Annotated in this window: 55 protein-coding genes and 3 tRNA genes (2 of these 58 cut by a window edge); 24 read left to right on the top strand and 34 right to left on the bottom strand. The window is 41.6% G+C overall.

What is annotated here, in order from left to right:
- From atpG to M5F03_RS05100, 8 genes are all read right to left on the bottom strand, one after another.
- Positions 1-584, bottom strand: partial view of a F0F1 ATP synthase subunit gamma gene (gene atpG, locus M5F03_RS05135; protein WP_078191474.1) — the 5' portion only. The gene continues 286 nt to the left of window position 1, outside the view; the window shows 584 of its 870 coding nt (coding positions 1-584); it begins with the start codon at positions 582-584; the stop codon falls past the left edge of the window.
- Between the two features lie 88 nt (positions 585-672).
- On the bottom strand, positions 673-2,217 hold the full coding sequence (gene atpA / locus M5F03_RS05130) for a F0F1 ATP synthase subunit alpha (protein WP_078194023.1): 1,545 nt from the start codon (positions 2,215-2,217) through the stop codon (positions 673-675).
- 42 nt (positions 2,218-2,259) lie between these two features.
- Positions 2,260-2,796 carry a F0F1 ATP synthase subunit delta gene (locus M5F03_RS05125; protein WP_078191476.1) on the bottom strand — a complete coding sequence of 179 codons (537 nt, stop codon included), beginning with the start codon at positions 2,794-2,796 and terminating at the stop codon, positions 2,260-2,262.
- Between the two features lie 12 nt (positions 2,797-2,808).
- The gene (locus tag M5F03_RS05120) at positions 2,809-3,279 is read right to left on the bottom strand and encodes a F0F1 ATP synthase subunit B (RefSeq protein ID WP_078191477.1); all 471 of its coding nucleotides are present in this window, start codon (positions 3,277-3,279) and stop codon (positions 2,809-2,811) included.
- Positions 3,280-3,317: 38 nt separating this feature from the next.
- Complete coding sequence (gene atpE / locus M5F03_RS05115; RefSeq protein ID WP_000424060.1) at positions 3,318-3,563, bottom strand: F0F1 ATP synthase subunit C; 246 nt, start codon at positions 3,561-3,563, stop codon at positions 3,318-3,320.
- An 84-nt stretch (positions 3,564-3,647) separates the two neighbouring features.
- Positions 3,648-4,523, bottom strand: coding sequence for a F0F1 ATP synthase subunit A (gene atpB / locus M5F03_RS05110; RefSeq protein WP_078194024.1), 876 nt, complete (start codon positions 4,521-4,523; stop codon positions 3,648-3,650).
- A gap of 102 nt (positions 4,524-4,625) precedes the next feature.
- Positions 4,626-5,024: an ATP synthase subunit I gene (locus tag M5F03_RS05105; protein WP_078194025.1), complete on the bottom strand. Its 399-nt coding sequence runs from the start codon at positions 5,022-5,024 to the stop codon at positions 4,626-4,628.
- 170 nt (positions 5,025-5,194) lie between these two features.
- Positions 5,195-6,034 (bottom strand): metal ABC transporter solute-binding protein, Zn/Mn family, encoded by an 840-nt coding sequence (locus M5F03_RS05100; protein ID WP_249707197.1) that lies wholly within the window; start codon positions 6,032-6,034, stop codon positions 5,195-5,197.
- Positions 6,035-6,173: 139 nt separating this feature from the next.
- Between M5F03_RS05100 and M5F03_RS05095 the strand changes: the two genes are divergently transcribed.
- Genes M5F03_RS05095 through znuB form a run of 3 tightly spaced genes read left to right on the top strand, consistent with a single transcriptional unit; the run spans position 6,174 to position 8,239 of the window.
- Positions 6,174-6,671: a transcriptional repressor gene (locus tag M5F03_RS05095; protein ID WP_078191481.1), complete on the top strand. Its 498-nt coding sequence runs from the start codon at positions 6,174-6,176 to the stop codon at positions 6,669-6,671.
- A 2-nt stretch (positions 6,672-6,673) separates the two neighbouring features.
- Positions 6,674-7,435, top strand: a complete 762-nt coding sequence (znuC, locus tag M5F03_RS05090; RefSeq protein ID WP_078194027.1) for a zinc ABC transporter ATP-binding protein ZnuC — start codon at positions 6,674-6,676, stop codon at positions 7,433-7,435.
- A gap of 3 nt (positions 7,436-7,438) precedes the next feature.
- Positions 7,439-8,239, top strand: coding sequence for a zinc ABC transporter permease subunit ZnuB (znuB, locus tag M5F03_RS05085; protein ID WP_180009577.1), 801 nt, complete (start codon positions 7,439-7,441; stop codon positions 8,237-8,239).
- 105 nt (positions 8,240-8,344) lie between these two features.
- Here the strand turns inward: znuB and M5F03_RS05080 are convergent, their stop codons facing one another.
- A complete protein-coding gene (locus M5F03_RS05080; RefSeq protein ID WP_180024704.1) occupies positions 8,345-8,965 on the bottom strand; it encodes a LysE family transporter in 621 nt (206 codons plus the stop codon).
- 159 nt (positions 8,966-9,124) lie between these two features.
- On the opposite strand from M5F03_RS05080, the gene M5F03_RS05075 reads away from it, so the two are divergent.
- Complete coding sequence (locus M5F03_RS05075; RefSeq protein ID WP_249707196.1) at positions 9,125-10,045, top strand: Dyp-type peroxidase; 921 nt, start codon at positions 9,125-9,127, stop codon at positions 10,043-10,045.
- Positions 10,046-10,093: 48 nt separating this feature from the next.
- On the opposite strand, the gene M5F03_RS05070 is transcribed toward M5F03_RS05075, so the two are convergent.
- Genes M5F03_RS05070 through M5F03_RS05060 form a run of 3 tightly spaced genes read right to left on the bottom strand, consistent with a single transcriptional unit; the run spans position 10,094 to position 16,126 of the window.
- Positions 10,094-10,579 (bottom strand): hypothetical protein, encoded by a 486-nt coding sequence (locus tag M5F03_RS05070; protein WP_180116347.1) that lies wholly within the window; start codon positions 10,577-10,579, stop codon positions 10,094-10,096.
- Positions 10,569-12,848, bottom strand: a complete 2,280-nt coding sequence (locus M5F03_RS05065; RefSeq protein ID WP_249707194.1) for a LysM peptidoglycan-binding domain-containing protein — start codon at positions 12,846-12,848, stop codon at positions 10,569-10,571. The genes M5F03_RS05070 and M5F03_RS05065 overlap by 11 nt, the downstream gene beginning before the upstream one ends.
- A 20-nt stretch (positions 12,849-12,868) precedes the next feature.
- Entirely contained in the window at positions 12,869-16,126 is a 3,258-nt protein-coding gene (locus M5F03_RS05060; RefSeq protein ID WP_249707192.1) for a type VI secretion system Vgr family protein, read from the bottom strand.
- 231 nt (positions 16,127-16,357) lie between these two features.
- Between M5F03_RS05060 and M5F03_RS05055 the strand changes: the two genes are divergently transcribed.
- From M5F03_RS05055 to M5F03_RS05045, 3 genes are all read left to right on the top strand, one after another.
- Complete coding sequence (locus M5F03_RS05055; RefSeq protein ID WP_249707189.1) at positions 16,358-17,512, top strand: methionine aminotransferase; 1,155 nt, start codon at positions 16,358-16,360, stop codon at positions 17,510-17,512.
- A 147-nt stretch (positions 17,513-17,659) separates the two neighbouring features.
- Positions 17,660-19,027 carry an MATE family efflux transporter gene (locus tag M5F03_RS05050; RefSeq protein ID WP_249707187.1) on the top strand — a complete coding sequence of 456 codons (1,368 nt, stop codon included), beginning with the start codon at positions 17,660-17,662 and terminating at the stop codon, positions 19,025-19,027.
- Positions 19,028-19,280: 253 nt separating this feature from the next.
- Positions 19,281-20,645: an LLM class flavin-dependent oxidoreductase gene (locus M5F03_RS05045; RefSeq protein WP_180010779.1), complete on the top strand. Its 1,365-nt coding sequence runs from the start codon at positions 19,281-19,283 to the stop codon at positions 20,643-20,645.
- Between the two features lie 165 nt (positions 20,646-20,810).
- Here M5F03_RS05045 and M5F03_RS05040 read toward each other — a convergent pair whose 3' ends face one another.
- Positions 20,811-21,635 (bottom strand): ABC transporter ATP-binding protein, encoded by an 825-nt coding sequence (locus M5F03_RS05040; RefSeq protein WP_180035131.1) that lies wholly within the window; start codon positions 21,633-21,635, stop codon positions 20,811-20,813.
- A 45-nt stretch (positions 21,636-21,680) separates the two neighbouring features.
- A complete protein-coding gene (locus M5F03_RS05035) occupies positions 21,681-21,896 on the bottom strand; it encodes a TOBE domain-containing protein (protein ID WP_067765474.1) in 216 nt (71 codons plus the stop codon).
- Between the two features lie 230 nt (positions 21,897-22,126).
- On the opposite strand from M5F03_RS05035, the gene M5F03_RS05030 reads away from it, so the two are divergent.
- Entirely contained in the window at positions 22,127-23,221 is a 1,095-nt protein-coding gene (locus M5F03_RS05030) for a sigma-54 interaction domain-containing protein (RefSeq protein ID WP_249707184.1), read from the top strand.
- A gap of 171 nt (positions 23,222-23,392) precedes the next feature.
- Here the strand turns inward: M5F03_RS05030 and M5F03_RS05025 are convergent, their stop codons facing one another.
- From M5F03_RS05025 to M5F03_RS04985, 9 genes are all read right to left on the bottom strand, one after another.
- Positions 23,393-24,223: an ABC transporter permease gene (locus M5F03_RS05025; RefSeq protein WP_249707181.1), complete on the bottom strand. Its 831-nt coding sequence runs from the start codon at positions 24,221-24,223 to the stop codon at positions 23,393-23,395.
- A gap of 20 nt (positions 24,224-24,243) precedes the next feature.
- A complete protein-coding gene (locus tag M5F03_RS05020; protein WP_233944852.1) occupies positions 24,244-25,077 on the bottom strand; it encodes an ABC transporter ATP-binding protein in 834 nt (277 codons plus the stop codon).
- 2 nt (positions 25,078-25,079) lie between these two features.
- Positions 25,080-26,135, bottom strand: coding sequence for an ABC transporter substrate-binding protein (locus M5F03_RS05015; RefSeq protein WP_249707179.1), 1,056 nt, complete (start codon positions 26,133-26,135; stop codon positions 25,080-25,082).
- A gap of 12 nt (positions 26,136-26,147) precedes the next feature.
- Positions 26,148-26,942 (bottom strand): ABC transporter permease, encoded by a 795-nt coding sequence (locus M5F03_RS05010; RefSeq protein WP_249707176.1) that lies wholly within the window; start codon positions 26,940-26,942, stop codon positions 26,148-26,150.
- A complete protein-coding gene (locus tag M5F03_RS05005; protein WP_249707159.1) occupies positions 26,939-27,787 on the bottom strand; it encodes an ABC transporter permease in 849 nt (282 codons plus the stop codon). Before M5F03_RS05005 ends, M5F03_RS05010 begins: the two co-directional genes overlap by 4 nt.
- Positions 27,784-29,037 (bottom strand): MFS transporter, encoded by a 1,254-nt coding sequence (locus M5F03_RS05000; protein ID WP_249707142.1) that lies wholly within the window; start codon positions 29,035-29,037, stop codon positions 27,784-27,786. Before M5F03_RS05000 ends, M5F03_RS05005 begins: the two co-directional genes overlap by 4 nt.
- Positions 29,038-29,046: 9 nt before the next feature.
- Complete coding sequence (locus tag M5F03_RS04995; RefSeq protein ID WP_078194045.1) at positions 29,047-30,102, bottom strand: ABC transporter substrate-binding protein; 1,056 nt, start codon at positions 30,100-30,102, stop codon at positions 29,047-29,049.
- Positions 30,103-30,135: 33 nt separating this feature from the next.
- Positions 30,136-31,617 carry a putative porin gene (locus tag M5F03_RS04990; RefSeq protein ID WP_249707139.1) on the bottom strand — a complete coding sequence of 494 codons (1,482 nt, stop codon included), beginning with the start codon at positions 31,615-31,617 and terminating at the stop codon, positions 30,136-30,138.
- An 880-nt stretch (positions 31,618-32,497) separates the two neighbouring features.
- A complete protein-coding gene (locus tag M5F03_RS04985) occupies positions 32,498-33,328 on the bottom strand; it encodes an SDR family NAD(P)-dependent oxidoreductase (protein ID WP_111885790.1) in 831 nt (276 codons plus the stop codon).
- A 224-nt stretch (positions 33,329-33,552) separates the two neighbouring features.
- On the opposite strand from M5F03_RS04985, the gene M5F03_RS04980 reads away from it, so the two are divergent.
- The 3 genes from M5F03_RS04980 (at position 33,553) to phoR (ending at position 36,558) form a co-directional block, all read left to right on the top strand.
- Complete coding sequence (locus M5F03_RS04980; RefSeq protein WP_111885789.1) at positions 33,553-34,236, top strand: TetR/AcrR family transcriptional regulator; 684 nt, start codon at positions 33,553-33,555, stop codon at positions 34,234-34,236.
- 229 nt (positions 34,237-34,465) lie between these two features.
- Entirely contained in the window at positions 34,466-35,176 is a 711-nt protein-coding gene (gene phoB, locus M5F03_RS04975) for a phosphate regulon transcriptional regulator PhoB (RefSeq protein ID WP_078194048.1), read from the top strand.
- 23 nt (positions 35,177-35,199) lie between these two features.
- On the top strand, positions 35,200-36,558 hold the full coding sequence (gene phoR / locus M5F03_RS04970) for a phosphate regulon sensor histidine kinase PhoR (protein ID WP_249707136.1): 1,359 nt from the start codon (positions 35,200-35,202) through the stop codon (positions 36,556-36,558).
- On the opposite strand, the gene M5F03_RS04965 is transcribed toward phoR, so the two are convergent.
- The 3 genes from M5F03_RS04965 to M5F03_RS04955 all read right to left on the bottom strand — a co-directional run bounded on the left by M5F03_RS04965 (position 36,555) and on the right by M5F03_RS04955 (position 38,798).
- Positions 36,555-37,232, bottom strand: coding sequence for a glutathione S-transferase family protein (locus M5F03_RS04965; protein ID WP_180035124.1), 678 nt, complete (start codon positions 37,230-37,232; stop codon positions 36,555-36,557). The two genes, phoR and M5F03_RS04965, sit on opposite strands and share 4 nt — an antisense overlap.
- A 151-nt stretch (positions 37,233-37,383) precedes the next feature.
- Complete coding sequence (locus M5F03_RS04960; RefSeq protein WP_249707134.1) at positions 37,384-37,782, bottom strand: OsmC family protein; 399 nt, start codon at positions 37,780-37,782, stop codon at positions 37,384-37,386.
- Between the two features lie 68 nt (positions 37,783-37,850).
- A complete protein-coding gene (locus tag M5F03_RS04955) occupies positions 37,851-38,798 on the bottom strand; it encodes a pirin family protein (RefSeq protein ID WP_078194052.1) in 948 nt (315 codons plus the stop codon).
- A gap of 392 nt (positions 38,799-39,190) precedes the next feature.
- On the opposite strand from M5F03_RS04955, the gene M5F03_RS04950 reads away from it, so the two are divergent.
- Together M5F03_RS04950 and M5F03_RS04945 are read left to right on the top strand one after the other, a co-directional pair.
- Entirely contained in the window at positions 39,191-40,366 is a 1,176-nt protein-coding gene (locus M5F03_RS04950; RefSeq protein ID WP_249707132.1) for a GGDEF domain-containing protein, read from the top strand.
- Positions 40,367-40,510: 144 nt separating this feature from the next.
- A complete protein-coding gene (locus M5F03_RS04945; RefSeq protein WP_249707242.1) occupies positions 40,511-41,845 on the top strand; it encodes a GGDEF domain-containing protein in 1,335 nt (444 codons plus the stop codon).
- Positions 41,846-41,976: 131 nt separating this feature from the next.
- Here M5F03_RS04945 and guaA read toward each other — a convergent pair whose 3' ends face one another.
- Positions 41,977-43,545 carry a glutamine-hydrolyzing GMP synthase gene (guaA, locus tag M5F03_RS04940; RefSeq protein ID WP_249707130.1) on the bottom strand — a complete coding sequence of 523 codons (1,569 nt, stop codon included), beginning with the start codon at positions 43,543-43,545 and terminating at the stop codon, positions 41,977-41,979.
- Positions 43,546-43,757: 212 nt separating this feature from the next.
- Positions 43,758-44,180, bottom strand: coding sequence for a DoxX family protein (locus tag M5F03_RS04935; protein ID WP_180024725.1), 423 nt, complete (start codon positions 44,178-44,180; stop codon positions 43,758-43,760).
- A 194-nt stretch (positions 44,181-44,374) separates the two neighbouring features.
- Here M5F03_RS04935 and M5F03_RS04930 point away from each other — a divergent pair, with 194 nt between their 5' ends.
- A complete protein-coding gene (locus M5F03_RS04930) occupies positions 44,375-45,001 on the top strand; it encodes a DedA family protein (RefSeq protein WP_078191514.1) in 627 nt (208 codons plus the stop codon).
- Positions 45,002-45,020: 19 nt separating this feature from the next.
- On the opposite strand, the gene M5F03_RS04925 is transcribed toward M5F03_RS04930, so the two are convergent.
- The 5 genes from M5F03_RS04925 to M5F03_RS04905 all read right to left on the bottom strand — a co-directional run bounded on the left by M5F03_RS04925 (position 45,021) and on the right by M5F03_RS04905 (position 47,952).
- Positions 45,021-45,614 (bottom strand): LysE family translocator, encoded by a 594-nt coding sequence (locus tag M5F03_RS04925; protein ID WP_180035118.1) that lies wholly within the window; start codon positions 45,612-45,614, stop codon positions 45,021-45,023.
- Between the two features lie 307 nt (positions 45,615-45,921).
- Positions 45,922-46,326: a hypothetical protein gene (locus M5F03_RS04920; protein ID WP_180026158.1), complete on the bottom strand. Its 405-nt coding sequence runs from the start codon at positions 46,324-46,326 to the stop codon at positions 45,922-45,924.
- A gap of 13 nt (positions 46,327-46,339) precedes the next feature.
- The gene (locus tag M5F03_RS04915; protein ID WP_180024726.1) at positions 46,340-47,176 is read right to left on the bottom strand and encodes a ParA family protein; all 837 of its coding nucleotides are present in this window, start codon (positions 47,174-47,176) and stop codon (positions 46,340-46,342) included.
- Positions 47,177-47,239: 63 nt separating this feature from the next.
- Positions 47,240-47,632 (bottom strand): SirB2 family protein, encoded by a 393-nt coding sequence (locus M5F03_RS04910; RefSeq protein ID WP_078194060.1) that lies wholly within the window; start codon positions 47,630-47,632, stop codon positions 47,240-47,242.
- 8 nt (positions 47,633-47,640) lie between these two features.
- Positions 47,641-47,952, bottom strand: a complete 312-nt coding sequence (locus M5F03_RS04905; RefSeq protein WP_078191519.1) for a BolA family protein — start codon at positions 47,950-47,952, stop codon at positions 47,641-47,643.
- 241 nt (positions 47,953-48,193) lie between these two features.
- On the opposite strand from M5F03_RS04905, the gene M5F03_RS04900 reads away from it, so the two are divergent.
- The 9 genes from M5F03_RS04900 (at position 48,194) to M5F03_RS04860 (ending at position 55,422) form a co-directional block, all read left to right on the top strand.
- Positions 48,194-48,266: transfer RNA gene (locus tag M5F03_RS04900), tRNA-Gly, on the top strand.
- A gap of 47 nt (positions 48,267-48,313) precedes the next feature.
- Positions 48,314-48,389: transfer RNA gene (locus M5F03_RS04895), tRNA-Gly, on the top strand.
- 46 nt (positions 48,390-48,435) lie between these two features.
- Positions 48,436-48,511, top strand: a tRNA-Gly gene (locus M5F03_RS04890).
- A 397-nt stretch (positions 48,512-48,908) separates the two neighbouring features.
- Positions 48,909-50,135, top strand: a complete 1,227-nt coding sequence (locus M5F03_RS04885) for an SfnB family sulfur acquisition oxidoreductase (RefSeq protein WP_180094594.1) — start codon at positions 48,909-48,911, stop codon at positions 50,133-50,135.
- An 11-nt stretch (positions 50,136-50,146) separates the two neighbouring features.
- A complete protein-coding gene (locus M5F03_RS04880) occupies positions 50,147-51,370 on the top strand; it encodes an SfnB family sulfur acquisition oxidoreductase (RefSeq protein ID WP_249707123.1) in 1,224 nt (407 codons plus the stop codon).
- Positions 51,370-52,806: an LLM class flavin-dependent oxidoreductase gene (locus M5F03_RS04875; protein ID WP_249707122.1), complete on the top strand. Its 1,437-nt coding sequence runs from the start codon at positions 51,370-51,372 to the stop codon at positions 52,804-52,806. Before M5F03_RS04880 ends, M5F03_RS04875 begins: the two co-directional genes overlap by 1 nt.
- A gap of 64 nt (positions 52,807-52,870) precedes the next feature.
- Positions 52,871-53,701: a MetQ/NlpA family ABC transporter substrate-binding protein gene (locus tag M5F03_RS04870; RefSeq protein WP_180024776.1), complete on the top strand. Its 831-nt coding sequence runs from the start codon at positions 52,871-52,873 to the stop codon at positions 53,699-53,701.
- A 10-nt stretch (positions 53,702-53,711) separates the two neighbouring features.
- Positions 53,712-54,782 (top strand): methionine ABC transporter ATP-binding protein, encoded by a 1,071-nt coding sequence (locus M5F03_RS04865; protein WP_249707118.1) that lies wholly within the window; start codon positions 53,712-53,714, stop codon positions 54,780-54,782.
- Positions 54,763-55,422: a methionine ABC transporter permease gene (locus M5F03_RS04860; RefSeq protein WP_249707104.1), complete on the top strand. Its 660-nt coding sequence runs from the start codon at positions 54,763-54,765 to the stop codon at positions 55,420-55,422. The genes M5F03_RS04865 and M5F03_RS04860 overlap by 20 nt, the downstream gene beginning before the upstream one ends.
- A 140-nt stretch (positions 55,423-55,562) precedes the next feature.
- Here the strand turns inward: M5F03_RS04860 and M5F03_RS04855 are convergent, their stop codons facing one another.
- Positions 55,563-57,263 (bottom strand): NAD-dependent malic enzyme, encoded by a 1,701-nt coding sequence (locus M5F03_RS04855; RefSeq protein ID WP_180114381.1) that lies wholly within the window; start codon positions 57,261-57,263, stop codon positions 55,563-55,565.
- Between the two features lie 400 nt (positions 57,264-57,663).
- Here M5F03_RS04855 and mdh point away from each other — a divergent pair, with 400 nt between their 5' ends.
- Positions 57,664-57,671: the 5' end (the start) of an iron-dependent methanol dehydrogenase gene (mdh, locus tag M5F03_RS04850; RefSeq protein WP_180116324.1), read on the top strand. Its footprint extends 1,204 nt past the window's final position; 8 of the gene's 1,212 nt are visible here — the first part of the coding sequence; it begins with the start codon at positions 57,664-57,666; its stop codon lies off the right edge, out of view.

Raw genomic sequence — 57,671 nt, 5'->3', positions numbered from 1 at the left:
TCAGCAGCTGCTAAAGGAACAAGCTGTTCGATTTTTTGGTTTTGAGTCATGGCGTTGACAAAGCCGTTTGACACTAGATAAATACGATCTAACTCGCCTTTATCAAACGCGTCTAACATCACCTGTACAGAACCAGTTAACTGTTCAAGACTCGGAGCATCACCTACGTTTGTAGTTGCACCAAGAACTTTACCGCCGTAGTTTTTAAAAAACGAAACCGCTTTTTGACCAATTAAAGCAAATTGAACTTCAATTGACTGCTCTTGTTGCTGTTGTACGTGTTTGACCACTTTTTTGAACAAGTTAATGTTCAAACCACCAGCAAGGCCGCGATCTGAAGAAACAATGATATAGCCAACGCGCTTTACAGGACGTTCAACCATATAACGGTGTTTGTATTCAGGGTTCGCTTGTACCAAATGAGCAATTACACGGTGCATATTTTCGGCATACGGACGGCCTTGAGCCATGCGCTCTTGCGCACGACGCATCTTAGAAGCTGCTACCATCTGCATCGCGCGAGTAATTTTCTGCGTGCTTTTGATACTAGCTACTTTGGCGCGAATTTCTTTTAAATTTGCCATACGCTTAACCTAGTATTCGAAAGCCCTTTCGAGCTTTCGAAGGTTGATCCGTGAACCAAACCAGAACCAGATTCAACATCGTTGAATCTTAGTAAGTTTGAGTCGCTTTAAAGCTTTCAATACCTGCTTTGATTGCTGCTTCGATTTCTTTATCGTAAGCACCAGTCTCGTCAATTTTTTGCATTAACGCAGCATGTTCTGAACGGAAGTAAGAGATCAACGCAGCATCAAATGCAACGATTTTCTTCACTTCTACGTCAGCCATATAGCCTTCGTTAGATGCATAAATTGAAACAGCTTGGTCAGCAATTGAGTACGGAGCATATTGTTTTTGCTTCATAAGCTCAGTTACACGTTGACCATGTTCAAGCTGTTTACGAGTTGCTTCGTCAAGATCAGAAGCGAACTGAGCAAACGCAGCTAATTCACGGTATTGCGCAAGAGCGGTACGGATACCACCTGACAATTTTTTGATGATCTTAGTCTGAGCAGAACCACCAACACGTGATACAGAGATACCCGCGTTCACAGCAGGACGAATACCTGCGTTGAATAATGATGTTTCTAAGAAGATCTGACCGTCAGTAATCGAAATTACGTTTGTAGGTACGAATGCAGATACGTCACCGGCTTGAGTTTCAATAATCGGTAATGCAGTTAATGAACCAGTTTGGCCTTTAACTTCACCATTAGTGAATTTCTCAACGTAGTCAGCAGATACACGTGAAGCACGTTCAAGTAAACGTGAGTGTAGATAGAATACGTCACCAGGATATGCTTCACGACCTGGTGGACGACGTAGAAGCAATGAAATTTGACGGTAAGCAACAGCTTGTTTAGACAAGTCATCATAAATGATAAGCGCGTCTTCACCGCGGTCACGGAAGTACTCACCCATTGTACAACCAGCATACGGAGCAAGATACTGCATCGCTGCAGGATCAGCTGCAGCAGCTGCTACAACAGTTGTGTACGCCATAGCGCCAGTTTCTTCTAGCTTGCGCACAACGTTAGCGATAGTCGATTGTTTTTGACCAATTGCTACGTATATACATTTAATGCCAGAGTTTTTCTGAGCGATGATCGCATCGATCGCCATAGCTGTTTTACCAGTTTGACGGTCACCGATGATCAACTCACGTTGACCACGACCAACAGGGATCATTGTATCTACTGATTTATAACCAGTTTGTACAGGTTGATCCACTGATTGACGCCAAATTACGCCTGGTGCTACTTTTTCAACAGCATCAGTAAGTTTTGCGTCAATAGGGCCTTTACCATCAATTGGGTTACCCAAAGCATCTACTACACGGCCTAAAAGTTCTGGACCAACCGGAACTTCTAATACACGACCTGTGCAACGAGCTTTTTGACCTTCTTGAAGGCTTAAGTAGTTACCTAAGACAACGGCACCCACTGAATCCTGTTCTAGGTTCAGTGCCATACCAAATAAGCCGCCGTCGAATTCGATCATTTCACCGTACATTGCATCAGCAAGGCCGTGAATGCGCACAATACCGTCGGAAACCATAACAATGGTCCCTTCGTTCTTAGCGGTCGCGCTGGTGTCCAGATCGCCGATACGCTGTTTAATGAGCGCACTGATCTCGGATGGATTCAGTTGTTGCATTGCGCTATACCTCAATCTTTTTAAAGTTCAGTCTTCAAGCTGTTAAGCAAGAAGACGAGTCCGCATTTTTTCAAGCTTGTTAAGCGCAGAATCATCTATCACTTGGTCGCCTGCACGAATAACTACACCCGCGATTAACGCTGGGTTAACTTCGACAGAAACATTTACAGCAGCTTCGAATTTTTTCTCTAATGCATGCGCAAGTAATTGTTCTTGTACAGAAGTCAATGGGAATGCAGATTCAATCACTACATCCACAGTATTGTTATTCTGTGATTTGAGCTGTTCGTATTCTTCTGAAATTTCAGGAAGAAGTGCCAGACGGTCATTATCAGCAAGCAATGTCAAAAAGTTTGACACTGCTGCAGTCTGGTCTTCACCTAAAACTTTTGCGAAAACACTTACCTGCTCAGCAGGAGTAAGCTCAGGGCGATTTAGATAAGCTGAAAATGCTTCGTCTTGCACCGCAGCACTGAGCAAGTTTAATGCATTTGACCAAGCGTCAGTTGCATTTTGCTCAGAAGCGTAAGCAAATGCTGCTTTAGCGTATGGGCGTGCCAACGTCAAGAGTTCAGCCATAATCCGCCTCTCTTAAAGTTTAGCAGCCAGCTGAGTCAGCATGGCATTGTGAGCTTCTGCGTCAACTTGCTGGTTCAGAATTTTTTCTGCGCCAGTAACTGCAAGAGCAGCAACTTGTTGACGTAATTCTTCGCGAGCAGCATTGATTTCAGTATCAACAGCTTCTTTAGCTTGTTGACGAATACGCTCACCTTCAGCCGCAGCTTGAGTACGCGCTTCTTCTACCAATTGCGCACCACGACGGTTCGCTTGTTCGATCAATTGAGCCGCTTGTGCTTTAGCCGCATCTAATTCAGCTTTCACTTGTGCTTGCGCATCCGCAAGGTCAGCTTTCGCTTTTTCAGCAGCGTTTAAGCCATCAGCGATTTTACGCTGACGCTCACTAATCGCATTGATTAGTGGTGGCCAAACAAATTTCATGCAGAATGCGACAAAAATCGCAAAAGCAATCGCTTGGCCAATCAATGTGAGGTTGATATTCATTGCTATTCCTCAATAGTTTAATTTAGGAATTAAGCTGATTAACCTACAAATGGATTAGCGAAGATGAAGAACAAGCCAATACCAACACCGATCATAGGCACAGCATCAAGAAGACCCGCGATTAAGAACATACGAGTTTGAAGTTGTGGAGCCAATTCTGGTTGACGAGCAACAGCTTCTAAGAAACGGCCGCCTAGAAGACCAAAACCAATCGCAGTACCTAAAGCACCAAAAGCGATCAAGATAGCAGATGCAATTGCAACTAGACCTAAAGTGAGTTCCATGATAATTCCTCAGAGGTTAGGTTTATACCAAATTAAGTTAAAAAATTGTGTGCCCAACCACCCTTTGACAGTTGAGCAATACCATTAATGCTTTTCGCTAGCCATACTCATATATACGATAGTCAACATCATGAAAATGAATGCTTGTAACGTAATAACAAGAATATGGAAGATCGCCCAAGGCACAGACAACGCCCACTGGATCCAGAACGGCAATAATGCGATCAAGATGAAGATCAACTCACCCGCATACATGTTACCGAACAGTCGTAGAGCCAATGAGATTGGACGTGCAATAAAAGTTACTAATTCAAGAATAATGTTTACTGGAATAAGTAATGCTTTTAAAACTGGGTTACTTGGGTTAAATGGGTTAAGTGCAAATTCTGCACCGAATCCGACAAGACCTTTCTCACGGATACTATAGAAAATAGTTAACGCAAATACTGACAATGCCATACCAAGGGTAATGTTAGGATCAGTAGATGGAACGATTTTGAAGTAAACGTGGTGAGGATCCATACCAAACACGTTAGCACCGATCAATTGAGCTGTATAAGGAATCCAGTCAACAGGGATCAAGTCCATCAAGTTCATGAGGAAAATCCACACGAAGATGGTCAACGCTAACGGCGCGATTAAGCGCGATTTGCCATGGAAAGTGTCACGGACACTTGAGTCAACGAACTCGATAATCATTTCGATTGCAGACTGGAACTTGGTCGGAACACCAGAGTTTGCAGCTTTCGCCACAACCCAGAACAACAAACAGAAAACAATACCAAGGCCGATAGACCAACCCATTGAATCCAAGTGAATAGCAGTGAACCCCATCTCTTGAGCTTCTTTAGCAGTCTCAGCTAACTTCCAAGTACCATCTGGCATTTTGCCATAGGTCATGTTAGTCAAGTGATGCTGAATGTACTCGGTCGAAGTAAGGGCATGTTCTTCAGCAGCCATAAATCACACCTGGTCAATGTCAAAACTAATAGAGAAAACGAATATCGCGTGCTGCCTGATATCTCGTTACTCTCCAAAAAACTTTTCAATTTTTTGTTGTGCTTATACTCGTTTTTTTAAGCGTGTTGCCCAAAAAGGAGCGACCCACGACATACTTTGTACGAGCATAAAACCACAAAACAATGCCACCGCTGACAACGGTTTGACATTGATCAAAATCAAAATGAATCCAACAATCACGATTGCAAACTTGCCCATTAAGCCACGATACATGTTTGACAGCACCTGTTTAGAGGCACGGGCACCAGCCGCACGAAACGACTGCCATGAAAAGTAGCTACTTGCTAGCCAGCATACCAACGCACCCAAAGCTGCACTATATGCTGTGATTGTGTCTTTAAGGACCCAACCAATCAGGGCTGAAACAGGAATCATTACTGCTTGTAAGATGACTAAAGCTTTCGCTAATCGTCGATCAATCATGCGACTAGTTCGACTCATTTTTGTTCACTCACAGCAATTCTGCTTGACAAGTTTAACTGATGATTATTTTTAATCGCAGGCATTATAGAGTTACACCCCTTAACTTGCAATCTTTTCCCGACCTTAGTCGTGTTTTTTTAAATTGGTAAACTGCTTTCAAACTAATCAATAGTTGTTTGTTTTTTACATTACTTTCGCGCATTTAGTGTGCATTTCAGGGTTTTATCAGCCAACATCTTCCATGCTGTTACAAAATCCCCTGCCCCACTCATGGTTTCGTCCACCAGCTGAAAGACGATGCCACCGAGCTTTTGATACTGATTTTGGCTGGCATGTGCTTCTGCAAGTAAGCATACTTTTGGCTGTGCACGATGGTCTTTCAGGTATTTGATTTGTGCCAATGTCGGTGCGACATGTGGATCATCTGTCAACGCACCGGTAAATTTCAAATTCAGTGAGCGCTCAAGATATTGATAGGCATCGTGGTAAGACCAGTAAGGTTGAGCACGGCTCGACACATCTGTTTTTTGGGCTGTGATCAAGAGTTTCTGCGCAAATGCACGCGCATTAGCCCAATATTTTTCACGATGTTCTGGAAACTGTTGTGAACGTAAAGCAGCAATAAAAAAGCCGATTCGAACCGCATTGTTTGGTTCAAGCCAGACATGTGTATCGATTGTGCCTTTTAATGCATTGCCACGGACATCCCGTAATGGCAAAGCACTGATAATGCCTGAGTCTAAAATAGCGATACTTTTACCACTTTCACCCAACATTTTTGCCAATGGCGCTTCATGCGCTTGGCCTAGCCATAAAACGAGATTGGCATCTTGCACGGTTTTACGGTGCGCAGGCGTCAAACTCACATCATGTCCAGATTGATGGTCAAGCAATAGTTTTGGCTGCTCTACACCCTTGAGTACATCCTTCGCGATTAGATAAATCGGTTGTGTAGAAACAACGAGGCCTTGCGCCCAGCTCATCACACTGAATAAAGCCAAACTACAAAAAAGAATTACACGGGACATGGGGAGAGAGCACCATAAAATGAATAGTGTTATAATATAACAAAATCGTAAAAAAACCTACGTCTGTTCGTAAGTCCTTACGCTTCATGTTAAGATTTAAAGTCTTTTTCTTTATACACTTTCGTACTCGAGGTTGGCTATGAGCGCATGTTCACACGAACATCATAATGCTTTGCATGGTGTACACGATCATCATAATGTCGAACAGCGCCTTGCTGAAGCTGAGAGTCTCTGTAGTGCGACGGGTGCTCGGCTTACGCCCTTGCGCAAAGAAGTATTAGAACTGATCTTAAATGCAACAGGACCAATGGGCGCTTATGACCTTTTGGCTAAAATCAAAAGTGAGTCTGACCGACCTGCAGCTCCACCGACAGTGTACCGTACGCTGGATTTTCTGCTTGAAAAAGGTTTGATTCACCGTCTGACTTCGATTAATGCGTACATCCCGTGTTGCCATCCGCGCGAAGGACATCAAGCAGCATTTCTGATTTGCACAGACTGTAAAATAGTCAAAGAAGCATCTGCTCAAGGCTTGATGGCGCAACTCGATGAATTGTCTGCATCCGATGGCTTTACTGCACATCACAGTATTATTGAAATTTCAGGGATCTGTCAGCAGTGCCGCAGCAAACACTAAATATGAAGCCCATTGTGGCTTTAGAGCATGTTCATGTCCGAATCGATGAACGTGACATTTTAAAAAATGTAGATTTCGCCTTACACGAAAAAGAAATTGTCACATTGATTGGTCCCAATGGTGCAGGCAAATCCACGCTAATCAAAGTGTTGTTGGGTATTGTAAAACCTGTATCTGGCAAAGTGATCAGCACACAAAAATTAAAATTCTCATATGTGCCACAAAAATTTAATCCATCACACAGCTTACCGCTACGTGTGTGTGATTTATTGGCCCTAGAAAAATGTGATGCCAATATCAAGCAAGAAATTATTCGTGATACAGGCATTGCCAAGTTACAACAATCTAAAGTTCAGCAATTGTCGGGCGGCGAACGTCAACGCGTTCTGATTGCACGGGCTTTATTGCGTCAACCGAATGTATTGGTTCTGGATGAACCTATGCAAGGTCTGGATATCCAGTCTGAAGCGGAACTGTATGACTACGTGCGTAGCTTGCCAGAAAAATATGGCTGTGCAGTTTTGATGGTTTCTCATGATTTACAATGGGTCATGCAAGGCACGCACCGTGTGGTTTGCCTCAATAAGCATATTTGTTGCAGTGGCTTGCCTGAAAATGTCCAGCAACATCCTGAATATCAAGCGATCTTTGGAACAAATCGTGTGTTCTATCAACACCATCACGATCACTGTGCGCATGGCGATAGTGCAACGCCTTGCCAGCATGACTCTCGTCCCCATATTCACCCTGAACCGGAAGCATAATCCATGATGGAATGGCTACAACTCCTTTTGCCAGCATGGATCATGGGCACTTTGCTGGTGTTCCTGACTGCACCCCTCGGCTGCTTGATGCTTTGGCGTCGCATGTCATTTTTTGCGGACACCATGGCGCATGGCACTTTACTCGGTGTCGCCATTGCCGGTGCGATGAGTCTACCGCTTTGGACAGGCGTTACATTGATTGCGCTCTTATTGGTTGCAATCTTATGGGTGTTACACGACCCTCGCTTGCCCAATGACGCGTTGCTCGCGCTTTGTTCTGCAACACTCCTGTGCTCAGGCTTACTGTTCATACAACATTTGCCAAGCTTAAGACCTGAATTACTCAGCTATTTATTTGGTGATTTACTCACCATTTCTTGGTCAGATTTGCCTGTCTTTGCAATGGTGATCATTGTGGCACTGACCGTGCTGTATAAAAGTTGGCAATCGCAGATTCAGATTGCCATTGACCCCGATATTGCAGTCAGTGAAGGTGTCAGTGCCAAATGGCAACGTCTGATTTTTATGTTATTACTGGCATTATTTACCGTATTGGCTTTACGTGCTGTCGGCTCATTGCTGATGGGTGCATTGTTAGTGATTCCTGCATTAACCGCTCGTTTATTGGCAAATTCCCCGAAACAAATGGTGCTGTGGTCTTTCATCATTGCCCAAGTCGGTGTGACCGTGGGGTTATGGTCAAGTGCTGGTTTAAACACCTCTACAGGACTGACTATTGTATTAACCATGGCGCTGCTCTTTGCCCTGATTTTTATTATGCAAAAATTTAAGAAAGTGGCTTAAGTAGCAACGTTCATTGCTCAATTCGCGACATATCAAAAAAAAGCCATGCAGTTGCATGGCTTTTTTTGCACGTCAAATACGATGCTCAGAATCATCTAACTGGATTTATTGATGCACCAAACTCAATAAACTCGCAGCACAAGCAAATAATACCGCAAAGGTTCGATTCAAATATTTTTGTTGTTTAGGTGATTTTAATAACCGCAGCACTTTTGCAGCGAGACCAGTATACCCCGCCATGACAATCAGATCGATGCTAATCATCGTTGCAGCCATAATGACATATTGAATCCATTGGGGTTTGGATAAATCTAAAAACTGCGGCAAAACTGCCAACAAAAATACAATCGCTTTAGGGTTGCTCATATTGACCAAAAAGCCATGTAAAATTAATTTTGAACGTGATTTATTTGATAAATCTTGTTGGATTTCAATTGACTCAGTTGGCGCTGTCCACTGTAAATAAGCCAAATACAATAAATAGACCACTCCAAACCATTTCACGATCAGAAAAGCCCATGGTGTCGTCGCAAATAAGACCCCTGCCCCAGCTGCAACAATGGCGATCTGAACCAAAAGTGCCAATTGCAGGCCGATTGCATTCCAATACCCATGCTTAAACCCATAATTCAAACCACTCGACATAGACGCAATTGCACCTGCACCTGGGGAAACACTAATTACCCAACATGCCAACATGTATGCAATCCAGATTTGATAGGACATCATTAGCTCAAGTTTGAAATGGGTCTGTATTATATGACATTTACTCTATTTTCATGACAATAATGCACGCTAAAAGGCCAAATGAAGGCTACACTCTCAGCGCTGCTTAAGGCACAATATACACAGCCACTCAGAAATTATAATTTTTAGGAGCCATGAATGTCTGCTCAATCTGTAATTTTGCCATTACCCTCAGATCATGCTCGTTTTATTGTTTTACGTTTAAAAGATTTAACGATTAGCGAATTAAAAGAACAACTTGAAGACTTATTTAGCACTCGTGATCGTCTAATTACCCAACATCCTAATGCACAGATTAAAACAGCTGTAGCTTTTGGACCTGAACTTTGGGCACAACTTTATATTCAATCTCCAGCAGGCTTTAAACAACTTGATCCAATTCAAGGTTCATTTAACATGCCTGTAGCCCCAGCAGATGTACTGATTCACATTGCAGCACAGCGTACAGATATTTGCTTTGCTTTAAGCCAAGCTTTCTTTGATGGCATTCAAGATAAAGTGGAGGTTTTAGATGAGCGTGTTTGCTTCCGCAATTTCGATGGCCGTGACTTAACTGGCTTTATTGATGGTACTGAAAACCCTCAATTTCCAGATGACCGTGCTGAAACAGCATTATTAGCAGAAGATGCGGGTATTTTTGCTGATGGTTCTTTTGTCTTTGCACAGCGTTATGCACACAATTTAGATAAGTGGAAAAAGCTCAAAGTTGATGCACAAGAGCATGTGATTGGGCGTACCAAACTTGAATCGATTGAGTTGAACGAAGACGAACAACCTGAAAACTCACATGTATCACGTACCGTTGTTGAAGATGGTGAGGGTGAAGAACTCGCAATTTTGCGTCATTCATTGCCTTATGGCGATGGCCGCGGTGACCAAGGTTTGTTCTTTATTGCCTATACCAAAGATCTCAGCATTATCGACAGCATGCTAGTACGTATGTTTGGCACCAGTGGTGACGGCATTCATGACCGCTTACTTCACTTTGTCACTCCTATGGATGGCGCTTATTACTTTGCACCGAGTGAAGAGTTATTGGAAGAAGTGCTGGAAGGTTGAATAAATAAAGCCGACGAGAGTCGGCTTTTTTTTTCAAAGAATATTGTTTTAAATACAATTTTTCTTGACATATTCATCATTAAACTTTAGCACCCTATTATCTATATCAAATAAACTTAAACAGGCTGGATATTTATTTATTTTAATTATCTTACCTTCATTATAATAGACCTCATTTCCACATTTAACGAAACAGCTTTCCATCTTCCCAATTTCATAATTAACTGAAACTATTTTCCCACCTTTATAATCATAATTTTTATTAATTTGATAAAAATTATTATATGAAGTATTCCCATCAATAGGATTAATAAAAACAGCCTCATATTTAGCAATCAACATATTACTCTTAATGTCTTTTTTTTCATAAACTCTTACCAAATCTCCATCAAATTTCTCAATTGAAAAATAATCATGATGTATCGATTTAACAAATCTCTTACTACTTTCTTTTTTATAAAAATTATCAGGCAAAGCATAAACATTACCTAACACAATTAGATTTGTAAAAAACAATAGAAGCTTAATTTTCATTAATATGCTCTCTCAAAGACTTATATAAATCATTAACAATAATTTTTGAATTATTTACTAGTTTTTTTGCAATTTTTGGAGTTGTCATAAAACCAAATTCAACTAAAACTTTATATTTAGCATCATTTTTCCCACCATTCCCCAAAACGGTTAAATCTATTCTTTTTTCAACTTTACCTGTAACTTGAGAATAGTTTTTTGCAATTTTTTCAGCTAATTTTTTATCATTATCATCAAAATAACACATTACAGCATAATTACCTTTCAAATTCTCAATACCATCACAATGTAATGAAATAAAATAATCTGCTTTAGCGGAATTTGAAATTAATTTCCTGTAGGTCAATGGTGAGGTAGTTGTTATTTTAAAATTTTTACATGAAGAAATACTAGGTATATCTGTATAATCAATCGTTTCCTTTTTATCCCTTGTTAGATAGACAATATGACCATCATTTTCAAATAATTCTTTTAATTCTAAAGCTCTGTCATATACATATTCAAATTCTGTAGGACTGCGTGGATCTTTAACATCTATAAACTCGAAATATTCATCAGCTTTATTAATAACTTCATCTGATAAGTCTTTCCAAGAGTAATTTTGACCAACAATAAAATTTTTATTTCCGAAGCTTTTTTTCAACTTTAGCAATCTGATTTGTGTCCCTCCATTCGCTTTTACTTTTTGATTACCAACAATTCCATGCCCAGGATCAATTACAATTATTTTCTTATTTTTTTCTTTATTAGCAGTATGTGTTGCATTTTGATATGGCGTGACTGTTTTTCCTTCTTCTAAACAACATCTATCAATTAAATCTTTATTTGCAGAAATAGCTCCATCCTCAAGAAAATATTTAGTTTTTTCTGCAATCTCAGCTTTATATATTTTTCCATCACCATTTATATCTAAACCGCTATTTCCATTGTACTTATTAACTCTTAGGCTAGCGTGTTTATCATTTTTATCAGATAGTTTATTTTTATCATCCGCAAATACAACGTGTTCACGTACTCCACTTGACGCTGGAAAAAGTACTTGCAAATAAAAATCTACAAATTCTAAATCTTTGTTTTCTAATTTTTTAAAATATTTTTCTACATATTCTAATTGCTGTACCTCGCTCATTTGAGCAAACTCTTTAACTCTTTTTAAATTTTGTAAATTTTTATCTTGAGAATTATAGTAATTTTTCACAATCTCTATAGTAACTTCTGTATTTAGCAATTCCTTAGCTGTATCAGGCATAAACTGGATTAAACCCGTAGCTCCTGAATTTTTTCTATTAGGAACATCAGCTTTAAATGTACCCCCTGATTCCCAAGCAAATACCGCCATTAAATTATTGGCCATTTTTAGTGGGTTTCTTGGCCATAATTTCTCACAAATTTCTACAACTTTCTTCCTAAATTCACATGTTACTTTCGCACCCCAAATAAGATCATAATCCCTACACATACATCGAATCTGTTGGTTATCGACTTTGATTTTAGGCTTCCCCGAATCCAACTCATGCTCTTGTTTTGTTTCAATTTTCTCTCTTGAAAGTGTCGAAGGTGTCGAAGGTGTCGAAGGTGTCGAAGGTGTCGAAGGTGTATTATGGTTCAACTTTAAAATTTGACCAACATATATCTGATTTATATTAACTATATTATTTAAATTTTTTAATTCACCTATTGATAGGCCTGTTTTAACAGCTATTCCACTTAAAGTATCCCCTCTTTTAACTTCATAAACATATGAATTTAATGAAATTTCATTATTTTTAGTGATAGATTTTTCATTTTTCTCACCAGTAGCCTTATAATTTGGATGAACTTGTATTTTTTGACCTTTATATATTTTATTTGCATCTTTAATTTTATTTAAACCACATAATAATGCAACAGTTGTATTATAATTTTTTGCTATATCAAATAATTTATCATTTTCTTTAACAGTATATGTAAATGGTTGCGATTTCCCTTCTTGTTTTTTATTTTCAATATTTTTTATTTTTTTTATTAATACTTTTGGACTTCTGAAAATTTTCAAATCATTAACTTTATAAACACAATATAAGCCAACATATTTATATTCACCATTTGTCTTTTTTACAGAAACTCTTAATATATAACCTAAATTTCTACTAATTATGACTGTCTTTCCATCCTTACCACTCATTCCAGCAGCAATTACTTTATTTTTTAAATCTTCAACCTTATATTCTAAATTAGATATAGGATTAAATAATAAGTCTAAAAATTGAAACTCTACATTTCCTTTCATAAAAATACTTTCCTGATTTTTTATATATCTTTTTCTTCTACATAGTCAAAATTTAAATCATCTTCACTAAGCCATTCAGGTGTTTCATAACCAACTAAAATATCAAATTCTTTTTGTTCATCTGAAAAATGATCTTGTGTTTGACCATCATCATCAAGATTTCCAGTTACATATGTATTTGTTTTACTATCTAAATATTGATATTCAATTTTTTGAAAATTTTCGCCAATAAATAAATTATATAAATCTAATTTATTACTATAGACACCATTACCAGGCAGCTTCGGCAACTGAGCATTTACAGTCGCTCCTCCCACAAAACTATGCTGCCCCGCCTTACTCTCAAACTTGCCGCCTGTCGTGGTAAATATTCCGCTGCCATTAATTTTCAGTTGCGAGCCCCCTGCGGTCAGCACGATTTCTTTAGGACTGGTAATTTCAATTTTATCTTCCGTTGAAATGAGTTTAATCACCTTTCGTGCAATTGCTTCAATAGCATCATCTTGGGCTTGTAATTCAACTTTCCCTTTTGCGGCATAAGCACTCAGGCCCTTTTGAGCCGCAAACAGACTGATTTTGTCTTGTGCATGACCGACAATATTCTTTTGAGCACTGAAATTAATCGAACCTTGCGCACTTTCTGCAATATCCTGCGATGCTTGTAAAACAATATCTTCCGGTGTAGTGAGTGCAATACCATTGGGTGATGCAAGCAACATCAACGCTTGGCGGAATAATTTGCCTTGTTCTTGTTTTGCCGCTGTATTGGATTTTTCTAAACCTTGCGCATAGCCTTCCATAAAGCCTTGTACTTTTTCTAATGCTTTTATGGGTGTCATCGCTGGTGGCAAACCAAAACCACCATTATTCAACAAATCATCGGGGTTAAATTTGATGTCTTCGATCAATTTACCCACATCTTTTAATACTTTTAATGGATCTTCTTTTAGGTTACTTTTCAGACTTGCAACCCGCCCTTGAATCACATCCTTACCATTTTCTTCAATATGATCTATGACAGACTTTAAGTTATCAAAGGCATCTTCGGCATCATTAAAAAATGCTTTAAATTCTTTTACTGTACTTTTGACATCATGTGCGATTGAGCCCATTTCTTTGACAAAACTTTTGCAGTTTTTTAACGCTGCCAATGGGTCTCGACTTAAATCCTCTTTGAACAAATTTAAAGTCGCTTTGACACCTTCGGCAGTACTTTTGATTTCTAAAGAGTTTATTAACTTCGGCAAACGATTAATCACATTTAATGCATCGGTCTGCTGCTTTACGGCTACGCCGCTCAGCATATTCATGCTCTGATGCCCTTGATTTAAAAGAGACTGAGCTTCAGCAGCAGCAAGATGATCGGCAACTGCTTTATCCTGCGCATAGGTACTAATAAGTAAACCTTTACCTGCACGCATTGCCCCCCACGCATCCGTTCGCAGCTCAAACCCCTCACCACGGCCATGGCTACTGTCTTGCTCTTTAGGATGGCTGAGATTACCTAAATTCAGCTGTGTCGCTGCATGACTACTCTGTAATTGGGTACTGATCTGCCCCGTCGTGTCATCAAAGCGCAGTTGGTTAAAGCCTGCTCCCGCAACTTCTTGCGAGCGAATACCACTGAGTTTTTTGGTTTCAGGAAGCTGACCTTTGAGGTCAAACATGGTCTGAGATCGTTCAGCTTCATGTATTCGTCCTACTACAAAGGGACGATCCACATCACCCTCAAAAAAGTCGATGACCACGATCTCACCAATACGAGGATGGAAACGTGCCCCATAACCTTCACCCGCCCATGGAGTCAGTACATCGACCCAAGCCGAGTCACTGTCATTATCATTACTCCCTGCTCCACCATCATGACTGTGGTCGTCACTGCGGGTGAACGTAAACCGAACTTTGATACGCCCCCAAGCATCGACATAAATACTTTCACCTTCTGGACCGACCACTTTAGCCCGCTGTGGAAACGCAGGTGGCCGGTGTAATAAAGGATCATATTCAGGCACCACGGAAATTTGCCGACGGACCACATATAGGTCATTGGCCTGCCGTTCATCCCCTAAAGATAGCCAACGGCTCGCGGCAAGTAACTTCTCTAATTGAACCAAAATATCTTTGGGTAAATTATTCTGGTTATAAAATGCTTTGCCCAATATGAGAAATTCACGATCTGTCGTTTGATGTTGATCGATTTCAGGATGATTTTCTAATTCAAACCAATACCCAACTTGTGCATCCCTTACGCTACTGCTGGCGGTAAAATATTTGGCTTGTAATTCCTGATATTGATTGAGTTGCCGATTCAACTGATCCAATTGCTGTGTATTTGAAGTGGTCGCCTGATCTGCACCTTTGAGGTCAGTTGTCCAAGCCGAACTTACGGTCCAAGCCTGCTCTAAACTTAAGGTTTCATTGTGCTGTTGCTCACTCTGTGCATGGGCGCTTAAGAGCGGATTACTTTGGTCTTGTGCCAAATATTGAGCTTGCCAACGCTGCGTTTGAATGGTGGTCGATTGTAAAAAACGTTCTGCCACAAAACTGGTGATCGTATCCAAGCGTTCCGTGGCATGACTACGATGAAAGCGAATCTTTTTCCGTTCCAAAGCACTATAAGCCTGATTCGTATCAATTAAACGCAGCTGCTGTGCTTGCATCGGTGCAGCCGATAATGCGACAAATAACTCAGCTTCATCAATTAACCAATTGATCCCTTCACTGCGCCAAAGGCGAGTTAAAAATGCATAATCACTTTCATTCGCCTGCATGGTGAATGGACGTACATCATAAGTACGTGCCAACCCCTCTAAGTTCAGACTTAAACTGGCAGCAAACAACGCACTTTTTTTCTGCCATTCACTAAAAATAATCTCGGTCATCTCCCCAACCGATTTATTCATAAAGACACGGCTGTTACGACGCTTATGCCAGAGTGCTGTGGCATCCTCAATCACCAGCTTATAAACGGTCAATGCACCATCACTTTGACCTTGGCTTGCCCCGGTAATCACCCCAGTCAGGCGACTGAGTTGTCCCAAATCTGTCACTTGATCGACAGCCACTCGGCCACCGATAAACTGCTTTAAAGCAAGATGAGCATTGGTCGAGAGACAAATAATTTCCGCACGAAAGCCTTGATTAATACGGTGTTGACCTTCAATCCGTTGAATAAAAACTTCAGAATTTAGATGTTCATTTGAGAAATGAATGTGTAGCGCACGTTTCTGTACGCTAAAGCCAAAGTTTTCCACCATGGCGTGAATATTTTTAAGCATTGTTATTATGTATTTAATTTTTTTTAATGACGGCATTTTAGGAAATGTTTATTTTTTCGTCTACCCTATTTTGCAAATAATTTGTTGAATTCTTCTTTTTGGCTTTTACATCACTTTAGGATTCAAGTGAATAGGAACGTCAATACTGGATCAATTTTGCTGATCTAACTTTTCGCAGCCGCTGAGATGCTGCTACACTCAAAATGCAACCTATTAAAAATTTTAAGCTCCATGATCACAATTGAATCCAAACTGCCTGCACAAGGTGTGACTATTTTTAGCGTCATGAGCGCAATGGCGCAGCGTCTAAATGCACTGAATTTATCTCAAGGTTTTCCTGATTTTCCTGCACCTCCAGCGCTGTTAAATGCGCTAAGTGATGCGACGCAACAGGGTTTTAACCAATATGCACCCGGCGATGGACTGATGCATTTACGTGAGCAATTGGTCCGACTGTTTGCCCATCGAGACCAATTAAATATTGACCCTCACACCGAAGTGACCATTACCCCGGGTGCAACCATTGGTATTTTTAGTGCCATTCAAGCCGTGGTTCATGCGGATGATGAAGTGATTATTTTTGATCCGAGCTATGACAGTTATGCGCCCAGTGTAAAATTGGTTGGGGCTCATCCCATTCACATTGCCTTAGAGACGCCACATTTTACTGTGGATTGGAATCGTGTTGCCGCTGCGATTAACGACAAAACCCGGATGATTATTGTCAATACACCTCACAACCCAACAGGTGCTATTTGGGATCGTGAGGACTGGCTCAACTTGATCGAACTGATTCAAGATAAAAATATTATTGTGCTGTCGGATGAGGTCTATGAGCATTTAATTTTTGATGGTCGTCAGCATCTATCTGCTTTGTCATTTCCTGAGCTGCGTGAACGTAGTTTTGTCGTGGGTTCATTTGGTAAAACTTTTCACGTCACAGGTTGGAAAACCGGTTATTGCATTGCAGCGCCAGCCTTGATGCAAGTGTTTCGCCAAATCTATCAATTTGCCAATTTCTGCGGTGTTACGCCCGTACAAATGGCATTGGCTAACTTTATGGCAGAACATCCTGAGCACATTGCTGAATTGGCCGATTTTTACCAAGCCAAGCGTGACCGGTTCAATGCGGGCTTAAGCCACTCTAGATTTGAGTTGATTCCATCGGCAGGTACCTATTTCCAAAACCTTGATTACAGTGCCATACGCCCAGATTTAAGCGATGTGGAAATGTGTCAGTTGTTGGCAGAACAACATAAAATCGTGGCGATTCCTGTCTCGGTATTCTATCAAAAACCGCCGGAAAATTTACGATTATTACGTTTCTGTTTTGCCAAACAAGATGCCACCTTAGATCGAGCTGCAGAGATTCTCTCCGCGGTTTAAAGCCGTATCTGCCCAAACGTTTTTTTAAAACAGACATGTAGAAATAATGAAGCCTTGGTTACTCAAAAACTAAGGCTTTTTTGAATGCCAACATGATAGTGTTATCAGTAACTTAAAATCATAAAAAGCCGCGTCTAGGACCTGAGCATGTCAAAACAACAGTCCCTCGTTACTCAGCAAAATTTATGGAAAACGTTTTTAGTTTTTCTGGTGCCTTTGATCGCCACCAATATTTTGCAGAATTTATCTGGGACCATTAACACCGTTTTTGTCGGTCAGATGCTTGGGGTGCATGCCATTGCAGCCGTTGCGGTATTTTTCCCGATCTTGTTCTGTTTAATGGCTTTTGTGATTGGACTCTCGGCAGGTGCAACCGTGTTGGTGGGTCAAGCTTGGGGCGCGCAAAACCTTGAAACAGTTCGTACTGTGGTGGGTTCCACCCTTTTTATGACCTTGATTGGTGGCAGCATCATTGCCTTTTTAGGGGTGATATTTGCCAAGCCCATTTTATTGGCCTTAGGCACAGCCCCTGACGTGATGCATTTATCTTTGCCTTATGTGCAATGGATGCTTGCGGGTAGTCCACTACTCTTTATTTATATTATTTACACCTCGATTTTGCGTGGGGTCGGTGACAGTACAACACCGCTGATTGCATCGGGTATGACCATTGGTTCAGGGCTGATCATTACACCAGTACTAATTGCAGGAAAATTTGGATTTCCAAGTTTAGGTATTATTGCCCCTGCCATTGCCAGTCATATCGGCTTTTTAATTGCCTTGGTGTTTTTATATTTCTACTTAAAAAAGAAAGATCATCCGCTCAAACTCGACTTCGAGTTGATTCGTCATATTCGCCATCAACATGATCTCAGCAAAATTATCTTAAAACTAGGCATTCCTACAGGTATTCAGATGGTCACGACCTCTGTGGCCGGTCTCGTGATTGTCGGTTTAGTTAACCGCCATGGTGCTGATGCTACTGCTGCATATGGCGCGGTCAATCAGGTTTTGAACTATATCCAATTCCCGGCCTTGTCCATCGCGATTGCGGCTTCTATTTTTGCAGCACAAGCCATCGGTTCAGGTCATTCTGAATTAATTAATCGTGTGAAACGTACGGCCATCGGGATGAATTTCATTATTACTGGTATCTTGGTGGCATTGGGCTATTTATTCTCTAAACATTTAATGGCGCTGTTTATTACAGATCCTGAAGTTGTGGTTCTCGGTCAAGAATTGCTGTTCATTGTGCTTTGGTCGATTTTATTTTTTGGTGCCAGTGCGATTTTTGCTTCCATTATGCGGGCCAGTGGAACGGTGACCGTGCCGATGATTATTAATATTATGGCGATTATTTGCATTGAAGTGCCGTGTGCCTACCTATTCAGTGAATGGTGGGGCTTAAAAGGCATTTGGTATGCCTATGCTTTGGCTTTTGTCAGCTTATGTATTTTACAAGGGCTGTATTACCAACTGGTATGGAGACGAAAAGCCATCAAAGTATTGCTATAAAGTTTGCTAATAGCGTTCAATGCCAATACACGCTTTAAGTTTACATATGGAAAATCTTGTACTGATCCATGCATAAAGTTTGCCGTTAAACTGCTGTTTATTTTTCAACATTTGGTTTTATATCCTGTTGATTTATCTACACCTAGAACCAATTAAAATTAAAACCCTCTTATTTTCAAACAATTACGGTTTGGCATAGATTTTGTTCTTATCCCTTTTATCTTTTAAGAATAATTGGGATGAGAAATTTTTTATGTCTAAACGTCAAATAAAGCTTGGGGCTTTTATTCCAACTACCTCACAGCATGTCGCAGGTTGGCGTCATCCCGAATCTCGCCCACAAGATCATCTCAATATTGATTATGCAATTGAACTGGCAAAAACCGCAGAACGTGGTCTATTCGATGCCTACTTTCTTGCCGATGGTCTGTCTGTCCGTTGGAGTTCTGCTGTCGAAGGTGAGAAAGGTTTGGGCGATAAAGGCGTTGGCTTTGAACCTGTTACATTGTTTGCTGCACTGTCGGCTGTGACGCAAAATATAGGCTTTATTGCCACAGCATCCACGACTTATGAAGACCCTTACATTTTGGCGCGTAAATTTGCTTCTTTAGATCATATTTCTAAAGGTCGTGCTGCGTGGAATGTGGTAACGACAGCCTCTGCCGATGCCGCAAAAAACTTTAACATTCAGCAGCACCCTGAACCCAAAGAGCGTTACGAACGTGCCGATGAATTTATTGAGGTGACTCAAAAACTTTGGGACTCATGGGAGGATGATACCTTCCATTACAACAAAGAAACTGGGCAATTTTTTGATGCCCGAAAACAACATCAGCCCAATCATCAGGGCCAATACTATCAGGTACTGGGTGCTCTCAACGTCTCTCGCCCACCGCAAGGCTATCCGGTGATTGTTCAAGCGGGACAATCTGAAGACGGTCGTGAACTGGCAGGTAAATATGCCGAAGTGATTTTTACAGCACAGCAGAACTTAGCAGATGCGCAAGCCTTTTATCGTGATGTCAAAAACCGCTTAGTGAAATATGGCCGCCATGCAGATGACCTGAAAATTATGCCGGGGGTTTCGATTTTTGTTGCCAAGACAGCGCAAGAAGCCCAAGAAAAATATGACTTTTTAAATAGTTTAATTCACCCAGAAGTGGGTTTAAGTTTATTGTCTGCTTTGGCAGGTGGCATTAATCTGGCCAAATTTGATCTAGATGCCCCTTTCCCGAAAATAGAAGATGCAGACATTAATTTCTCCAGTCGTCAGCAAATGATGATTGATATTGCCCGTAAGCACAATTTTAGTATTCGTCAGCTCTATCAATATATCGCTTCAGCCCGTGGACATTGGACCTTGATTGGCACGCCTGAACAAGTCGTAGACCAACTGCAGGAATGGTTTGAGAATGACGCTGCCGATGGTTTTAATGTCCTACCGCCAACAACACCTGCGGGGTTAAATGATTTTGTCGATCTCATCGTTCCTGAACTGCAACGTCGCGGTCTATTCCGAACGGCTTATGAAGGCAAGACCTTACGAGAAAACTTAGGTTTAAAACGACCTGAAAACCAATATGTTTTAGAAAAAAGACATACCTCCCAAGCCTCATAAACCAACGTTTAATAAAACTGAAAAACAAATGCCCCAACTGGGGCATTTTTATGGACTGATATTGATCCAACTTAAGCGATGATCATACTGACCTATATTTGATAAGCCTAAAAAAAGCCCTGAATTCAGGGCTTTTACATTGTTTAGGTGATGGTCAATTCAGACTTACCATGCAAATTTATAATCGGCAAATCGGTGAGATAAAGGTTCAAGCAACTGATCTTTTACTGGATCACTAAAGTCAGTCAAAATGTCATTTTTAATATTGATCAGACGGACATCTTCGCGTTTACGCGGATGGGCTAAATGAATATCTACAATACGTTTAATTCGTCCCGGATGTGGCTGCATGACCACCACCCGATCACCCAAAAAGACAGCCTCTTCGACATCATGGGTGACAATGATCATGGTGATTTTTTCACTTTGCCAGATTCGCTGTAATTCATCCTGCAAATTTTGACGCGTCAACGCATCAAGTGCACCAAAGGGTTCATCGAGCAGCAAAATCTGTGGTCGATTCACCAAACTCCGGGCAATCGCCACACGTTGATTCATCCCACCAGACAACTGCGAAGGATAAGCATCTTTAAATTGGGTTAATTTGACCAACTCTAAATGTTCATCAATCAATACATCTTCTTCTGCACGGCTAAACTGGCTTTTATGCAATGCAATCCGTACATTTTCCCGTACCGTCAACCATGGAAACAGGCGATGATCTTGAAACACGATACCACGTTCCAAACTCGTGCCCTGTATAGGCTGACCATCAACCAAAATCTGGCCCTGAAACTGACGCTCTAGACCAACCAACAACCGTAATAATGTGGATTTTCCGCAGCCACTACTTCCCACAATACTAATGAACTCACCCGGCTGAATATTCAGGTTAATGTCCTCAAGTACGGTTAAGTCTTCTTGCTTTTGTGTGGGATAATGTTTCGTTAGCTGCTGAATAGAAACCGAACCAGCTTGTTCTACGCTCATATCATTATTCTCTATTTGTGCTGACAAACTTTGCTGGACTAAACCTTAGAGTTTAGCCAGTGACACTTCCGTCGATTTAATTAACACCACTACCTCTGAACCTACTTTTAAGTCTAAATCCTTCACCGAACGCGTCGTGATCACGGACGTAAAAAAGCCCGCTTTGGTTTCCACATCAATTTCTGAAACCACAGGACCCTCTACGATTTCATTAATCACGCCTTTGAATTGGTTTCGCACATTTACTGAAGTAATCGCCATTTTAATTATGCCTTTTGTTATTAAGAGAACTTTACTATAAAACAGTTCAATCACTTGCTATATCTTGATTTATCCTTTAGTTATCCCGATTTTATTTATCTTAAAATCAGATAAATAATCCACGCATGAATTTATCGGTGAAACTGATATTTAAATATCGAATTATTATTTATCTTTTATTTTTAAATCTTTCATCATGATCTGCATTTTCAACAACTATAAGAAACGATATGTCTATTTTGACCCACCCTGCAGTGCCCTCTGCACTGAAACATAAACGGGCAACAGCGACGGTCTTTGCAGACCCGTTATCGCAAGCGTTGTTGTCTCGAATTGAACAAATTGCACCAAGTGAGGCCAATGCACTCATCATTGGTGATACAGGCACAGGAAAAGAGTTAGTTGCACGCCAAATCCACCAATTAAGCCATCGTGCCAAAGGTCCATTTATCGCAGTGAACTGTGGTGCCTTTACCGAATCATTAGTCGAAAGCGAATTATTTGGACATGAAAAAGGAGCCTTTACAGGGGCAATTAATAGCCGTATCGGTTGGTTTGAAGCAGCCCATAATGGCACCTTATTTTTAGATGAAATTGGTGATCTGTCCTTGCCTATGCAAGTCAAATTACTCCGTGTTTTACAAGAAAGAGAGATCGTTCGAGTCGGCTCACTCAAATCCATTCCAATTAATGTCCGAATCATAGCCGCAACCAATGTCGATTTAGAGCATGCCGTACAGGATGGGCGTTTCAGGGAAGATTTATTCTACCGCTTACATGTGGCGTTGCTACGCATTCCACGTCTCTCAGAGCGTCGTGGTGACATTTTGCCTTTGGTTAAACACTTCATTCAGGTCTATCAAACCAACCCACATGACACACCATTACGCCTCAGCCCATTGGCGCTCAAGAAACTCCATTTACATAGCTGGCCGGGAAATATTCGCGAATTAGAAAATACCATTCAACATGCGATTTTAGTCAGTGAAAAAGGTGTGATTGAACCAGAAGATATTAGTTTTTCGAGTATTCAAAGTGCATCGTCGTTTTCGCGTGCAGAACCTTTTAACTTACAAAATGCCACCTCTGCTGTAGCCAACATCAAAGATATTCAAGATGCTGAACAATTACTTGAGCAGACCTTTTTACAAATTTTTCAAGCCGCAAATCAACTTAAGCATGACAATATTAATGATCTGATTGAAGAAAAATTTATCCGAAGTGCGTATCAGCACTGTCAATACAATCAAGTGCATACGGCTCGTTTGCTTGGAGTGACAAGGAACGTGATTCGCACTCGCCTAATTAAATATGGCTTATTATAAATAAGTCATATTTTTATTTACTCCACATTAAAATAATAATCCCAAAAACTGATACATCAATATTCATCTATACTATTCTTTATTCATTGCATTATTTTAAGTATAAAAAATCAGTAATAAAAAACCTCGGTATATCCCGAGGTTTTTATTTATTTTTCCATTTTGTCTAGATTATTCCACAGGGTTGCGTTTCCACGCTGTGAAGTATTTTTCTAGTCCAATCAAGAAGTAGTTAAAGGATAAGCCTACGAGGGTAATGACTAATATGCCTACAAACATTTGTGGAATTTCAAAGCTAAATTGCGAATAAATAATCAGATATCCCAGACCTGCTTTGGCACCAAACATTTCTACTGCAACTAAGGCCAAAATAGAAATTGCCCCTGCCAGACGGATACCGACAAAAATCGTGGGTATGGATGCAGGTAAAATCACTTTTCGGAACAATTGATAGGGTTTTAGGCCCATGGTTCGTGCCGATTTAATCAGTAAAGTATCGACCGTTTGTACGCCTGTAATAGTGTTCAATAAAATCGGCCATGTGCACGCGTAGACCAACAGACTGATTTTTGAGGTTTCACCAATGCCTAAAAATAAGATAAACAGCGGCATCAACGCCAATGCTGTGGTATTTCGAAACAATTCTAACAAGGGATTTAAGGTTTCAGCCACGAGCTTGTACCAACCAATGATGAGACCCAAAGGAATGGCGATCGCTAGGGCCAAAATGAAACCAATAATGGAACGCTTTATACTGGCCAAAAAATGGATGCCTAATTGACCGCTTTGATATAGCTGCCATGTGGTTTCCAATACTACAGATAACGGCGGTAAAAAAGCCGGATTGACCACACCACTCCGCGGCAGAATCTCCCACAGCAAGAAAAAAGCTACAATGGCAATGGTGCGTTTAAATACCGTGTTTAACCAAGTGAATTGTAGTCTGGGTTTAATGTCGTTATACGATTGCGTATAACTGATGGCTTGTTTAGTCGATGACATAAATAAATCCTCTGAATATTTTAGTTATGTGCAAGCTGTTTATGTTTTTCGAGGGCTTGCGCTTTAATCACTTCTTCACTGAGCAATGACCAAATTTTATGGCGAATTCGGCCATATTCAGGCAATGAACGGACATCTTCACTGGAGCTGCGCAGGCTTTGCGGAATTTCAATCACTTCCTTAATTCGCCCCGGTCTTGAGGTCATAATCGCCACTCGCTGACTCAGATAAATTGCTTCATCAATACTGTGAGTAATAAAAACAATGGTTTTTTTCGAGCTTTTCCAGATATTGATCAGCTCGGCTTGTAAGGTTTCTCGGGTTTGCGCATCTAGGGCAGCAAAGGGCTCATCCATTAATAAAATTTCTGGTTCATAAGCCAAACTTCGGGCAATCGCAACCCGCTGCTTCATCCCGCCGGAAAGCTCATTCGGATAATGCTTTTCAAAGCCACTGAGACCCACAAGCTGCAAATAGTATTCGGCTTTTTCACGGCGTTCTTTTTTTGCTACGCCTTTGGCTTCTAGACCAAATTCGATATTTTCCAGTGCGGTTAACCATGGATAGAGCGCATATTGCTGAAACACAATGCCACGGTCTAAACCCGGTTGAGTAATCTGCTTGCCACTCAGTAAAATCTGCCCTGCCGACGGTTTGGTTAAACCCGCAATTAAGTCTAATAATGTAGATTTTCCGCAGCCACTTGGCCCCACGATTGAAACAAATTCACTCGGCTGAATATCCAAAGTGACATTTTCTACAGCAACAAATTCAGGCTTATAGTTTTTACTGCCGACATGGTTTTGTGCAGGAAATACCTTACGCACGTGATCTAAATGTAATGCACTGGTCATTGTTATATTCCTTTTGATTTTTGGTCTTGCGCATAGGGATTAAATTCATTGCTATAGATGCGACTGACCTCAATTTGATTTGGTTTTAATTTGTGTTCTTTTTCTAAGGCACTCACCCATGGGGCAAAATCCTGATCTTTTTGCACACCACCCACTTCGTGGACACCTGTGCCTGTGTAATATGGAATCAGTGCTGTATTTTCATTGCGTTGACGTTTTTCGATAATACTTTCCATACGAGCAATGATTTGCTCTTTCGGCGTGTTGTGTAACCATTCCTGTGCTTTAGCTACGCCACTGACAAAAGTACGAGCCAACTCGGGATGTTCTTGAATAAACTCTCCTCGCATCGAAAAACTGCCTGCAGTAAAGGGGCCGTATAAATCAATATCTTTAAAGATGCTACGTACACCACCATTTTTTAAGGCACGTTTTTCCAAAATGCCAGAGAACACCGCAATATCAATTTGCCCATTCCTTAAGGCTTGTTCTGAGCTCACCGGTGGCAACATAATCAGCTCAACTTGACGGATTTCATCATCGGTTAATCCATGGCGAGCCAAATAATCTTTCACCACAAAGTCATAATGTGCCCCATAGGCATTCACTGCGACTTTCTTGCCAATAAAGTCTCGTGGGCTACGAATAGGACTATTTTCTAGCACGTAGAAACCCACATTTTGCTCAGCATCGCTGCCATAAGATGCCACTACGGGAACGACATCTAGACCCGCAGCGATGACCTTCACCACAGCACCATTAAAGGCGCCAGCAAAATCAACATCACCGGCTACCAAAGTGAGTAAATCTTGTGGCCCACCTTGTACCGTGCCGACATAACTGAGTTTAACGTCGCCTAAATAGCCCAAGTCTTGTGCCAATTCAGGCAAAGATACCAGTCCCGGATAGCTTTGATAGCGTAATTCTTTTAAAGCCACTTGCTGAGGTTCATCCACTCGCTGCGTGCTGCAACCAACCAAGGCTGTACCAGCGACCAATGCTGCAAGGAACATATTGCGCCAGAGTTGAGGAATGTTATGGATTGTCATTTTTTTCATTGTTATGTTCTCCTATCCAACCTGCTGCCAAGCTAAAACTTTACGCTCAACCCAAGTCAGTGCTGTATTGAGCAACACGCCTACAGCACCAATCAGCAACATGCCAAAAATAATCAGTTCGACATCAAAAGCCTGACGCCCTTGAATCACAATATTGCCTAGACCATTGCCATAGTTCGCCAATAAAAATTCAGAGCCGATGGTGGCAAGCCATGCGAAAATCAGCCCAAGTTGTAAACCGACAAAAATCTGCGCCGAAGCACCGGGTAATATCAATTTACGAAACGCGTATGTCTTGGGAAATTGGTAGACTTCCGCTACTTCACGATATTTATGTGAAATACTGCTCACGCCTTCAAAGGTGTGTAGCGCCACGGGATAAAACACCGATAAGGTGATAAACAGCACTTTGGCACCATGTCCCTCGCCTAAAAAGGTCGAAATGAGTGGCAACCATGCAAACAGCGAAATTTGACGCAATACATGAAAGCTCGGTACAAATAACCAATTCGAAAGGCGTGAACTCGCGATCAAGATGCCAAACAACACACCCGCTATCGCACCTATGCCATAGCCTATAAAATTACGTGCCAAACTTTCGCCAAAGCCTGTCAAAAAGCTCGGTTGTTGGAGCACGGTCACAGCTTTTTGAAGTACGAGCCATGGACTAGGAATCAACTTCGGATCGACCCAGTTTTGCTGTGAAGCCAAAGCCCACAGTGCGATAAATGTCACAGGTAGAACGAGTGCTTTTGCTGCTTTAACTAAGACTTGGTGCGCTGCCCCGTGTAATGAAAGAATGCTCACGAGTTCCCTCCTACTCGGGTTGCGTGAAAGCGTGCCGTTTTTTCTAACCAAGCCAGCAAGGTATCTAAGACATAGCCCGTAATACCAATCAGAATGATCGCCATGAAGATCAAGTCCATCTGCATTAGCTGACGTCCCCACACCATGAGATAACCAATTCCTTCACTACTTGCTAATAACTCGACAAAAACCAATGCCAACCACGCCTGCATAATGCCTTGACGTAAACCACTGATCACACTGGGTAGTGCAGCTGGGAAAATCACTTCTTTGAGTTTCTGCCAATTGCTGTATTGGTAAACCTCTGCCACTTCCATCAAACTATTCGGCACATGAGTAATGCCCTTATAGGTTGCAATCAACACCGGTGGTAAAACAGCCAATGAAATAGCGGCTATCTTCAAAGCCTCATCGATGCCTAAGAAAATCATCAGTAATGGAATCCAACCGACAATCGGAAATTGCGCAACAAGATTCACCGTCGGAAAAATAAAGTCCCGACTACGTTTGGCCAATCCCAACACAGTACCAAGCAAAATCCCGACACTGGCACCAAGCAAGACACTCCATAAAATACGTTTGGCACTGATGGCAAAATGAAAACTCAATTCACCGCTTTGCCATAATTCAACTGTGCTTTGCCACACCAAACTCGGTGCAGGTAAAATTTGCTCAGGCAACCAATGTTTGAGTGTTGCCACATACCACAAACCGAACCATAAAACTGGCATCAGGAGTCCACACGCCACTTGCAAAGTTAGTTTTAAATAGGTCTTAAAAAAATCCAACGCACTTCGGTCACTTTGCAAGGGAACCGAATGTGCAGATACATCCGTAAGGCTCATAATTCTTGTCCTTTTACGCTCTGTTCTGAGACATCAGGTTTTAAAAATTGAATAAATTCCTGATCTTTGCTGATCAAAATAATCAGACCAATAAACACCAGCCCGATTGGTAAAAATAAATTTTGTAGTCCAACCTGTGCGCCAAATACGGCGCCTATCAAGCCACCCAACAGTCCACCCGAAGGTCCGACGAGGGCTAAAATTGGAGAAATCTTAGCCATCGCGGTTTGCTCACCCACTCGGGCGAAAGACATAAAATTGGCGATATGCAACATACCGAGTCCAAGTCCAAATATGACCGAAGCAGGCCACATCAACAGCGTGATTTTGGTTAAGGCTAAAATCAGTAATGCCGTTGCCATCAGGCTTAGGCCAATCAAATAAAATTTTTGATAACCCATCAGCTCAGCCAAACCGCCCATGCTAAATAGCGATCCCACAAACACAATGCCTTGTACGGTCAGCAGCATCACCGCCATTGGCTCTGAAAGTGCAAAACTTTGGATAGCAATCACCACAATGAAAAAGCCAAAGTAGTTATTTGCCACGCTGCTCAAAAATTCCAATATGCAGACAATCCGCAGTGAGGCATGGGTTTTGATGAGTGCCAAAGGCGCCACAATATCTCGCCATTGAAAATGCGGGCGATTCGTCGCTTGTGGAGTGCTACGTTGAAAGCACCACGGAGCCAACAGCAAGGTGCCTAAAAAAAGCAAAGACACCACATAAAAACTTCCGCCATAGCCGAAATGCTCGATCAATAACACGCTCAATGCAGGCGCAATCAGGAAATATCCCATCATGTGCGAACCGCGAAACCAACCCGCACGGGCTGGACCTAAACGTTTTAAGTTGCTCAAAAAAACGGTATTGATCGAAACAAACCGCATGGGTAAGACAAAACTCACCAAGGCTGTCACCGCAAAGAGGTACCATGCACCAGCTTTGAGTGGCGTTAAGCTATACACCACGGCGCCCAACACACTGCCGATGCAGAATATTTTCAAAGATCCAGAGCGCTGTACCAACACACCAATCGGCAATGCCATGATCAAAATGCCAAAATTTTGCGCTGCAGAAATTAGCCCCAATTGCAATTCGGTGGCTTCTAAATGCACGGCATACAAGGAAATTAATACCCGTGCGACACCCACACCCAGTCCAGCCAAAATCGTGAGCAGCACAAAACTGCTCATAAATTTGGTGGTTAATGGACTGGCAATTACATTGCTTTCAATCGGACGACTCATGGCTGCGACTTACTTCGGTTGACCTTGAGCATTAAATTGGCGCCAGTAACCCTCTAACTTCAGCTCTTTCAAGGCATTATTTAGATACTTCGGCTCATACCATGTTTTGGTATCTACATCACGACGGATTAAGCGAGCGTCTTTGGCAATTTTTAAAGCACTATCAATTTGTGAACGATGGAACTCGTCTAGTAGCGGTGTAGTACGGTCCTTTAAATTCCAGCCATCCCACGTTTTTTGATAATCCACCAACGGAATGCCACTTTGTGCCCAAAGTTTATATTGCGCACTACGATTAGCTTCTTGAGAACTCCACTGCGCTTGTTTAATCAGTGTCGTCACGACACGTTGCACCACCTCTGGATATTGTTTTTCAAAACTTTCTGTCACCCAAAAGTGCGCAATCGGTGCAACTTTGGGATCTTTAATTTCTAGTAATGTTTTCGCCACACCACGCGCTTGCAAGCTAAACGGTGAAGTAATCGTGGCATCAATATCACCTGTCGCTAACGCAGTACGCGCCGAATAGGCATCTTGCGAAATCACTCGTAAATCGCGCTCAGTTAAATTGTATTTTGCTAATACACGGTTAAAGACGATCTGACCATTGGTGCCTTTAAAGACGGAGAATTTTTTGCCTTTGAGATCTGCAAAGGATTTGGCATTAGAGCCGGCAGGCACCACCACATAAGTTGGGCCAAAACGCCCTGTTGAAAACAACACTTTGGTTTTTAATCCCGTCGAACGTCCAACCAATGAGGGCAAATCGCCATGCAATGCAAAGTCAACTTTGCCATTGGCTAAAGCTTCGTTGGTTGCAGGGCCTGCTCCGGGGAAGAACAGCCAATTCACCTTAATGCCATCTTTTTTAAATTCTTGTTCGAGCACACCTCGTAAATGTGCTGTAGCTACAAAACTACCGCCCACTTTGGGTTTACCCCCCTCACCCGCGCCTGATACAGAAATACGAATTTCTTTGGGATTGGCAGCATGCAATTGAACACTTAAACCAAGTGCTGAAAGTGCCAAGAATGTAGCTGCGATTTTTTTAGAGATAATTTTCATTTTAAATGTTCCTTAATGGTTTAAATTTTTGAATTAAAAGGTGTACTGAACCTGAGCTTGCAGCTCATTGGTGTCTTTTTGATTTGCCGTTTCGACATCAAACAGGTAGTGATTCAGCTGTAATTGGAATTTTGTGGTTTGCGCAAAAAACAGATTTAAGCCCAAAGAGTGAATGTCATATTCACCAATACGACCGCTCGCGGTGTCGAGATAGCTTGCGTTGTTTTTATTCGGGTTATAGCGGTCAAAACGGTAATAGCCTTGGACTGACTTTGGCCAGAAATCATCAAATTTGGCATTGGATTTAATACTGTTGTAGAACTGATCGCCCAAGGTGTAGAAAGCGGTAAAAGTATGTCCTTCCGCTTTGGCTTCTTTGATGTCTTGGGCTACAGTGTCGACATAATCGGTCTTGCCTTGCAGATATTCATAGGTCACGCCAAATGGGGCGTGGTTATAATAAATATCGAAACCCAAACGATCGCGTTTTGCAGCATCATCACTGATTCCGCCGGCTGAAATTTTCGATTCGCCTTTGATATAAGAGGCACCGAACTTTAACTCACGGAAAATGCTGGCGTAGTCCACTGGCAAGGTAAAAGCCACACGACCGATATAATCTTTGCCGTTGTTGTCATCCGCCTTATTACTGGCATTCCCATTGGTTACCCCTAAGGCATACTCAAATAGCGGCGCACGGTAGTTCGATGCAAAGTCGACAAAAGGTTGGGCATCCCCACGGACGATAAATCCATTTTGACGGTTAAACAGTCCTAAAAAGGTCGAAGCTGCAGCGGTACTAATGGTCGGACGCAAATCTTCAGGAGACTGCACATCTAGACCAAAGGGCAATAACTGCTGACCGAGCGTAAAGTTGAGTTTGGCAGTTTCAGGGCCCGCATTGGTGGCAAAAGCGTTATAGCGAACAAAGGCATCTAGTAAGTTAAAGTTACTGTTATTGGTGCCATCATTGCGTTTGCCATAACCAAAGGACAATTGATAATCGAGGTTTTTGCCTTCGTTATAATCCCGGAATAAATTCCCGCGCACACCAATTAGCGCAGTCCCAATATCAAATGTTGATTTGGTTACACCCAACACACCCGTTTCATCGAGCGCACTGGCACGTAGTTGAACCGTGCCATATAGGGTTGTATCACGAGTCGATTTGGTGGTTTGACGTTCATATTGACGTGACTGATCGTACTTATAGTTTTCAATATCTGTACGTAAGCCGTCGATATCTTCGGATGTTGCTGTGGTCACTTCTGAAACCTGCGTTTCACCTTCAACATCAGCGGCGTTGGTCGTATCGTCTGTCGTCACAGCGGCTGTTTCGACGACTTGGCTTTTCGTCGCACCAGATTCCACGGCATTTAAGCGTTTTTGCAAACTCTCAATTTGTTGTTTTAAGCTACTCAGTTCTTGCTGAAGTGCTTCATCCGATGCAAAACTCAGCTGACTGGTTGCGGATAAAATCAGTCCGACCGCAACGGTTAATGTGGTTTTTTTCATGATTTGGTTTCACTAACATTTTTCCCAAAGCGCAAAATCCCCCAACCCCATGCAAGGTGCATGAAGTGAATGTACTGCGTGGGTTTTTTAAAAATTAATCTGAGTGGTCGTAGGTTTTATTCAACTTATGCACGACCGAAACTCGAAGACAGCTTTTAGAATTTAAGCGCGCATCATCGCGAGTGTCATAGCACAACAACATGCCTGTTGTAGGACACGAAAAGCAGAAAGATATCGATGCGTAAAAGTACTCATAAATGTTCCATACAGTGGTGAGTTTTGTTCACTCTAATATGGCAACAATTGTGCCAACATTTTAAGTATTTATTTTTTAAAGTTTTATTATTTAAACCTGATAAATTCTGTTTGTTTTAACACCAAAAAACTGTTGGTTATTCAACAGTTGCTTATTTCAAATCATCAGTTATTTCCATTTTTATATCTCATTTTATGAAATAAGAAATACGCTTTGGGCTTTTAATAACTGATGTTACGCCTGTAAAAGTAATTTCGGATTTTTAAAATGATTTTTAAATCTATTCGATGGAGTCTTACATCTAGGGATTGAATAACGGGATTAGCCTTCGGCTGGAGGTACTCTTACGAAACGTTGTTTCTCATTCGACAAAATGAGAAGCGTGCTTCGCAAGGAAACCATCTTGCGGTGCAATACACCTCACCGACAAAACTCGTTCAATACCATCAAATGATTCAAAGGATCGCAAAAACATTTTTGATTAAAAGTCGTCTTGTCTCAAACAATTGCGGATGACACTACCGCGTATCGTTCTTTTATTTGGATCAAATTGCGCTTCTGATATTACTAGAGCATAAAAAAACCCACTGACGTGGGCTCTTTTCAATTGATTTTAATTACCGCTTATTGACCAAATTTAGTCGCCATGGCAGTTAATTTTTGATAACCCGTCGGTAGCAAACGTTGAATTAAATCAATCGCTTTTGCATCATTACCAATCAATAAACGGCGCTTATCTTTTTGTACTGCTTTAATGATTTGACGAGCCGCTTCTTCAGGTGGACAACGCAAGAATTTATTAAACGACTGTGCCGATTTTTGTGGGTTCATGCCTAAACTTTTCAAGCTGTCATTCATTTTTGCGGCATTGGCAATATTGGTACGAATACCGCCCGGATGTACACATAGCGCACTCACGCCACAATTTTCAATATCCAATTCTTGGCGTAAAGATTCGGTAAAACCACGTACTGCAAATTTAGTGGCATTATATGCCGACTGTGTTGGCTGTGCAGTTAAGCCAAACAAGCTGGAAATATTGATGATATGACCTTCACCACTTTGCTTGATATACGGTAAAAATTCTTTGGTGCCATAAACCACACCCCAGAAGTTAATATTGACAATCCACTCCAGTTCTTCATAGCTTGCCCCTTCAACGGTCGTGCCCAATGCCACACCCGCATTGTTAAAAATCATATTCACCGAACCATGATCTTTAACAGTCTGTGCTGCCCATGCTTTCATTGCCGCAAGGTCTGAAACATCAAGTTTTTGCGTGGTTACACGTACATTGCTGGCTTTCACCAATTCAACGGTTGCCGCTAGACCCTGTTCATTCACATCGCTTAAAGACAGATGACAGCCTTGTTTCGCCAAAAGCACTGCCAATTGCTGACCAATACCTGAACCTGCACCTGTAATGGCAGCCACTTTATTTTTGAAGTTTTTCATTGTGATTCCTTATTCCTTTATGCTGCCGCTTGGCTTTATCACAGCGTGATCTCATTTGCCAATGTGTGCAGTTCGTCAACTTAATATAGTTTTGACAATACATATTGTCAATGTCATCTTAGGACGTGCTAAGCTGTTGAAATCGCCAATGCTTAAACATAGGTTTAAACTGAAATTATTGCTAAAATAAGACAAAATTCTGCTTTAGTTCAGCGTATATTTTCATGACAGATGCAACAAATCACACAGAACAACAACAGGCAAAAAATGTGAAGGAACGTCAATTTAAAGGGCTTTCTCTCAGTGAACGTAAGCAAGCGCGACGTGAAAAACTGATTGAAGCCGGTATAGAAGCCTATGGAACACATGGCTTTTTTTCAGTGACTGTGAAAGATATTTGTTTGGAAGCCAAGCTGACCGAACGCTATTTTTATGAATCATTTAAGAAAAGTGAGCAACTGTTCCAGACCATCTTTTTAAAATTAATCGATGAACTGCAACAAAACGTGATGCAAGCCATCATGCAAGCATCAACCGATTCTAAAAAAATGATTGAAGCGGGTTTAACCGCCCTATTGTTAACTTTAAAAAATAATCCCCGTATGGCGCGCATCATTTACATCGATGCCATGTTGGTACAAGAGCTACATAACCAAGCCACAATTCATGAAACCATGATGCGCTTTGACCGTATGATTCATGCCTTTGTCATGCTCATGATGCCGAATATTGATCGTTCAGAACGCGAAATTTCAATGGTCGCAACAGGTCTCAATGGTTATGTCACCCAAATCGCGATTCGCTGGGTCATGAGTGGTTATAAACAGCCGATTGATGAAGTTTTATCGTCATGTAGCGTGGTCTTTTTGGCCTTGTTGGATGCTTTTTCTGAAAAACCCAGGAAATAAATTCTGAGCTCAACACTGATCTTTACAATTTTTTGAATGATTTTTTTATGACAACAACATGATGCAAAGCCCATGTTGTTGAATATTTCAGGATTTAAATTGTCACAATTTCTTTCTAAACCCCAATGAAAGATCATTTTTGCAATGATACTGTCATAATTAATCTTTGTAATAAGCCTGTCATAAATATAAAACGGTCTACCGTTTACATAAAATAGGGTATTGCGCTGTGAAAGATGACTATATTTTAATCGTCGACGACGAACTCCCGATTCGGGAAATGATCCATACTTCACTGGATATGGCTGGTTTTCAATGTCAGCAAGCTGAAGATGCCAAACAAGCTCACCAAATGATTGTGGATCAGCGTCCTGCACTGATTTTATTAGATTGGATGATGCCTGGCGGCGTGAGTGGTGTAGACCTATGTCGTCGTTTAAAACGCGATGAAAATTTGTCAGAAATTCCAGTCATCATGCTCACTGCGCGCGGCGAAGAAGACCATAAAGTCCAAGGTCTGGACGCGGGTGCAGATGACTACATGACCAAACCCTTTTCCACCCGTGAGTTGGTGTCACGCATTAAAGCTGTGCTGCGTCGCTCAAATGCATTGGGTGGTGAAAAAACCATTGATGCCAATGGCTTAATCCTCGATCCAGTCAGCCAACGTGTCAGCTTTGGCAACACCATTTTAGATATGGGACCAACTGAATATCGTCTACTGGCCTTTTTCATGACTCATCCTGAACGTGCCTATACCCGTGCTCAATTATTAGATCAGGTTTGGGGTGGAAACGTGTATATTGAGGACCGTACCATTGACGTTCATATTCGTCGTTTGCGTAAAGTTCTTGAACCTTTCCAAGCCGATCGTTATGTGCAAACTGTTCGTGGTACAGGTTACCGTTTCTCTACCCGTGCAGACGCTGTGATGGGTTAGTCATTTTAGGTCTTTAATTTTCTATGTACGAACCGTATCCCGTCCCTGAACTTGCCAGTGAACATAAAAAATTCCGTTACAGCAGTTTATGGACTTTTGCCAAGCAGGATTTAAGACTGCTGGCATTTTTCCTGCTCATTGCTGGACTCATCGGCTTTGGTATCGGGTACTTATGGATCTGCATCTTAATTGCCTTTGCAGTGTTCTTTGCATTGCAAATGCGTTCGCTGTACTTAGTCAACGAATGGATTTCAAATCGCCCCTATGATGTCCCGCCAAATTTAGACGGTATTTGGGGGGCTTTACTCTTTAATGTATACCGTGCGCAGCGTCAAGAACGCATTGTACAAGCTGAAATGGTTGGTCTGATCGACCGCGCTCAATCTTCCTTGGTGGCACTTGCTGAAGCTGTGGTATTGATTGATGAATTACACCAAATCGAATGGTGGAACCCTGCCGCAGAAAAGCTTTTGGGGATTCAACAGCTCGATCAAGGGCGCAATATTTTAAGTATTTTAAGACAGCCTAGTTTTATCGAATACTTTACCAATATCGATTTAGCCCCCGATGGTTTGAAAATGAAATCATCGGTACTTGAAGACCATTATGTACAAGTCAAATTAACCCGTTTTGGTCGCGAAAGTCGTTTATTGGTGGCTTATGACGTCACGCGCATGCATAACCTTGAGCAAATGCGTAAAGACTTTGTCGATAATATTTCACATGAACTACGCACACCACTTACGGTTTTAAGTGGCTATATCGAAACCTTTACCGATCAGGAAGATTTAAATCCACGCTGGAAACGCGCATTCGATCAAATGCAGTCTCAAACCCGCCGTATGAATGCTTTGGTTAATGACTTGTTATTATTATCTCGTCTGGAAAATGATAAAAAAGTTGCTAAAAATCAAATCATTGAAATGCCCAGCCTAATGAACCAACTATATGACGATGCACATGCTTACAATGTGGATTATGGACATACACTGAATCTCGAGATTGATAGTCACTGTGACCTGATCGGATCAGATATGGAATTGGCGAGTGCCTTTAGTAACCTCATCACCAATGCAATTAAATACACCCCGAAAGGCGGTACTGTGACCATTGGGTGGCATGATGATGGTACGCATGGTTATTTTACCGTTGAAGATACGGGTATCGGGATTGACCCGAAACACTTACCCCGTTTAACGGAACGGTTTTACCGTGTGGACAGCGCACGTAGTCGCCAAACGGGAGGAACAGGTTTAGGTCTTGCCATCGTGAAACACGTTTTGATGCAACATCAGGCACACCTTGAAATTGAGTCCAAAGAAAACCGCGGTTCGCTGTTTAAAGTCGTCTTCCCTAAAGAACGCTTGTATCATGTGAGCTAAGCAGAATCATCCTGCCGGTCTTGCTGTGCTTCCAACTGTTGTTCTTGTTGTTTGGCACGGCGATATGCAGGACGCTGTTGCATCCGTTGTAAGAAAGCCTGAATTTGTGGATATCGCCCTTGAGTTCTGGTCATGACGGCTTCTAATGGAAACGTCATCTGAATATCCGCAAAGCTAAACGGTCCCGCAAAATATTCATTTTCCGCTAAATGGTTTTCTAAAAACTCGATATGTTCTTTTAAGCGAGGTCGTACAAAACCTTTTTTGACCCCATCACAAATGCGATTAGCTACGGGTTTGATGACCCAAGGTACATGGCGTGGCACATTGCTCATGACCAACTGCATCACCAACAACGGCATTAGAGAACCTTCGGCATAATGCATCCAAAAGCGATATTGTTGTTTTGAATGTTCCGCCTTGGCTGCAAAAAAATCATGCCGATCATACTTCTCTTGTAAATATTCCAAGATCGCTGCAGATTCTACCAAGACCAGTCCATCATCCTGCAATATGGGCGACTTCCCTAAAGGATGGATGGCTTTAAGCTCAGGAGGAGCAGACAAATTTGGCTGGCGCAGATAAAACTGAACCTGATAATCCAGTCCTAATTCCTGCATTGCCCATAAAATACGAAATGAACGAGATTTTTCTAGATGATGTAGCACCCGCATGGGTTCATCTCCTATATGAAGTCTAAAATTTTCTTATTTCTGGCAAGCCATTATTATTTTGAAGTACTTAAATCATAAAAAGCGTCAGATCACTGCTTGGATCTGTATCAAAACTAAATTTTGCACAGTACAGCAGCGACCTGCTTTTAAATTAAACTAGAGTGGTTTTAATGTCTACACTGCGCAATAAAGTTTTTGTCACTGGGGTTTTTTCACAAATGGACAAGATTTTTTGCTCTAACTCTGCATCCAAGGATGTTTGAAAATGCAGGCGTCGCTCAACCCATTCAGCTCCTTCACGGTTCGCACAAAAGTCTGCCTCGATACGAAACTCACCCAATTGGATTTGTTTATGTGCTGCATACATGCGCAAGGTAATCATTGTGCATGAGATTAAGGATGCGCACAGTAAATCATACGGTGCTAAACCCAAGTCCCCGCCGCCAAATGATTCGGGCTTATCGGTAATAAGTTGATGTTTTCCACTCTGAATTTCACCTGACCACGGTGCTTCTAAGGTGTTTACTGTTGCCGTTGCGACGATACCCATAATGACTCCCTCATGGTTATGCCGCACCATTTTCACCACAGGTACGGCTGTTCATTTTTATTTTTAAGTTAACGTGATGGACGCATTTTATCAGGGAAAGCCGGTGCTTCTAGTCGTGGACCATCATAGTCTGGAATAGAGCCAAAGCGTTCGTCCTGATTAATCCACTGCTCACGGGCAATATTCAATTCTTCTTGTGTGCGCCCCACAAAATTCCACCACAGCAAAATCGGTGATTCAAAAGGTTCCCCCCCTAATAATAAAACACGGCCACCTGCATGTAGGTCAATTTTGACTTGGGTTAAGCCCGGCTCAAGTACCACCATATTGTCTTCATTTAGCTCGTGACCATTGATACTGGCAGTCCCTTCGAGGGCCATAAAGCCATATTCAAATTTTGGATTGAGCGGCAGGACGGTACTTTGACTTTCCGAACTACGCAGATCGACACCCAATAATTCACTATGTACTTTTACCGGCGATTTAGTCTGTAAAAATTCACCCACCAATACCGTCAATTCAATCCCGTCTTGTGTCACCACAGGCAACTCTGGGTAATGGTCAAACTGGGGCGCCATATTGATTTTGTCATCTGGCAATGCAATCCAAAGTTGCGCAGCATGCATTTGCGTTTCAGATTCTGGAGCAACCTCAGTATGCGAAATACCATAACCCGCCGTCATGAGATTGACTTGTTTGGGCTGAATTAACTGATGTGTGCCCAAACTGTCGGTATGCATCATGGTACCATCAATCATCCAGGTAAACGTTTGCAAACCAATATGTGGATGCGGCCCAACATCTAAGCCATCACCTTGCGGAAAATGCACTGGACCGGCATGGTCAAGGAAACACCATGCCCCAATCATCCGTTTATGCCGACTCGGTAAAGCACGTTTTATCACTGTGCCTTGACCAATTTCAGCACGGCGCAGTGGAAATTCTTGAATGAACTGATTGACGTATTTTTCACAATCGTCGGAATGAGATATTTCTGTGTAATTGGTATTGGTCATATTCTTACCCTAAATTTGGCTAAGCCGATGCAAGGACTATCGGCTAGAGCTATGCATTTTTTCCATTATATCTGCATTAACTCAATCTTCTTCAGCTGTCATTAATACGCTGAATCACAGAGATAGGACAATCGTTTTTTTGTTGCCTAATATGACATACAGCATAACAGTTTTCGATGCTTATTTAGACAACATCCAATGCGAAATTACTTGTTCAAATCACGTGAAATGTAAATTTAAGTAACATAAATTAACACTCACTTTTGACCAAACAATACCAAATAATTCACAAATCATTGAAATAACGTGTTTAATTTTAAACAAAAATGATATAGATTATTTGAGTTACATAAAATTACATAAAAACCATGCTCACCCGTCGGTAATCTTGCATGATCAATGAGTATAAGAAAGAATCACGTGCACTGATCCAAAAAGCCTTGAAAGGAACCGTTGTTCGCGTTCCTGCTCAATTTCGTCAAGAATTTTTCCACTACCATCGTCGTCAACTTTTTAAATTCTTTTTCCAAGTCAACATCGTTGCACAATTGGCCTATCTCTCTTATGCCATAGCGGATTGGTTTATGTTGCCCGATGTGGGTTTGCTCGCGATAAGCTTAAAAACGGCCTATACCTTACTGATGATGGGCATCACATGGGGCATTTATACATATAGTAAGAGCATTTTACTCTTTGACTTGATGCTTCCCCTATCGATCGTTGGTGCTTCTGCGCTGTGGTTTAGCCTCCTCAATTTATCCAATAGCCCCGATGTGCCGATCTATTTATATGCATCTTTGATTTTTATTGTGTTAGCCAATTTATGTGTGCAAATCCGCTTTAAGGCTGCTGTGCTCATTTCTCTATGTATCAGTCTAATTTTACTGATTGGGGTGTATTTCGCCATTTCTGGCAATATCCATCAACTGCAACTGTTTATCTTGATCTATTCGCCCGTGTTGTTATTTAGTTTGTATATCAGTTGGAATTCAACGCAAAAATCTAGAATTGTATTTTTACACAGTAAACTCGATCAGTTGAACCGTGAAGCGCTCAATATTATGGCGCATACCGACGTGCTGACCGGCTTAAACAATCGCCGTCAATTTATTCAACTTGCCAATTATCATATTCATCATCAGTCCAAACCGTTACAGCCACTTTCATTACTGATTTTTGATGTCGACAAATTTAAAAATATTAATGATCAGTTTGGGCACTATATTGGTGATCATGTTTTACAACAAATTGCCGAAACGTGCCGACATACTTTACGTAGCCAAGACATCATTGCCCGCTTCGGTGGTGAAGAATTTATTATCCTTTTACCGCAGACACACCTGCGTCAGGCTCAAGATATTGCCGAACGTCTGCGACGGGCAATAGCCGATGATTATTTAGAACTTGATACACTACAAAAACTTAAATTTACCGTTTCAATTGGTGTTGCCGAATTTGGTCAAAAAAACCGAGATTTACAAAGTGTAATTCGCATGGCCGATCAGGCACTTTACCAAGCAAAATCTGCAGGAAGGAATCAAATATCAACTTATAAAACAGCAAGTTAATAATATATTTTGTAACATTCAACAGACGATTTTTTATCATTCATTCGAAAAAATCCCAAGTTTCAGGTAGATATTTTTGTATGTTTTTTATTCATAATTTTCTTAAGCCATTTATGGAGAAGGGACATGTCTGTTGATGTACGAATGAGTTCTCGGACTAATTCGTCTGCTCAGGAAGTTCGTAAAAATCATAATCATACTTTGAAACTTTCTGAGTGTGATCTTGCCAATCGTGCCGAGATTGAACAAGCCATTGCAGATCCTTTTGCACGTATTCCTACGCAGTTTAGAAACTATTTTCTACAACATCAGTATGCCCATCAGTTACCTTATTTACGTCAAGTGAATTACATGGCGCAGATTACATTTCTTCTTTATTTCTTTGCTGACATTTTTATTATCCCTGACATGTTCTTTTGGTCAGGTCTTTCTCGAGTGGCCATGATTATTGCTGCCCTATTAGTTAGCTTCTATCTGTTTAAATACAAAAAAGATATTCGTGTGCTCGATATGATCTTACCGATTGGTACGGTCTGTAGCACCGCGATTTGGATTGGCTTATTACTGGCTTCAAATAGCCCAATGGTCTCGTCCTATATCTATGGTGCAGCGATCTTTATCTTGATTGCCAATGTCTGCGTACAAACACAATTTAAGCCCGCCTTGTATTGTTCGGGCCTCATTTCGCTATTGGTGTATTTTGCGGTGAGTCAGCTTTTATCATGGCAAGAAGCACTGATTTTTGTGGTGGTGTCTATTCCTGTTTGGATGATCAGCCTGCATATGAGTTGGAACAATACGCTCAATGCACGCCGTCATTTTTTACGTACCCTGCTTGATGACTGGAATATGCATACGCTGAAAAATCTTGCGCATACAGATGAGCTCACCCAGTTATATAACCGTCGTCAGTTTGTTCAATTGGCTGAGCATCGTATCCATGAATGGCCAACGCCTGCAAGTACTTGCTTATTGATGTTTGATGTCGATCATTTTAAACATATTAATGATAATTACGGACATGATGTTGGTGACCAAGTACTGCAATGTATCGCTGAAACCACCCGCAAAGAAATGCGCCAAAAAGACGTCTTGGCCCGCTTTGGTGGTGAAGAATTTATTGTGCTTCTGTCTGAAACGCAGATACAGGATGCAATGTTGATCGCGGAACGTATTCGTCTAACGCTTCAAAATCAATCATTGCTGAATGTCGCAAATCACCCGATCCAATTTACCGTTTCCATTGGTGTTTCACAGCTTAAATCACATAAGCAAAATTTAACTGAACTGATTAAGCAAGCGGATATTGCGCTGTATCAGGCAAAAGAAAATGGCCGTAACCGTGTAGAGCGCTATGATTCAAGCATGAAACCGGAACGTAAATCGACAAAGTCATGGCAAAGCTTTACCCATAAAGTGAAGCCTAAAGCTGAACCGAATAATGAAAGCGATAGTAGTTGGTCAATTGTTTATAAATAGAATGTTGAGATATAAAAAAGGACGCTTAAGCGTCCTTTTTTTATTAGAAATATTTAGGTTTCCCTAAATAGCCGCGAGCATAGCTTTCGGCGTAATTTAGGCAAGAAGCTTCGCTTCTTGAAATCCCTAAATTACTCCCATTCAATCGTTGCTGGTGGTTTAGACGATACGTCATAAACAACACGAGAAACTTCAGCAATCTCGTTCATGATACGTGTAGAAATCTTGTCTACAAGGTCATAAGGAAGATGTGCAAAACGTGCAGTCATAAAGTCAACTGTTTCTACAGCACGAAGGGCGATTACCCATGCATAACGACGGCCATCACCTACCACACCCACAGATTTCACAGGTTGGAATACGGCAAATGCTTGTGCAGTTTTGTCATACCAGCCGCTTGCGCGAAGTTCTTGCATGAAGATGTCATCTGCTAGACGAAGGATGTCAGCATATTCTTTTTTCACTTCACCAAGAATACGTACACCTAGACCTGGACCTGGGAATGGATGACGGTAAAGCATTTCAAATGGAAGACCAAGTGTTGTACCTAAACGGCGAACTTCATCTTTGAACAAATCACGGATTGGCTCAACCAATTCGAATGCTAAATCTTCTGGTAAACCACCCACGTTGTGGTGTGATTTAATCACGTGCGCTTTACCTTGTTTGCTTGCCGCAGATTCAATTACGTCTGGGTAAATGGTACCTTGAGCAAGGAAGTTCACACCGTCAAGCTTACGTGCTTCTTCAGCAAACACTTCAATGAATTCACGACCGATAATTTTACGTTTTTTCTCTGGATCAACTTCACCAGCAAGTGCTGTTAAGAAGCGATTTTCAGCGTCAGCACGAATCACGCGGATACCCATGTTTTTCGCAAACATGTCCATCACTTGCTCGCCTTCGTTCAAACGAAGTAAACCGTTATCTACAAATACGCAAGTCAATTGGTCGCCAATCGCACGGTGTAAAAGTGCAGCTACAACAGATGAATCGACACCGCCTGAAAGACCCAATAAAACTTTTTGATCACCAATTTGCTCACGAAGTTGTTCTACGCGAAGATCGATAATGTTTTCTGAGTTCCACAAGTTACGGCAACCACATACGCCATGTACGAAGTTAGACAATAACTCAGCACCTTTTGCAGTGTGTGTCACTTCTGGGTGGAATTGGATACCATAGAAACGACGTTTTTCATCAGAAACCATCGCCACTGGGCAGCTTGGTGTGCTAGCAGTGATTTGGAAACCTTCAGGAATTTGAGTCACTTTATCGCCATGACTCATCCACACTTTTAATTGGTCTTTGGTATCTTCAAGATCACCAATTAAAGCATCACGGACTTTAATATCAACTTCTGCATAACCAAATTCATGCACAGTACCTGGCTCAACTTTACCGCCAAGCTGTTCTGACATGGTTTGTAGACCATAGCAAATACCTAAAACAGGTACACCAAGTTCAAATACAACTTGTGGTGCGCGCGGACTACCTTCTTCATGAACACTTTCTGGACCACCTGAAAGAATGATCCCGTTTGGGTTAAATGCACGAATGTCTTTTTCAGACATATCAAATGCGTACATTTCTGAATAAACACCAGCTTCACGTACACGACGTGCAATAAGCTGACTATATTGAGAACCGAAATCCAAAATCAGGATACGGTCTTCAGTAATTTGGGTATTGGTAGTCATGGCAAACAACTATGCAGGCAACGAATATAAGCGCCGTATTCTAACATTTTTCTTGGACTTTCGCACACTATTCGGACAGGGGCAAAAATCCCAAGCCAAACGGTGTTTTTTACAACACATTTCAGGACTTTACCCATCCGCTTTCAATCAGCGGTAGACATGAAAAAAGCGGCAGAAGGCCGCTTTGATGGATGCTCGGATTCATGACAACTTTATTTTGATTTTTCAATCCAATGATCAAAACTAAATTGACCAGCACCATGCAGCATGAGAAATAATAAGCCGCCAGACATCGCCAAATTTTTCATAAAGTTAATGCTATCTTCAGCACCACCATGGAATAAAAATGCAGTGATTAAACTAAATACGGTTAGACCCAGTGCCGCAAAACGCGCTTGAAAACCAAACAATAAAGCTAAGCCACCACCCAACTCGACTAAGATAGTAATCGGAAGAAGTCCAGCTGGCACACCCATTGACTCCATATAACCTGCTGTTGCAGTGTAAGCCGTAATTTTCCCCCAACCTGCCACAATAAAAATATAAGCCATTAATATACGTGCAACGAGACTGACTACCGAATTGATTTGCGGCTGTTGACTCAGATTTTTCACCATCAAATTTGGATTAAACATACTGAAACCTATTTTTAATACTGTTCAAAAGATGTGCTTAGATTAGGTCGTTTCTTATTCTCTTTAAATATGCTTTTATAATACTCATCATTCCATATATAGAACGATTTTACTGATAATTAATTACGTTTTAATACTGACTTTGCTGCCCCAGACTGATAGCATCAGACCACTATTTTACGCATATAAGCCCCATGGAACTGATTGATTTTATACTACATGTTGATGACCATTTACTCGAGTTCATTACCAATTATGGCGTATGGATTTATGCAATTCTGTTCCTGATTATTTTTGTTGAAACCGGTTTGGTGGTCATGCCCTTTTTACCGGGTGACAGTCTTCTGTTTGCAGCAGGCGCGCTCGCTGCGTCAACAGGTGCCATGGATCCATGGGTTTTGGTGATTTTACTGTTTATCGCGGCAGTCTTGGGCGACACGCTGAACTACCATATTGGTAAATATATTGGCCCACGTGTCTTTGAAATTGAATCACGCTTCATTAACCGTCAACATTTGGTGAATACGCAAAAATTCTTTGAAAAACACGGTGGTAAAACCATTATTTTTGCCCGCTTTATTCCTTTTGCACGAACCTTCGCGCCTTTTGTCGCAGGTGCAGGCAGCATGAACTACAAGTACTTCCTGACTTTTAACATGATTGGTGCGATTTGCTGGGTTGGCTCATTTATCACTTTGGGTTATTTATTTGGCAATATGCCAATCGTGAAAGATAACTTCACCCATCTGATCTTTGGCATCATTATTATTAGTGTTTTACCGGGTGTGATTGGTTTTATTCGAGCAAAATTAAAGAAATAAACCGATGTGGTGAACGCCTTTAAGCAAAAAAGCGCAAAACCACAGGGAACATACATAAAATCAGCATCAGGGCCGATCCTTTATATAGAAGATCGGCCTTAATTTTTTGGGTCTTACCTGCCAAAATCGTCCGTCCAAATGACATCCAAAACAACGCAACAGGCAGCAAAACCACACTAAATACAGCGAAAACCAAAATAAAATTTAATGGGCTAGCCCAAGTTTCAATCGGGAAAATACCTGCAGCAAAAAGCAAGGCTTTCGGATTTTTTAAGGAGGAAATGAATAATTCACGTGGTTGAATTGAAGGATGTTTTTGATTGTACTGATGTAAATGCGTCGATTTCCACAAATGAAAAGCCAACCATAAAACATAGGCAATACTGAGAAAATGTAGCAAGTGAATTAAATTCGGCCACACTGGAGCGCTTAAATGAATAATCAACGCCCACAAATTAATGGCATAGAAATAGCCCAATAATTCTGCAGGAATCAGCATGCACGTCTTTGCAATGCCTTGTTGATGTGCAGAGCTTGCCATTAGTGCATTGCTAGGTCCCGGCGTCATCATCACCGCAATCATTGCAAATACAAAAAGCCAACTCTCAATCATAAATATCCAGACAATGTTTCAAAGCGCACACCTTAGCCGAAATGAATTTAAAAAAACAAGTACGCGCTAGGTCAGTTTTATCCTTATACAAGTCAAAGTGATCACACTGAATATTCAAGATCAGAAGGAGGCATTAAAATTTACGAATAATATTTAATTTAATTTTTTCATAGATTTAAAAATTTTATTGGCTCTAAATAGTGAAGTTTATTTGACTCAAAAAAAATGCCAGTAGACGCCTCGCCTACTGACAAATTTTATTACACTTTTCTCATAGCACAGGCCTGAGCCCCTGCTCATGATCCGCTTATGATTTTGCTGCGGTAGCCGAATTTGTGCGAACGATAATCGGACAACCTTTAAATTTTGCTGCCTGTACGATCGCTTCTTGCTCACCTAAAACACGTGAAAGTTCGGTACGTTTAGTATTCGAAGATTGTCCCATATTGACCGAAATACTCGGACCAATGCCCCAACCTCCACGGCTGCCCCAGCCACCACCAAGGCCAACACCGACACCAACGCCTGTGCGCTTCGGCGTTTCTACACCATTTTGAATATAGTCGTGGATTCGGTTGTATTCGCTTTGCAATTGCTGGCAACTCAAAGACTGATACTGTGTAGGTGAAACATAGCTAGGTTTAGGCGTACTTGCACATGCACCCAATACAACAGCAGTGAAAGCAACTAGACCACATTTAAGTGCATTCATACTTTTCTCGATACTACTTTTGCTCAATTTCATTGAACAATGATTGATAGGCTTGCGTCAATTTATGATCTGCAGCCAAATGGATTAAAGGTTGATTTTTATGATGAGATTCTTTCATCAGCACCGAAGGCGGTAACATGCTGTCCAATACGGGAAGACCTTCATCTTTGAGTTGTTGTACAACTTCGCGCGGCAACTTCGCCTGTGCTTGAAATTGATTGACCACAATGCCTTCAATTTCCAAACGATCATTATGATCATCCTGCGTTTCCAACACATTTTCGATCAGGGTCTGTAAAGCTCGTTTTGAAAACACGTCACAGTCAAATGGAATCAGCACGCGATCTGCCGCAATCAACGCAGATAAAGTAAAAAAGTTAAAGGCCGGCGGTGTATCAATAAACACTCGATCATATTGACCGCTCATCTGCTGCAAAGCATCACGCAGTTTGTAAATTTTATGCTTAGATTCTAAGGCATGTGCCAACGCACCCAAATTTGGGCTTGCAGGAATTACATCTAAATTTTTAAACGGTGATTGATGTACATAGCTTTCTAGACCTTTAGTACGATTTTTTAAAATCGAACCAATGGCATTTCCCAACAAACCTTTACTTTGTTGCGTCCCCAAGACTTCTTCAAAATAATTTTCAATATTGGGTTCAAGTGCGGGCTTATCTGCCGAATACGTCGCATCATCCCCCAACAAATATTGGCTTGAATTGGCTTGAGGGTCGAGGTCAATCACCAAAGTTTTTAAACCTTGGTGCGCGCTTATCGCAGCTAAATTGACCGTAATACTCGATTTCCCCACACCACCTTTTTGGTTAAATACCACACGCGTACGCATTCAAAACCCTCTAATCTTTGTTTTTCTACTCAAGCCTTGAAATCGGCCATGTGGATAAGCCATTTATCCAAAAACTGGTTTGATTATAACCAATGTAATGATGAAAATAAGTGCAACAGCTGCAATAAATAAGCCCGCACGGCGCTGAACCAATAATACACTGTCATCTTTCTTATACGCTTTAGATAAAGAAGACAGCAGCGCCAAAAACAACACAACTTTGGCATAGAACCATGGCTGCACATCAAAGTTCTTCATAAACAATAAGATAATTCCTGTTACAGCAATTAAAGCCATTGAGCCATGTTGCAAAGCAACAAAAAACTTACGCCCTGCTGGATTGGGTAAATTGCCCTGCGTCCCTTTAAATAGCGTAAAAGCACGAATGAAAATGGCAGCACAGCCTAAAGCCACGCCACACATATGAATGATTTTAATGATTAATTGCGTTTCCATGGTTTACCTTAAGATGACTTTGGTGCATGCGCACATTCAGGGCTAGTGGTGTCTTGACCTTTCCACTCTTCAGGTAAAAACGCATGAATGGCTAAGGCATGAATTTGCCCCGGACTGAGTAAATCACCTGCTGCGGCATAGACTTTTTGATGACGTTGCACCAAACGCAAGCCTGCAAAAGCCTCACTCACGATCACCGCTTTAAAATGCGACTCTTTACCTGGGAAATAACCACCATGACCTGCGGACTCATTCACCACTTCAAGATGTGTAGGAGCTAATGTCTGTAGACGCTCAATTAATTGCTGTTCTAAACTCAAAACCGCTCTCCCAAATTCAAAAAAGGTTCAACTGGTCTTAGTATAGCCTGTATTTGTTGAAGTTCTTGTGTCGCAAAGTTGCTGAAACCGCCTGAATCGCATGATTTCATCAAAATGGAAGCCTTTGACCTGCAAAAATATTCCAATTTTCAAACAAATTGTTTTTATTTTATGCAAACGATGCACAGTTTTTCATAAAGTTATTGACCTGAAAAATCCTTAATGTATTATACGTGGCTATGCGGGAATAGCTCAGTTGGTAGAGCATAACCTTGCCAAGGTTGGGGTCGGGAGTTCGAGTCTCCTTTCCCGCTCAAAATTTTTTCATTCGGTTTTTTATTTAAAAAATTGGATAGACTCCGCGGGAATAGCTCAGTTGGTAGAGCATAACCTTGCCAAGGTTGGGGTCGGGAGTTCGAGTCTCCTTTCCCGCTCCAAATTTTTTTCGATTCAGTTTTTTAGTAAAAAAACAGGATAGACTCCGCGGGAATAGCTCAGTTGGTAGAGCATAACCTTGCCAAGGTTGGGGTCGGGAGTTCGAGTCTCCTTTCCCGCTCCAAATTCAAAAAGCCCCCATCAAAAGATGGGGGCTTTTTTATTGCAGATTGAAAAACATCTGAATCAATTTCTAGCCTTTTTTAATCTTTGCATAGCTCTATGATATTGAGCATCTATTGGAGTTCAAGCTGATTGACCACCATTAATAAAAAGTATTAAAAAAACAGCTAAGCCTCTGTCTTAGATATATTATTTTTAAAGTTGAATATCTACAAAGTTGCTAACACCAAATTTAAATCATCAATCCTCTTGTTGTTTTCCCTACATCTATTGTTTTAAATCAAACACTTATTTTATCTAATTTGCATAATTTTTATGCAGATTAAATGCTAAAAAGACATTTTGCTAAGTTAAGAATAATCCATCATTTAAAAAATCCCGCATTTACGAGTAGCGTTTTGATATCTATTAAAGGTGTCATTATGTCTCATTTAATCTCTGAAAATATTCATGTTATTGAAAATGACTTAGAAGCGATTCATGCAGCTTATCACGTTGCCGATTTTGCTTTGGAAGGTCGAAATGAACGTGATCAGAACCGCCTACTCCCATTTGCAGAAATCGACTTATTCAGTCAAAAAGGTTTAGGTGGCATTCGTATTCCCAAAAAATTTGGCGGTGCCTACGTGTCCAACAAGACACTGGCGCAGGTTTTTCGCATTATCAACAAAGCAGATTCTAGCGTGGGCCAAATTCCACAAAACCAAATTGCCTTGCTGTATATGATTGACCTCATGGGAACAGATGAGCAAAAAGCCTTTATTTTTAATGAAATTTTACAGGGAAAACGTTTAGCTAATGGTGGGCCAGAGCGCAACACCAAAGACACTAAAACCTTAAACACAACGCTGCGCATTGAAAATGGAAAGTATGTTGTTAATGGTGAAAAGTTCTATTCGACCGGCAGTAGTTTTGCAGATTGGTTAGCGATTAAAGCCGTTCACCCTGAAGGTCATGTTGTCCTGACCATCATTGATCGACACGCTACAGGCGTAGAAGTGATTGATAACTGGAATGGTTTTGGTCAGCGCACAACGTCTAGTGGCACCGTCAAACTCAACCATGTGGCAGTAGACCCCCTATTAATTTTTGATGAACGTAAGCTTTCTGCAGGGCCAACGTATCGAGGTGCCTTTTCACAATTGATGCAAGTCGCGATCGATGTCGGGATTGCGGAAGCTGCCTTTGCAGACACCCTTTCTGCGGTACAAAAAGCCCGTCCGATTGTGGATGCACAAGTTGAGAAAGCCAGTTTTGAGCCCTACACCCTACAAGAGGTGGGTAAATCTGCAGTTTTATTGGATGCTGCGATTTTACTTTTAGATGAAGCCGCAGATTATCTCGATGAATTAGATCAGCTTGATCAGGTGAGTGAACAACAAGCCGCTCTGGCTTCGATTCGTGTCGCTGAAGCTAAAATCTATGCCAATGATGCAGCCTTACAGATCTCTGAAAAACTCCTTGAATTAGGCGGCAGCCGTGCAAGTTTGAGTGCCCATAACCTTGATCAACACTGGCGCAATGCCCGAGTACACACCTTACATGATCCTGTGCGCTGGAAGCTGCATACCTTAGGCGACTATTACTTAAATCATAAATTACCTGCACGCCATGCGTGGATTTAAGGAGAATTCTGATGACCTCATTTCCAAATATTAATTCGCTACAGGCCATATCAACAACACCTGCGCATATTATTCACTCCGATGTAGAAGCACTTGAAATTGCAAAACAATTAGCCGAACAATTTAGAAAAAATGCCGTGCAACGTGATGCCGAACGCATACTGCCGTTTGATGAAATCGAGGCCTATAGTCAATCGGGTCTCTGGGCAATCACGGTTCCCAAGGCATTTGGCGGTGCCGAAGTTTCAAGTTATACCGTGGCGCAAGTGATTGCGCTTATGAGTGGTGTAGATGGCTCAATTGGGCAAATTCCACAAAACCATTTTTATGCACTAGAAGTATTACGTAACACCGGCACAACTGAACAAAAGCAAAAGCTTTATGCCGAAGTGCTTGCTGGCGCTCGTTTTGGCAATGCCTTAGCCGAGTTTAAAACCAAAACCGCTGCGCAAAAACAAACGTCGATTCGCCCTCATGACAATGGTTTTGTAGTGAATGGTGAGAAGTTTTATTGCACCGGCAGTTTATTTGCGCATCGTATTCCCACATTGGTCAAAGACCCTGATGGTCGTGAATATTTAGCCTTTATTGCACGTGAAAGTGCAGGTCTAGAGTTGATCGATGATTGGACAGGGTTTGGACAGCGCACCACGGGTAGCGGCTCTGTAAAATTTCACCAAGTTGCAGTTCCTGCCATAGATGTCATTCCCTTTGATCGTGCATTTACGGAGCCGACATTGGTTGGGCCATTTGCGCAAATTATGCATGCTGCGATTGAAGTCGGTATAGCCCGCGCAGCCTTTGAAGAAAGTTTGAGCCGCGTACACCAAGCTCGACCATGGATTGATTCAGGTCTTGATCTTGCAAGCGAAGATCCTTTAACCAAATATGAACTCGGTCGCATTGCCGCAGATGTTCGCGCCAGTGAGGTCTTGCTGAAACAAGCCGCTCGTGCCATCGATGCTGCTCGCCCACAGCCCAATGCTGAAAACATCGCAAAAGCTTCTCTAGATGTCGCGAAAGTGCGTGCGCATAGTACTGAAACCGCACTTAAAGCTGCTTCAAAATTGATTGAGCTTGCAGGCAGCCGTGGCAGTCAGCGTGAAGATGGTCTAGATCGTTTTTGGCGTAATGCACGTGTTCATACCTTGCATGATGCAGGGCGTTGGAAATATTTCTTCATTGCCAATTACCTCCTAAATGGCGTATTGCCCCCACGTCGAGGGACCTTGTAATGAGCCAAATCAAGACGGCTGATACCCAATCACATACAGCCAAGAAAATTTTACTGAATGCCTTCGACATGAACTGTGTCGGCCATATCAATCATGGCTTATGGACCCATCCACGCGATGAGTCACACCGCTTTAATGAACTGAGCTATTGGACCGATCTTGCCAAAACCTTGGAGCAAGGGCTGTTTGACGGGCTATTTATTGCAGATATCACAGGAGTCTATGATGTTTATGAAGGCAATATCGATCTCACACTTAAAGAGTCGATCCAACTGCCGAGCCATGACCCCAGCACCCTGATTTCTGCAATGGCTGCGGTCACTGAAAACTTAGGTTTTGGTGTAACAGTCAATTTGAGCTATGAAACGCCTTATCAGTTTGCACGTCGATTTGCCAGTCTAGACCACCTGACCCAAGGTCGAATCGGTTGGAATATCGTGACTGGATATCTAGACAGTGCAGAACGCTTAATTGGGCAAAAAGGCCTGAAAGATCATGATCTACGCTATGAACAAGCCGAAGAATTTTTGCAGCTTTGCTATAAGTTTTGGGAAGGCTCTTGGGAAAATGATGCGGTTCAAAAAGATAAAGCAAATCGTATCTTTAGCGATCCAAAAAAAGTACATGCCATTCAACACCAAGGCAAGTTCTATCAAAGCCAAGGGGTATTTCAAGTTTCTCCATCGATTCAGCGCACCCCTGTGTTGTATCAGGCCGGTGCTTCACCACGTGGCTTAGCTTTTGCTACGCAACATGCAGAAGGCATGTTTATCGGTGCAGACAGCGCTGAAAAAGTCAAAAATCAGGTACAAAAAATTCGCAGCCAAACCGCAGCGCAAGGTCGTGAGCCACAAGCCGTAAAACTCTTTGTCGGCATTACGGTGGTAACCGCAGAGACCGATGAGCTCGCCCAAGAGAAATTGGCTGAATACATTCGCTATGCCAATCCTGAAGCGGGACTGGCACACTTTTCGAGTTCGATTGGGATGAACCTCGCCAATTATGCAGAAGATGAAGCCATTCCGTATCAGCAGACCAATAGCATCGCATCGGTCAATCAAAAATTTAAAGAGCAAAAAATTACTCGCCAAGATTTGCGTGCTCAGCACGTTCTAGGTGGGCGTTATCCGCTCTTTGTCGGAAGTGGCGCCAACGTTGCAGAACAGTTGATTGACTATTTGGATGAAACTGGCATCGATGGATTTAATCTGACTCGCACCGTTGCACCTGAGTCACATCAAGATTTTATCCATTTGGTCATTCCAGAATTACAGCAACGTGGTCGCTATAAAACTGCGTATGACACCGGTAGTTTGCGGCAAAAACTGTTTCAACAAGGTGACCATTTAGCCAAGACACATCCTGCTCATCGCTACCGATGTCCCACTTCCGAAACGTCATCTCAGGCAGCGCTTAAAAACGTTGAAACAGCATAAGCTGCATTTATAAAACAACATGTTAGACAAAAAATTTAATTATTTGGAAATATAGAGGTGTGCCATGGCACAAACAGCAAAATCTAAATTCACACTGATTGGTGTAATCGTGGCCATCTTGGTGATTGGCTTAGTTATTTGGAATCAACAAAAGAAAAGTCATCAAAGTGAATTGGTGATTGGGATTAGCCCATCTTTTGCTAAACCCTTACAAGTCGCTGCAGATGAAGCCAAGCAGCAAGGGCTGAACGTGAAATTGGTGGAATTTTCAGACTGGAATACCCCGAATATCACCCTAAACCACGGCGATATTGATGCGAACTTTTTCCAACATCAGCCGTTTCTAGACAATGCAAAAAAAGAAACGGATTTTAAAATCAAAGCCTTTGATGTCGGTGCTGCAACCCATGTCGGACTGTATTCAAAAAAGTATAAAAACTTTGCTGATTTACCCCATAAAGCCAAAGTGGTGGTTCCAAATGATCCGGTCAATCAGGGCCGTGCCTTACAACTGCTACAGCAAGCCAAGCTCATTGAACTGAAACAACCAGATAACTTTTTATCGACTTTAAATGACATTGCAGCGAATCCTAAACAGCTTCAATTTATTGAGGTGGAAGGCCCTCAAACGGCACGTGCGATTGATGATGTCGATCTGGCTTTTGGCTATCCACATTATTTACGTCTAGCAAAAACTGCCGATCCTGAAAATGCCTTACTGTTTGACTCCAATACCGACAAGCGTTTTGCCATCTTATTTGCCGTACGTGATGACTATGTAGATCGCGACGATAAACTGCGTAAATTTGTCGATATTTATCAAAACTCACCTAAAGTTAAACAGGCATTGGACGCGGATTTTGGTGCAAAACTGTGGTTCCCTGGTTGGAAATAAGGAGTCACTCATGGTGAGTTTCGGTTCATCGGTTGAATTTGCCGTCCCCCATATCCAAATTAAAAATTTAAATAAATTTTATGATGTGCAAGGACAGCAGGTTCATACCTTAAAAGATATCAATCTGAATATTCCACAAGGCAAAATATTTGGCATTATTGGGAAAAGTGGCGCGGGTAAATCCTCACTGATTCGAACGCTGAATGGCTTAGAACAAATCAGTGATGGCAGTATTCACATCCATCAACAGGAATTATCAAGCTTAAATCACGCAGAGTTGATAGCCCTACGTCAGCGTATTGGGATGATTTTTCAGCATTTTAATTTGATGTCTGCCAAAACCGTGTATGACAATATCGCGCTGCCCCTTAAAATCGCCAATTTCAGTCAAGCCGATATCGCTCAGCGAGTGAATGAAGTGTTGAAGTTGGTAGGTCTTGAAAATAAAGCAGCGCACTACCCTTCTCAACTTTCGGGCGGGCAAAAACAACGTGTTGGGATTGCACGAGCGTTAGTTCATCATCCGGAAATTTTACTCTGTGATGAAGCGACTTCTGCACTCGATCCAGAAAGTACTTCTGTTGTGCTGTCTTTGCTTAAAGAAATTAATCAAAAGCTCGGTATCACCATTGTGTTGATTACCCATGAAATGCAGGTCATTCGCGAGATTTGCGATCAAGTTGTGGTGATCGATCAAGGCGAAATTGTAGAAGCAGGACAGGTTTGGAAAGTGTTTTCTACGCCTCAGCAGCAGATCACACAAGAGTTACTCAACCTTGAACAACTTGATTTACCAAGCGACATTCAGCCACAACCGTCAGATTCAAATGATCAAATCATTTTAAAATTACGCTATGAATCGACACTACAACAGTCGCCTGACTTAAAGTTTATTTTTGATCAATTTCAGGCGCCAGTACATTTGTATCAAAGTCATATCGATAGTATTCAAGGGCATTTAATTGGCTCGTTGATTGTTGCTGTAGACCACAGCCATTTAGATATCAACGCCTTATCTGAACAACTTAAACACCATATCGCACAGATTGAGGTACTTGGCTATGCACGACCAACTCATTGATTTACTGATTAGTGGAGCCATTGATACTTTACTGATGGTCGGCGTTTCAGCCTTTGTGGCCTTTCTGATCGGCCTGCCTTTAGCGGTCGTATTGGTGTGTAGTGCTGAACACGGGATTTATCCCTCAAAAAGCTTAAACCACACACTAGGTTGGTTGGTCAATATTACCCGTTCGGTGCCTTTTCTGATTTTAATGGTGGCACTCATTCCGCTCACGCGCTTTATTGTGGGCACCAGTTATGGCGTTTGGGCTGCCGTCGTACCTTTAACCCTTGCGGCCACGCCTTTTTTTGCACGCATTGCAGAAGTAAGCTTACGTGAAGTCGATCAAGGTCTGATTGAGGCCGCTCAAGCCATCGGCTGTAATCGCAAACAAATCATTTGGCATGTGCTGCTCCCTGAAGCGCTTCCTGGCATCGTCGCGGGCTTTACTGTGACTTTGGTGACCATGATTAATTCTTCTGCTATTGCAGGGGCGATCGGTGCAGGTGGTTTGGGGGATATTGCTTACCGTTACGGTTATCAACGCTTTGATATGCAAATCATGCTGGCAGTGATAGTGGTCTTGGTCGCGATCGTGATGCTGGTTCAAGCCTGTGGAGATCACATTTCCAACCAGCTCGATAAACGCAAAATTTAAAACGACCCTCACGATAATTTTTCGTATTTCTTAAAAAAAAAATATGCCTCTATACATAAAAAAATACCCTAATCTGGATTAGGGTATTTTTTCGATCAGTTGCAAAATTGATTCTGCTTAAACAGAATCTTTAGACCAAATTAATAGGTCACACGGACATAATCACGATATTCAGGTTTCCAGAAATTCGCTTCAATCGCATGTTCGAGTACTTCAACGCTGACATTTGGCGCAACACCATCAGCAATCGCAGCTAATGCGACTTTCAATGCAATTTTCTTCGAAATATCCTGTAAATAATCCAAACTTGGCAATAAATCGGCATTTGGATCTGCCAATTTTGGTGAACAGTCTGCCAACGCCGTACTAGATGCCATCAGCATATTTTCCGTCACACGTTTCGCCCCAGATGCAATCACACCGAGACCAATCCCCGGGAAAATATAGGAGTTATTACACTGTGAAATCTGATGAATCTTGCCATGATAATTCACTGGTGCAAATGGACTGCCAGTCGCAATCAGGGCCTTACCTTTGGTCCACTCGATAATATCTGCAGGCACCGCTTCGACACGTGATGTCGGATTAGACAGTGGCAACACAATAGGCTGTTCACAATTCGCAGCCATCGTTTCAATGACCTCTTGGCTAAACAGTCCCGGTTGTCCCGAAACGCCAATCAATACAGTCGGTTTAGCATGTGTAACTACATCCAATAGCGAAATGACTGAATCTGCATTTGCCCAATGAGCAACGTTATCCGGTGCTTGCGCAAGTTTGCGTTGGAAATCTAAAAGATTCGGCTGATTTTCAGTAATTAAACCAAAGCGATCGACCATAAACACCCGCGCACGCGCTTGAGCATCGGTTAAACCTTCCGCCACCATTTGCTTGATGATCTGTTCTGCAATCCCGCAACCTGCTGAACCTGCCCCTAGGAATGTGACGATTTGATCTTTGAGCTGCTTGCCTGCTGCACGTGATGCCGCAATTAAACTTCCGACAGACACCGCTGCTGTTCCTTGAATATCATCATTAAAGCAGCAAATTTTATCGCGATATTTTTCCAATAAAGGCATCGCATTTTTTTGTGCAAAGTCTTCAAATTGAATCAGCGCTTTTGGCCAACGTTGTTGAATGGCTTTAATCACGTCATCAACAAATTGATAATATTCTTCACCGCTGATACGAGGCTGACTCCATCCCATATAAATCGGGTCATTCAACAGCTGTTGGTTATTGGTTCCGACATCTAAAGTAATCGGCAATGTATAAGCTGGACTGATCCCACCACATGCGGTGTAGAGCGACAACTTACCAATTGGAATCCCCATCCCCCCAATGCCTTGGTCACCAAGTCCAAGAATACGTTCACCGTCCGTAATAACGATCACTTTCACGTTCTTTTTATTCACGTTATGAATAATTTGGTCAATATGATCACGGTCAGGATATGAAATAAAAATCCCACGATGACGACGATAAATATCCGAGAAGCGCTGACAAGCTTCACCCACTGTTGGTGTATAGATGATCGGCATCATCTCACTAAGGTGATTTTCAATTAAGTGATAGAACAGCGTCTCGTTGGTATCTTGGATATTGCGTAGGTAGATATGCTTATTGATATCACTATTAAATGCACAATATTGCTGATAAGAACGCTGACTTTGTTCTTCAATACTTTCTGTAACGTGTGGAATTAAACCGTGTAAATTAAAGCTCTTACGTTCATCTTCATTAAACGCAGAACCTTTATTTAAAAGTGGGAGTTCTAAAAGTGTATTTCCGGCATAAGGAATATATAAAGGTCGTTTCGTTTTCAAATTTTCACTGGACATTATTTAACTCGTTTAATTAATCTTTTGTTTCGCACTGCAAAAAGCGAAATGCACAAAAGTGACTATCTCGTTATTTGTTATAGCCTATCCTGATTCGAGCGCTTTGGGGCATTTAGTAAATTGATAGTAGTTTTAGTTAGATTTTATAATCTGATAACTCGATCATGCATCCAATCATCGCAACGCCTATTTTGGCTTAAATGTATACGACTTTTAGCGAATCTTAGAAAATAACAAAAATAATTAATGATTAAATTTCAATCAATTAAATAAATTCAAAACAAAGCCTTAATTTTGGTAGGTCTTTGGTAGGTGTGAATTTAAAACATCCCTCGCAATACTTAGTTTAGGTGAGTATCACCCATAACAAATGACAATGAATGGTAGAAGGAATCGCACCATGGCTTT

The organism is Acinetobacter amyesii (assembly GCF_023499985.1).
GTDB classification, from domain to species: domain Bacteria; phylum Pseudomonadota; class Gammaproteobacteria; order Pseudomonadales; family Moraxellaceae; genus Acinetobacter; species Acinetobacter amyesii.
This window is presented reverse-complemented; position numbering and strand designations above follow the sequence as displayed.

Coding starts and splice junctions, on each gene's coding strand:
- M5F03_RS04870 (WP_180024776.1), top strand. CDS start 52,871: ATGGCACAAACAGCAAAATCTAAATTCACACTGATTGGTGTAATCGTG.
- M5F03_RS05035 (WP_067765474.1), bottom strand. CDS start 21,896: ATGGCGATTACTTCAGTAAATGTGCGAAACCAATTCAAAGGCGTGATT.
- M5F03_RS05105 (WP_078194025.1), bottom strand. CDS start 5,024: ATGAGTCGAACTAGTCGCATGATTGATCGACGATTAGCGAAAGCTTTA.
- guaA (WP_249707130.1), bottom strand. CDS start 43,545: ATGACTACCAATACCCAAATTACTGAAGACCGTATCCTGATTTTGGAT.
- M5F03_RS04945 (WP_249707242.1), top strand. CDS start 40,511: ATGAGTTCTCGGACTAATTCGTCTGCTCAGGAAGTTCGTAAAAATCAT.
- M5F03_RS04910 (WP_078194060.1), bottom strand. CDS start 47,632: ATGGAAACGCAATTAATCATTAAAATCATTCATATGTGTGGCGTGGCT.
- M5F03_RS04980 (WP_111885789.1), top strand. CDS start 33,553: ATGACAGATGCAACAAATCACACAGAACAACAACAGGCAAAAAATGTG.
- M5F03_RS04920 (WP_180026158.1), bottom strand. CDS start 46,326: ATGAATGCACTTAAATGTGGTCTAGTTGCTTTCACTGCTGTTGTATTG.
- M5F03_RS04930 (WP_078191514.1), top strand. CDS start 44,375: ATGGAACTGATTGATTTTATACTACATGTTGATGACCATTTACTCGAG.
- M5F03_RS04865 (WP_249707118.1), top strand. CDS start 53,712: ATGGTGAGTTTCGGTTCATCGGTTGAATTTGCCGTCCCCCATATCCAA.
- M5F03_RS05120 (WP_078191477.1), bottom strand. CDS start 3,279: ATGAATATCAACCTCACATTGATTGGCCAAGCGATTGCTTTTGCGATT.
- phoR (WP_249707136.1), top strand. CDS start 35,200: ATGTACGAACCGTATCCCGTCCCTGAACTTGCCAGTGAACATAAAAAA.
- M5F03_RS04855 (WP_180114381.1), bottom strand. CDS start 57,263: ATGTCCAGTGAAAATTTGAAAACGAAACGACCTTTATATATTCCTTAT.
- M5F03_RS05060 (WP_249707192.1), bottom strand. CDS start 16,126: ATGCTTAAAAATATTCACGCCATGGTGGAAAACTTTGGCTTTAGCGTA.
- M5F03_RS05000 (WP_249707142.1), bottom strand. CDS start 29,037: ATGAGTCGTCCGATTGAAAGCAATGTAATTGCCAGTCCATTAACCACC.
- znuB (WP_180009577.1), top strand. CDS start 7,439: ATGATGGAATGGCTACAACTCCTTTTGCCAGCATGGATCATGGGCACT.
- M5F03_RS04955 (WP_078194052.1), bottom strand. CDS start 38,798: ATGACCAATACCAATTACACAGAAATATCTCATTCCGACGATTGTGAA.
- M5F03_RS05065 (WP_249707194.1), bottom strand. CDS start 12,848: ATGAAAGGAAATGTAGAGTTTCAATTTTTAGACTTATTATTTAATCCT.
- M5F03_RS04935 (WP_180024725.1), bottom strand. CDS start 44,180: ATGTTTAATCCAAATTTGATGGTGAAAAATCTGAGTCAACAGCCGCAA.
- M5F03_RS04880 (WP_249707123.1), top strand. CDS start 50,147: ATGACCTCATTTCCAAATATTAATTCGCTACAGGCCATATCAACAACA.
- M5F03_RS05020 (WP_233944852.1), bottom strand. CDS start 25,077: ATGACCAGTGCATTACATTTAGATCACGTGCGTAAGGTATTTCCTGCA.
- M5F03_RS05015 (WP_249707179.1), bottom strand. CDS start 26,135: ATGAAAAAAATGACAATCCATAACATTCCTCAACTCTGGCGCAATATG.
- M5F03_RS04915 (WP_180024726.1), bottom strand. CDS start 47,176: ATGCGTACGCGTGTGGTATTTAACCAAAAAGGTGGTGTGGGGAAATCG.
- M5F03_RS04990 (WP_249707139.1), bottom strand. CDS start 31,617: ATGAAAAAAACCACATTAACCGTTGCGGTCGGACTGATTTTATCCGCA.
- M5F03_RS05070 (WP_180116347.1), bottom strand. CDS start 10,579: ATGAAAATTAAGCTTCTATTGTTTTTTACAAATCTAATTGTGTTAGGT.
- M5F03_RS05045 (WP_180010779.1), top strand. CDS start 19,281: ATGTCTAAACGTCAAATAAAGCTTGGGGCTTTTATTCCAACTACCTCA.
- M5F03_RS05050 (WP_249707187.1), top strand. CDS start 17,660: ATGTCAAAACAACAGTCCCTCGTTACTCAGCAAAATTTATGGAAAACG.
- znuC (WP_078194027.1), top strand. CDS start 6,674: ATGAAGCCCATTGTGGCTTTAGAGCATGTTCATGTCCGAATCGATGAA.
- M5F03_RS05100 (WP_249707197.1), bottom strand. CDS start 6,034: ATGTCCCGTGTAATTCTTTTTTGTAGTTTGGCTTTATTCAGTGTGATG.
- M5F03_RS04875 (WP_249707122.1), top strand. CDS start 51,370: ATGAGCCAAATCAAGACGGCTGATACCCAATCACATACAGCCAAGAAA.
- M5F03_RS05030 (WP_249707184.1), top strand. CDS start 22,127: ATGTCTATTTTGACCCACCCTGCAGTGCCCTCTGCACTGAAACATAAA.
- M5F03_RS05005 (WP_249707159.1), bottom strand. CDS start 27,787: ATGAGCCTTACGGATGTATCTGCACATTCGGTTCCCTTGCAAAGTGAC.
- M5F03_RS05075 (WP_249707196.1), top strand. CDS start 9,125: ATGTCTGCTCAATCTGTAATTTTGCCATTACCCTCAGATCATGCTCGT.
- M5F03_RS04950 (WP_249707132.1), top strand. CDS start 39,191: ATGATCAATGAGTATAAGAAAGAATCACGTGCACTGATCCAAAAAGCC.
- M5F03_RS05095 (WP_078191481.1), top strand. CDS start 6,174: ATGAGCGCATGTTCACACGAACATCATAATGCTTTGCATGGTGTACAC.
- M5F03_RS05080 (WP_180024704.1), bottom strand. CDS start 8,965: ATGTCCTATCAAATCTGGATTGCATACATGTTGGCATGTTGGGTAATT.
- M5F03_RS05040 (WP_180035131.1), bottom strand. CDS start 21,635: ATGAGCGTAGAACAAGCTGGTTCGGTTTCTATTCAGCAGCTAACGAAA.
- atpE (WP_000424060.1), bottom strand. CDS start 3,563: ATGGAACTCACTTTAGGTCTAGTTGCAATTGCATCTGCTATCTTGATC.
- M5F03_RS05125 (WP_078191476.1), bottom strand. CDS start 2,796: ATGGCTGAACTCTTGACGTTGGCACGCCCATACGCTAAAGCAGCATTT.
- M5F03_RS05055 (WP_249707189.1), top strand. CDS start 16,358: ATGATCACAATTGAATCCAAACTGCCTGCACAAGGTGTGACTATTTTT.
- M5F03_RS05025 (WP_249707181.1), bottom strand. CDS start 24,223: ATGTCATCGACTAAACAAGCCATCAGTTATACGCAATCGTATAACGAC.
- M5F03_RS04860 (WP_249707104.1), top strand. CDS start 54,763: ATGCACGACCAACTCATTGATTTACTGATTAGTGGAGCCATTGATACT.
- atpA (WP_078194023.1), bottom strand. CDS start 2,217: ATGCAACAACTGAATCCATCCGAGATCAGTGCGCTCATTAAACAGCGT.
- M5F03_RS04965 (WP_180035124.1), bottom strand. CDS start 37,232: ATGCGGGTGCTACATCATCTAGAAAAATCTCGTTCATTTCGTATTTTA.
- M5F03_RS04995 (WP_078194045.1), bottom strand. CDS start 30,102: ATGAAAATTATCTCTAAAAAAATCGCAGCTACATTCTTGGCACTTTCA.
- atpB (WP_078194024.1), bottom strand. CDS start 4,523: ATGGCTGCTGAAGAACATGCCCTTACTTCGACCGAGTACATTCAGCAT.
- M5F03_RS04960 (WP_249707134.1), bottom strand. CDS start 37,782: ATGGGTATCGTCGCAACGGCAACAGTAAACACCTTAGAAGCACCGTGG.
- M5F03_RS04985 (WP_111885790.1), bottom strand. CDS start 33,328: ATGAAAAACTTCAAAAATAAAGTGGCTGCCATTACAGGTGCAGGTTCA.
- M5F03_RS04925 (WP_180035118.1), bottom strand. CDS start 45,614: ATGATTGAGAGTTGGCTTTTTGTATTTGCAATGATTGCGGTGATGATG.